This is a genomic window from Achromobacter deleyi (assembly GCF_016127315.1).
GTDB lineage: Bacteria > Pseudomonadota > Gammaproteobacteria > Burkholderiales > Burkholderiaceae_B > Achromobacter > Achromobacter insuavis_A.
Window position 1 is genome coordinate 5,699,401 of the sequence record NZ_CP065997.1, and the last position, 56,133, is coordinate 5,755,533.

The following is a 56,133-nucleotide window of genomic DNA, read 5'->3' on the forward strand; positions in this document are numbered from 1 at the left end:
CAGCGGCTTGCCGTCGGCCGTCTTGGCATGCCGCAGCACGCCCGGCGCGTGGCAAACGGCAGCCACCGGCTTGCCGGCGGCCAGCATGGTCTCGATCAGCGACACCGACTTGGCGTCCTCCGCCAGGTCCCACAGCGGGCCGTGGCCGCCGGGATAGAACACCGCGTCGTAGTCGGCCGCCTGCACCTCGGCCAGGCGGCGCGTGTTCGCCAGGCGCCGCTGTGCCTCGGCGTCCTGGCGGAAGCGGCGCGTGTCGTCGGTCTGCGCGTCCGGGTCGTCGCTCTTGGGGTCGAGCGGCGGCTGCCCGCCCTGCGGCGAGGCCAGCGTCAGCGTGGCGCCCGCGTCCAGGAAGGCGTAGTAAGGCGCGGCGAACTCTTCCAGCCAGAAGCCGGTCTTGCGGCCCGTGTCGCCCAGCGTGTCGTGGGAAGTCAGCACGATCAGGATATTCATGTTGCGCTCCTATGCATCCGGGCCGACGCGCACGATGCGCTTGCCCGCGTTCTCGCCCTTGAGCAGCCCCATCAGCCCGCGCGGCGCATTCTCCAGGCCATCGACCACGTCTTCGCGGTACTTGATGCGGCCGTCGCGCAGCAGCTCCTGCATGGCTGCGCGGAATTCGCCGAAACGCGGCGCGTATTCGTTGAAGATGATGAAGCCCTGCATCTTGATGCGCTTGGTCAGGATGGTGCGCATCAGCAGCGGCAGGCGGTCGGGGCCGTCGGGCAGGCTGGTGGCGTTGTAGGCCGAGATCAGGCCGCACACCGGCACCCGCGCGCGCGGATTGAGCAGCGGCAGCACCGCGTCGAACACCGCGCCGCCGACGTTCTCGAAATACACGTCGATGCCCTGCGGCACCGCCTTGGCCAGCAGGTTGGCCATGGCCGGATCGCGGTGGTCGATGCAGGCGTCGAAACCCAGCTCCTCGACCACGTAGCGGCATTTGTCGGCGCCGCCGGCGATGCCGACGGCCTTGCAGCCGTGGATCTTGGCCAGCTGGCCCACCACCGCGCCGACCGCGCCGCTGGCCGCGGCCACCACCACGGTTTCGCCGGCCTTGGGCTGGCCGATGTCCAGCAGCCCCATGTAGCCGGTGAAGCCCGGCATGCCCAGCACGCCCAGCGAATACGAGGGCCGCTCGGGGGACGCCCCCAGCTTGAGCAGGCCGCTGCCATCCGACACGGCGTAGTCCTGCCAGCCCGACTGGGACAGCACCCACTCGCCCACCGGATAGTCGGCATGGCGCGAGGCCACCACCCGGGCCACGGTGCCGCCCACCATGGGCTGGCCCACCTGCACCGGTTCGGCGTACGACGGCGCGTCGCTCATGCGGCCGCGCATGTAGGGATCGAGGGAAAGATAGACCGTGCGCAGCAGCAGCTGGCCCGGGCCGGGTTCGGGCACCGCGCCGGTTTCCAGGCGGAAATCGCTGTCGGCGGGTTCGCCGCGCGGCCGCGAGGCCAGGACGATGCGGCGGTTGAGGGAGGACGATTGCGGCATGGCGTACTGACTCCTTCTGTTCCGGTTTGGCCATTACACCATCCCTGCCCGACCGCCCGCCGGCAGACCCTGCCAGCCACCTCGCTTTTAATTAATTAAATATTTAATTAGAATCTGCCCCATGCCTGCCATGCCTTCCCCCGCCCGCCGCCCCGGCCGTCCGGCCCGACCCGACAGCGCCGCCGTGCGCGACCAGCTGCTGGACATCGCCACCGACCTGTTCGCCACCCAGGGCGTGGCCGCCACGCGCCTCGCCCACATCGCCGAACGCGCCGGCGTGACCTCGGCGATGCTGCACTACTACTTCAAGAGCCGCGACCAGTTGCTCGATGCGGTGGTGCTCGAACGCGTGGTGCCGGTCATCAGCTACGTCTGGAGCCCGGTGCCGCAAACCCCGCGACGCCTGGACGGGTCGACCGACACCGCGCGCATCGTCATCACCGAAATCGTCTCGCGCATCGTGCGCTGCGGCACCGACCGGCCCTGGCTGCCGGCCCTGTGGATGCACGAGGTCGTCAACGAAGGCGGCCAGCTGCGCGAGCGCGTGCTGCGCCACCTGCCGGCCCAGCGCCTGCAAGTATTCGCCGGCCTGATCGCCGACAGCCAGCGCGCCGGCGCCATCACCCCGGGCGTGGAACCGCGGCTGGTGTTCCTGTCGATCCTGGGCCTGACCCTGCTGCCGCTGGCCACCTCCAGCCTGTGGCGCCGCATCTGGCAGGACGACCCGCAGATCCACGCCATCGACCACGAGGCGATCGCCGCCCATGCCGTCGCCATGCTGACGGGCGGCCTGTTTTCGCCGCACGCCGCGGGGCCGCAATCGGCCGCCGCCGCGCCGCCCGCTCCCGCCACCAGGCGGCGCCGCGCCTCGCGGCCGGCCGCCCCGGACACCGACCCCGCCACAGGACGCTGACCATGCGCACCGCTTCCCTTCCCCGTTTCGCGCTGCCCGCCGCCGCGCTCGGCCTGTTGCTGCTGGCCGGTTGCGGCAAGCGCGACGAAGCCGTCTACCAGGGTTATGTCGAGGGCGAATACCTCTACATTGCCTCGTCCGAGGCTGGCCGGCTCGACGCGCTGTCGGTGCGGCGCGGCCAGCAGGTCGCCGCCGCCGCGCCGCTGTTCGCGCTGGAAGCGACGCGCGAAACCGCGGCCCGCGACCAGGCCGGCGCGCAGCTGGCGGCGGCCAGCGCGCAGCTGGAAGACATCGCCACCGGCAAACGCCCGCCCGAGGTCGACGTCAGCCGCGCCCAACTGGCCCAGGCCGAGGCCGCCAGCCGGCGCTCGGCGGCGCAACTGGCGCGCGACACCGCGCAGTTCCGCGCCGGCGGCGTGGCGCGGGCGCAGCTGGACGACAGCCGCGAACAGGCCCAGTCCGATGCCGCCCGGGTGCGCGAACTGCGCGCCCAGCTGGAAGTGGCCAACCTGCCCGGCCGCCAGGACCAGCGCCGCGCCCAGGCCGCCCAGGTCGAGGCGGCGCGCGCGGCGCTGGCGCAGGCCGACTGGACCCTGGCGCAGAAACGCCTGGCCGCCCCCGCCGCCGCGCAGGTGTTCGACACGCTGTACCGCGTGGGCGAATGGGTGCCGGCCGGCAGCCCGGTGGTCAGCCTGCTGCCGCCGGGCAACATCAAGGTGCGCTTCTTCGTGCCGGAAACCGTGGTCGGCATGCTCAAGCCCGGCCAGCAGGCCACGGTGCGTTGCGACGGCTGCGGCGACCCGGTGCCGGTGCGCATCGACTACATCTCGCCGCAGGCCGAGTACACGCCGCCGGTGATCTACAGCCGCGAGACCCGCGGCAAGCTGGTCTACATGGTCGAGGCCCGGCCCGCGCCGGACGCGGCCACGCGGCTGCATCCGGGCCAGCCGGTCGAGGCGGCGCTGCAATGAACGACGCCTCCGTCCGTCCCGCGGCCGAGCCCGGCTACGTCATCGACGTGCACGGCCTGAACAAGCACTTCGGCAACAAGCACGTGGTCAACGACGTCTCGCTGCAGGTGCGCGAAGGCGAGATCTTCGGCTTTCTCGGCCCCAACGGCAGCGGCAAGACCACCAGCATCCGCCTGATGTGCGGCCTGCTCACGCCCGACTCGGGCAGCGGCACCTGCCTGGGCTACGACATTCTCAAGGACAGCGCCCAGATCAAGCGCCACGTCGGCTACATGACGCAGAAGTTCTCGTACTGGGACGACCTGACCATCCGCGAGAACCTGGACTTCGTGGCCCGCATGTACGGCATGCCGAACCGCCGTGAGACCGTCGACCGCGCGCTCGAGGACCTGGGGCTGCAGACCCGCGCCAACCAGCTCACCGGCGCGCTGTCGGGCGGCTGGAAGCAGCGGCTGGCGCTGGCCGCCTGCCTGCTGCACGAGCCGCGCCTGCTGCTGCTGGACGAGCCCACCGCCGGCGTCGACCCGACCGCCCGGCGCGACTTCTGGGAACAGTTGCACGAACTGGCCGCGCGTGGCATCTCGGTGCTGGTCAGCACCCACTACATGGACGAGGCCGAGCGCTGCCACAAGCTGGCCTACATCTCGTACGGCAAGCTGCTGATCCAGGGCACCGCCGACGAGGTCATCGCCCAGCAGCGCCTGACCACCTGGGCCATCCACGGCCATGACCTGGTGCCGCTGGCGCAGCGGCTACGCGGCGCGCCGGGGGTGGACCAGACCGTGGCCTTCGGCACCGCGCTGCACATCAGCGGCCGCGACGCCGCCGTGCTCGAACGCACGCTGCGCGAAGTCGTGGCCGGCCAGGACCTGCGCCTGGAACGCATCGACACCAGCCTGGAAGACGTCTTCATCTACCTGATGAACCGCTCCGACGACAACTACGCGAGTCCGGCATGAGGCGCCATCTGGAAGGCTTCTCGTGGTCGCGCTGGTGGAGCATGGTGCTCAAGGAGTTCCTGCAACTGCGCCGCGACCGCATCACCTTCGGCATGATCGTCGGCATTCCGATCATGCAGCTGGCGCTGTTCGGCTACGCCATCAACACCAACCCCAAGCAGTTGCCGACCGCTGTCATCGTGGCCGACCACAGCCCGTTCACGCGCAGCTTCGTGGCGGCGATGACGGGGTCGGATTACTTCAACATCGTCGAGACGCTACCCGACGAGGAAGCCGGCCGCGCCGCGCTGGCGCAGGGCCGGGTGCTGTTCGTGCTGACCATTCCGCCGGACTTCTCGCGCAAGCTGCTGCGCGGCGAACGGCCGGCGCTGCTGATCGAGGCCGACGCCACCGACCCGATGGCGACCGGGCTGGCGATCGGCTCGGCCACGCAGCTGGCGCAGGCGGTGGCGCAGAAGGACCTGACCGGCCCCTTGGCGCACCTGGCCGGCGGCCAGCCGCCGTTCGACGTGCGCGTGCACCAGCTCTACAACGAAGAGCAGATCTCGCAATACAACACCGTGCCCGGGCTGATGGGCGTGATCCTGACCATGACACTGGTGATGATGACCGGCCTGGCCATGACGCGCGAACGCGAGCGCGGCACCATGGAAAACCTGCTGGCCATGCCGGTGCGGCCGCTGGAGGTGATGACGGGCAAGATCGTGCCCTACATCGCCATCGGCCTGATCCAGGCCACCATCATCCTGCTGGCGGCGTATTTCGTGTTCCACGTGCCGTTCCTGGGCAACCTGGTGACGGTGTACCTGGGCGCGCTGATCTTCGTGGCGGCCAACCTGACCGTCGGCATCACACTGTCGTCGCTGGCGCAGAACCAGCTCCAGGCGATGCAGCTGACGATGTTCTATTTCCTGCCCAACATGCTGCTGTCCGGCTTCATGTTCCCGTTCCTGGGCATGCCCAAGTGGGCCCAGTACCTGGGCAACCTGCTGCCGCTGACGCACTTCAACCGGCTGATCCGCGGCATCCTGCTCAAGGGCAACGGCTGGTGGGACCTGTGGCCCACCATCTGGCCCATGCTGCTGTTCACCGTGGTCGTGATGACCGCCGCCGTAAAGTTCTACCGCCGCACCCTGGATTGAAGGCCGCCATGCCCCGCCCCCACCTGCCCTTCGCCCGCCGCGCCGCGCTCGTGGCCGCCTGCGCCCTGCTGCCCGGCTGCGCCGTCGGGCCTGATTTCGAGCGTCCGGCCGCGCCGCCAGTCAGCGCCTACACGGCGCCAGCCGACGCCGCTGCCGGCGGCGCGCAGCCACGCCTCACCGACGCCGACATCCCGGCGCAATGGTGGCGCCTGTTCCGTTCCGACGCGCTGGACGCGCTGGTGCGGCAGGCGCTGGACGCCAGCCCGACGCTGGCACAGGCCCGTGCCCGGCTGCGCCAGGCCGGCGAGGACCTGAACGCCGAGACCGGCGGGCGCCTGCTGCCGGCGGTCGACGCCAACCTGTCGGCCACGCGGCAGAAGGTCGATCCGTCCGCCTACGGCGTGCCCGTCACCGAGCAGCCGGCGCCGTTCACGCTCTATAACGCCTCGATCGACGTGTCCTACACGCTGGACGTGTTCGGCGGCAACCGCCGCGCGCTGGAGGGACTGGCCGCGCAGGTCGACTACCAGTCGCACGAACTGCAGGCCGCGCGCATGACGCTGGCCGCCAACGTCGTCACCACCGCCATCCGCCAGGCCGACCTGGCCGGCCGCCTGGCCGACACGCGCGAGCTGCTGGCGGCCCAGCAGCGCCAGCGCGACATCATGGCGCAACGCCTGCGGGCCGGCGGCATCGCCGAGGCCGACCTGCGCAACCAGGAACTGCTGCTGGCGCAGACCGCCGCCACCGTGCCGCCGCTGGAGTACCAGCTGGCGCAGGCCACCCACCAGCTGGCCACCTACCTGGGCCAGCCGCCCGCCGCCTGGCAGGCGCCGCCATTGCGCCTGGCCGACCTGGCGCTGCCGGCCGAGATTCCCACCGGGGTGCCGTCGGCGCTGACCCGCCAGCGGCCCGACATCCTGGCCGCCGAAGCCCTGCTGCACCAGGCCTCGGCCGATGTCGGCGTGGCCACGGCCAACCAGTACCCCCGGTTCACCCTGACCGCCAGCTTCGGGTCGCAACGCACCCGGGCCGGCGATATCACCGATGGCGTCAACGTATGGAACCTGGGACTGGGGCTGGTGCAACCGCTGTTCCATGGCGGTGAACTGCGCGCCCGCACGCGCTCGGCGCAGGCCGCCTACGAGGCCGCGGCGGCGGGTTACCGGCAGACCGTGCTCGACGGTTTCCGCCAGGTGGCCGACGCGCTGCGCGCGGTGCAGACCGACGCCCAGGCCTACGACGCCTATGACACCGCCTGGCGCCGCGCCGACGACGCCGCCCGCATCGCCCGCGACCGTTACCAGGCCGGCGGCATCAGCCACCTGAGCCTGCTCGACAGCCAGCGCCAATTGCTGCAGACGCGCATCGCCCGCAGCGCGGCCGACGGCGCACGCCATGCCGACGTTGCCGCCTTGCTGCAAGCGCTCGGCGGCGGCTGGTGGAACGAGCCGCCGGCGCCCCCCGCCGACCCCGCGCCGTAGCCCGAAAACCCGCGCCGATACAGGCCTTGCCGGATCATGTCCGAGAATTCGGGTCAGAAAGTGGCGTTGTGCGACGTTTAGGAATCCGTTGTATCCGATGCATCATGCATGCGCTCAAGCTGCACTGATCTCGACAACGATTCATGAATGACCTACTAGACCTGATCGTCTTCTCGCCCGATACCCGCCAACGCGCCCGCCGCTGCGACGCGCTGGCGGGCATGGGCTTCTCGCCGCGCGGGTGCGAGGACTCCAACGGCCTGTTCCGCCTGTTCCAGGCGCGGCGCACGCCGCTGCTGGTGATGGAAGCCGAACTGACCGATCTCTGCATGGCCGTCGCCGGCCTGCGCGCCATGGACACCACCGCCGGCATCGTCGCCGTCTCCACCTTCGATTCGCCCGAAAACCGCATCCTCGGCCTGCACTGCGGCGCCGACGCCTGCTTTCCGCCCGACGTGGCGACCACCGAGATCGCCGCCGCGCTGCAGGCGCTGGTGCGTCGCGTGCCCGTCAGCGGCCGCCGGCCGGCCGACCCCGACGCGCGTCCGCCGGCCGCCGCCCCCGCCGAAGCCACCGGCAAATGGCAGTTCCAGGACGCCGCCTGGACCCTGGTCAGCCCGCGCGGCACGCGCCTGCCGCTGACCCAGGCCGAACGCGACTTCCTGCTCAAGCTGACCACCAGCCCCGACAAGCGCCTGCCGCGCGGCGACGTGCCGCCTGGCGATCCGCAGGCCGGCCGCGAATCCGTGCGCCGCACCGACGTGGTGGTCAGCCGGCTGCGCCGCAAGGCGCAGGAGACCAACATGGAGTTGCCGATCCGCACCGTCTGGGGCTGGGGCTACGCCTTCACCGGCGATATCTGAAACCAGGCCGGGCAGACCCGGACGCGGGCGGCGTATCATGCGGCATGGCCCGCCGGATCCCCGGCGGCCGGATCCCCGGCGCCGGCCTTGCCAACCCACCGTTTCCCGCCATGGAAGTCTACGACCGCCTGCAGGCCCTGCTGACCGAGCACCAGGCCCGCTACCGCCTCATTTCCCACCCCGCCGCCGGCCGCTCGGTGGAAGTCGCCGCCGTGCGCGGCACCGCCGTCAGCCAGGGCGCCAAGGCGCTGGTGTGCCGCGTCAAGATCTCGTCCAACCAGCGCAAGAACGTGCTGGCGGTGTTCCCCGCCGACCAGCAGGCCGACCTGGAAGCCATCGCCCGCGCCGCCGGCGGCAAGAAGGCCTCGCTGGCCTCGCAGGACCTGGCGCGCGAGCTGACCGGCTGCGAGATCGGCGCGATCCCGCCCTTCAGCTTCAACCCCGACCTGCACCTGCTGGTGGATCCCACGCTGCGCCAGCGGCACGATGAAATCGTGTTCAACGCCGGCCGGCTCGACGCCTCCATCCTGATGGACACCGCCGATTATTTCCGCCTGGCCGCGCCGCAGGAAGCGCCGCTGATCAAGGGCCAGGGTTAACCGGCCCGGGGCCGCCGTGCCGCACTCACCGACCTCCCGCGAGAACCGCCGCGCGCGCGCCTCCAACATGCGCTGGCTGATGAGCCTGGCGCACATGGAGCCGTCGCCGGTCAGCCGCTGGGTGGCGTTGCGGGCGGCGCTGGCCATCGGCCTGCCGACCGCCGCCGGCCTGCTGCTGGACCAGAGCGCGGCGGCCGCGCTGGTGGCGCTGGGCGCGCTGCCCGCCATCACCGGCGACAACGGCGGCCCCTACCGCAACCGCGCGCTGTCCATCGGCACCACCGTGTTCGGCGGCGCGCTGGGCTACTTCCTGGGCACGCTGCTGGCCGGCCACGGCCTGTTCAGCATCGCCGGCATGACGCTGCTGGTGCTGCTCGCCAGCCTGGTCGGCACCTTCAACAACATCGCCGCCGTCGCCACCCTGCAATTCGCCGTCTACGTGATCGTCGGCGCCAGCCTGACCTCGACCCTGCCGCCCTGGCTGCCGTCGGTGCTGGTGGGCGCGGGCGGCCTGTTCGGCCTGGCGCTGACGCTGCTGGGCTGGGTGGTGAACCCGACCGCGCCCGAGCGCGCGGCGGTGGCGCTGGCCTACCGCAAGCTGGCGGCCATGTTCGCCGCCATCGGCACCTCGCGCATCATGACCGCGCGGCGCGACATGGAAGCCGCCATGGCCACCGCCTACGACACCGTGCTGGCGGCCCGCCGCCGCGCCGCCGGCCCCTCGCCGCGGCTGGCGCGGCTGGCTGCCCAACTGCAGGCCTGCACCCCGCTGTCGGACGCCGCGCTGGCATTGGCGCGCGCCGGACGCACCTTGCCGCCGGACTGCGCGCGCGTCATGAACCTGCTGGCCGACCACGTCGAGAACGACACGCCGCCGTCCCCTGCCGCCGGCATCGCCGCGCTGCGCCAGGCCGGCGCCGACGCGCTGGCCGACGCCCTGACCCAGGCCCAGCCCCTGCTGGAAGGCAGCGGCCCGGCGCGGCCCGACGCCTTCCCGGCCCTGCCGCCGGCGCGCCCGCGCACCCCGTGGCGGGTGCTGGCGCGCACCTACCGCCCCGGACCGACCACCGTGCGCTACCTGGTGCGGCTGGGGCTGTGCCTGATCGTCGCCGAGGCCGTAGCGCGCGCCGTGGCGCTGCCACGCTCGTACTGGGTGCCGCTGATCGTGGTGGTGGTGTTCAAGCCCAACTTCGGCTCGGTCTTCGCCCGCGCGCTGCAAAGCTGCGCCGGCAGCGTGGTGGGGGTGGCGATCAGCGCCACCGTGATGGCGCTGGACCGCAGCGGCGTCACCAGCCTCATTACCGTGACCGCGCTGGCCGCCCTGCTGCCGTGGTCGATCCGCCGCAACTACGGCCTGTTCTCCGCCATCCTGCTGCCGATCCTGATGCTGCTGATCGGCGCGCTGCAACCCGGCAGCTGGCCGATCGCGCTGGCGCGGCTGGAGGACGTGGCGGTGGCCGCCGCCATCGTGCTGGCGGTCGGCTACCTGCCGTGGATGCGGATCGAGCGCCACAACCTGGACCAGGCCGTGGCCACCGCCATCGAGACCCTGGCCGCCTATCTCAACACCGTGTTCCAGGCCGACCCGGCCACCCGCCACGACCTGCGCACCCAGGCCTACGCGCGCCTGTCGGACCTGCGCATCGCCTTGCAGCGCGGCCTGTCGGAGCCGCGCCTGGTGAGCCGCCGGGCGCTGGCCTGGTGGCCGGTCGAAGTGGCCCTGGAACGGGTCGCCAACGCCATCTCCGACACCGCCTGGTCGCTGCCGGCCGGACAGCCGCCGCCCGAACCGGCGCAACTGGCGCGCCTGGCCGACGCATTGCGCGCCATGGCCCAGACCGTGACCCAGAGCGCGCCGGTCGGCGCCACGCCGGTGACGACCGATGCCGCCGCGCTGCGCGATGCCGCCGCCGCGATCGAGTCCCTGCGCGCCACGCTGGCGGGCCCGGGCTTCGCCACCGAACCGGGCCGGCCCGCGCCGCCCGCCCCTCTCACCCCCGCGGACTGAACCATGTGCCTTGCCGTCCTCGCCCTGCATACCGTGCCGGGCATTCCCGTCCTGATCGCCGCCAACCGCGATGAATTTCATGCCCGGCCGACGCTGCCGGCGGCGCAATGGGCCGACGACGCCCGCGTCTACGGCGGCCGCGACGGCCTGGCCGGCGGCACCTGGATGGGCGCGACGCACGACGGCCGCTATGCGCTGGTCACGAACTTCCGCGAACCCGGCCGCCAGATCGCCGATGCGCCTTCGCGCGGCGCGCTGGTCGAGGACTTCCTGCGCGGCAATGCCGGCGCGGCCGACTACATCGCCGCCGCGCATGCCGCGGGCCAGGCCTACAACGGCTTCAACCTGATCGTGGGCGACGCCCGCGGCGCCTGGTACGCCAGCAACCGCGACGGCGCCCCGCGGCCCCTGGCGCCGGGCGTCTACGCCCTGTCGAACCACCTGCTGGACACGCCGTGGCCCAAGCTGGCCCGCACCAAGGCCGCGTTCGAGCGCGTGCTGCGGCATGCGCCGCAGCCCGACCTGCCCGCGCTGTTCCAGGCGCTGGCCGACCGCAGTCCGGCCGACGACGCCGACCTGCCCGCCACCGGTTTGGCGCCGGATCGCGAAAAACTATTGAGCAGCCCGTTCATCGTCAGTCCAAACTATGGCACCCGCAGCTCCACCGTCCTGGCGCTATGCGACGACGGCAGCGGCCAGCTGACCGAAAAGCGCTTCGCGCCCGACGGCTCGGCCAGCGGCGAGAGCGCGCTGGCGTTCGCCTGGCGCGATGGCGCCGCCAGCGATATGCTCGGATAGGCCGGCCGCCCGGGGCCTGCCTGTCGGCAGGCCCGCTCGGCAGGCCCCCTCATGAGCCCGGAAATAGTGGCCGCCAGCGACGAACTCGCCGCCAGCCCTGCGGTCGAAACCCTTGTTGCCCGATCATCCCTTGAAGGAGCTTCTCATGAACAAGCGCATCGAACGCGCCACCCTGGCCGCCGCAATGGCCCTGGGCACGCTGGCCTTCGCCGGCGTGCTCTCCACCGCGCAGGCCGCCCTGCCGCCGGTCAAGCACCAGGGCACGGTGCAGTACGTCAGCGGCGGCATCGGCCTGGACGAATCCGAAGCCCTGAAAGCCGCCGCCAAGGACTACCCGCTGGCGCTGACCTTCGCCGCCCAGCGCGACGGCAAGGCCGACTACGTCGCCAACGTCGCCGTCAGCATCCACGATGCGCACGGCAAGCAGGTGCTGCAGGCCGAGGCCGAAGGGCCCTACATGCTGGTCAAGCTGCCGGCCGGCAGCTACAAGGTGTCCGCCACCTACGGCGGCAAGGCGCAGGAACGCGAGGTCAACGTGCAGAACAGCGGCACCGCCCGCGCCGTGTTCGAGTGGAAGTGACGCGCGCCTGAGACGAGAAACGCGCGGCGGGCACGCCGCGCAACGGGCCTAGACGCCCGAGAACAGGATGGCGATCGTGAAGCCCATGCTGATCGCCCAGACCAGCGAGCGCAACGCGCCCCAGCCGGCCAGGTACATCGCCAGGTAGCCCAGCCGCACGCCCAGCCAGCACGCCATCAGCGTGGCCACGTGCGCGGGCGGCGCCTGGTTGTAGAGCGCGAACAGCACCGCCGCGAAAAAGAACGGCAGGGCTTCAAACGTGTTGATCTGCGCGGCGTTGGCGCGCGCGCGCCAGCCTTCCTGCCGCGCCAGCCAGGCGCGCGGATCGTTGTTGTCGAACTTCTTGCCGCCGGCCTTGGCCACGATCGTGGACACGAACGGCAGGATCGCCGCCGCCAACATCAACCATGCGATCAATTTCATTGCTGCTCCTTGCGGGCGGACCCCGCCACGGGGCGGCGGGCCGTCGCCGCCGCTGCGGCATGGTCGCCTGAAAGCGCGGAAATGAAAAGCCCGGGCGCTTACACTTGCCGCTTTGCGGCGGCGCCGCGCCAGCAAGCACGGGCCGGCGCCGCCGTCCGCGCCCTGGAAGAGTCATGCCCCTCGCTTCACCCGGATCCCTGCTGTTCCTGGCCGCCGCCCTGCTGTGGCTGCCCGCCGCCCGCCCCTGGGCGCTGCTGCCGCTGGCGGCCGCCTACGCCTGGGCCTGGACCCAGGGCGGCATCGAACCCGTCGCGCTGGCCTGGCCGGCCCTGCTGGCGCTGGCCGCGCTGATGGTCCGGCCCGGCGGCGCGCCCGCCCTGCGGGCCGCCGGCCATGCGCTGTTCGTCACGCTGGCCGTACTGCTGTTCCTGCATTGGCTGCCGGGGTTCCACAATCCGCTGGTGATCCCGCGCGCGGCGCTGACGCCGGACGCGGTGCCCTTCGGCATGTACCTGAACCTGGACAAGCCGCTGGTGGCGTTCTGGGTGGTGCTGGCCGCCGCGCCCGCGATGGCCGGCGCCAACCCGCGCGCCACCATCGCGTCGGCGCTGGGCGCCTGCGCGGCCGCGGTCGTGGTCTGCCTGGGGTTGGCCCTGGCCTTGGGGGTGGTGGGATGGGCGCCGAAATGGCCCGACTCGGGCTGGCTCTGGCTGATCAACAACGCGCTGCTGGTGACGCTGGCCGAGGAAGCGCTGTTCCGCGGCTATGTGCAGCAACGGCTGGCGCGGTGCTGGCGCGACCGCCCCTGGGGCGCCACCGCCGCGCTGCTGGTCGCGGCGCTGCTGTTCGGGCTGGCGCACTATGCCGGCGGCTGGCAGTGGGTCCTGCTGGCCGGCGTCGCCGGCGTGGCGTACGGCCTGGCCTATCGCCATGGCGGACTGGCGGCCGCGGTGCTGGCCCATCTGGGCCTGAACGCGGCGCACTACGGCCTGTTCACCTATCCGATGCGCGCCGCGCTGCATTGACGCGCGGCGGCCCCGGCCGCGACCGGGACCGCCGCGCTTCGGACTCAGGCCGCCAGGGCCGGGTAGTCCGTGTAGCCGGTCGCGCCGGCGGCGTAGAAAGTCGACGAATCCGGCGCGTTCAGCGGCGCCTTCAAGGCGAAGCGCTGCGCCAGGTCGGGGTTGGCGATGTACTGCACGCCGAACGCCACCGCGTCGGCGCGGCCCGCGGCGATCGCCGCCTCGGCCGATTCGCGCGTGAAGCCTTCGTTGGCGATGTACACGCCGCCGAACGATTCCTTGAGCTGCGGACCGAGGCTGTCGGCGCCCTCGTGCTCCCGCGCGCACAGGAACGCCAGGCCGCGACGGCGCGCCGCGCGCGCCACATAGTTGAAGGTCGTGGCCGGATCCGAATCGCCCATCGTATGGGCATCGCCGCGCGGCGACAGATGCAGGCCGACCCGGCCCGCGCCCCACACGCCGACGCTGGCGTCCACCACTTCCAGCATCAGGCGGGCGCGCGCTTCGAGCGAGCCGCCGTAGCCGTCGGTGCGGTGGTTGGTGCTGTCCTGCAGGAACTGGTCCAGCAGATAGCCGTTGGCGCCGTGCACTTCGACGCCGTCGAAACCGGCTTCCTGCGCCAGTTGCGCGCCGCGGCGGTAGGCCTCGACGATGCCCGGGATCTCATCGGTCTCGAGCGCGCGCGGCACCACATAGCCGCGCTGCGGACGCACATGGCTGACATGGCCGCCCGCCGCGATCGCGCTCGGCGCCACCGGCAGCTCGCCATTCAGGAAGATCGGATCCGAAATGCGGCCCACGTGCCACAGCTGCGCGAAGATGCGGCCGCCGGCTTCATGCACCGCCGACGTCACCTTGCGCCAGCCCTTGACCTGCTCCTGCGACCACAGCCCCGGCGTGTCGGCATACCCCACGCCCTGCGGCGTCACCGAGGTGGCCTCGGTCAGGATCAATCCGGCGCCGGCGCGCTGGACGTAATACTCGACCATCAGGTCGTTCGGCACCCGGCCTTCGCTGGCGCGCTGGCGCGTCAACGGGGCCATGATGATGCGGTTGGGCAGGGTCAATTCCCCCACTTGCAAGGGTTCGAACAGCAGGCTCATACAAACAATCCTTGTGCCCGGCGGGCGGGCGCTGGGTAGCGGCGGCAGGCTACATGTCTTGATTCAATTGCAGCAGGAACGCGGCAATCACGGGTTCATTGCGACGGAAGAACACCCACTGCCCCACCTTGGTGGCCGAAATCAGCCCCGCGCGCTGCAGCACCGCGAGGTGCGAAGACACGGTGGACTGCGACAGCCCGCAGCGCCCATCGATATGGCCCGCGCACACCCCGTGTTCGAAGGTATGCCCCGGCCGCTCCTCGAAGTGCGCCTGCGGCGTCTTCAACCACCCCAGGATCTCGCGGCGCACGGGATTGGCCAACGCCTTGAGAATGGCGTCGACATCAATGTCCGTGGTGGCCTCGATGGCGGTGGAAGCAGTGGTCGTCATATTGAAATATCGCAATTTATCGAATCTTATATCGAGACATCCCGATATATAGTCATACCCCTGCCGACAGAGGGGCCTTCTTCGGAACCGACTCCGCACCGGCCCCGCCCCCAATAACGGCCCGTCCACTACCGGCCGTCCGCAGGCAGGGAGACCGTCACTCCCCCTGCACCCGCCCCCGCAACCGCTTCACCTCGCCATGCGACACCTTGCGCTGCACCCGCCGCCGCTGCGACGCCCGCGTCGGCTTCGTCGCCCGCCGCGGCTTCTCCACCTTCGCCGCCGCCCGCACCATCCCCACCAGCCGCTCGATCGCCTCCGCCCGGTTCTTGTCCTGGCTGCGGAACGACTGCGACTTGATGACGATCACCCCATCCTTGGAAATACGATGGTCGCTCATCGCGCCCAACGCATCCTTGATGTCGGCCGGCAACGACGACGCCCGCACATCGAACCTCAGATGCACCGCGCTCGACACCTTGTTGACGTTCTGCCCGCCCGCGCCCTGCGCCCGGATCATCGAGAACTCAATCTCGCGCTCGTCGATATAGAGAGAATCTTGAACATGAAACATAGCGCGAGAGTATATAAGCCTTCGCCAGGCCCAACGCCCCTCCGCGCATGCGCGCCGCGAACCCCATCCCAACACCCCACACCGCGTATGCCTGGAGCGGCCGCCCGGGCGGCCACTCCAGGCGGGCCCCGCAAACCCGGAAAAGCAGAAAAAGCCCACGACATCAAGGACATCCCCGACCCACATCCCCAAGAACGACTAAAATAACGCCCTTTTGCCCCACCCTAGGCGCTCGCCCCGAGCCCCTCCCCCCATGACCTACACCGCCAAAGAAATCTTCAAAACCCTGCAAGGCGAAGGCGCCCACGCAGGCCGCGCGGCGGTCTTCTGCCGGTTCGCAGGCTGTAATCTCTGGACCGGCCGCGAAAGCGACCGCGCCAGCGCCGCCTGCACCTTCTGCGACACCGACTTCATCGGCACCGACGGCGACGGCGGCGGTAAATTCGCCACCCCCGAACTGCTCGCCGACGCCATCGAAGCCGCCTGGGGCCCCGACACCGCCAACCGCTACATCGTCTTCACCGGCGGCGAACCCCTGCTGCAACTCGACGCGCCCCTGCTCGCCGTCGTCCACGCGCGCGGCTTCACCGTCGCCATCGAAACCAACGGCACCGTCCAGCCGCCCCCCGGCATCGACTGGATCTGCGTCAGCCCCAAAGGCACCGCGCCGGTCGTCATCGAACGCGGCAACGAACTCAAGCTGGTCTATCCCCAGGCCAACGCCCTGCCCCCGCGCTTCGAACACCTGGACTTCGAGCACTTCTTCCTGCAACCCATGGACGGCCCCGCCCGCCTGGCCAACACCGAACAGGCCGTCCAATACTGCATGCAGCACCCGCAATGGCGCCTGAGCCTGCAGACCCATAAATACATAGGCATTCCATGATTTCCGTGACCCGCAGGCTTGAATTCGACGCCGGCCACCGCATTCCCGACCACCGCAGCCAGTGCCGCAACATGCACGGCCACCGCTATGTGCTCGAAATCACCCTGACCGGCGACATCGTCCAGGCCCCCGGCGAATCCGACAACGGCATGCTGATGGACTTCGCCGACATCAAGCGCATCGCCAAGGCGAATATCGTCGACGTCTGGGACCATGCCTTCCTGGTCTTCGAGGGCGACACCGCCGTGCGCGGTTTCCTGGACTCGATGCCCGGCCACAAGACCGTGGTGCTGGACCGCATCCCCACCGCCGAGAACCTGGCCGCCATCATCTTCGAGATCCTGGCGCCGCACTACCACGGCCACTACGGCGCCGACCTGCGCCTGACCCGCGTGCGCCTGTACGAAACGCCCAATTGCTGGGCGGACTGCAACGGTTGATATCCCCGGGGCGGCCGGCATGGCTGCCCGCAAGTCGATGCGACCGCATGCGCTTGCCGCCTGGCGCGGCCACGCATGCCGATCGCTTGTTCCCCCGGCAGGCATGGACGATGGCCGCCCGCCTTTCCATCCACGGAAAGCCCGCCCCTGATTTTCCCGATTGAAAAAATCAATGGAGATCTTCGCCATTTTCAATTAATAGTAAGCTAATAGATAGGATACAATCTATTTCCATGGACACCCCCACCGACTCCCAACTCATGGCCACCACCGCAAACCTGATGGTGCTGTCGCGCGCCTATCGCGGCGCCGCCGACAAGGCGCTGGCCGACTACGGCCTGTCGCAAGCCACCGCCTGGCCCGTGATCCTGGCCGGCCGGCTGGGCGACGGCGTGCGCCAGGGCGCGCTGGCCGAGGCCCTGGGGGTCGAAGGCCCGTCGCTGGTGCGCGTGCTGGACCAACTGGTCGCCGCCGGCCTGATGGAACGGCGCGAAGACGCGCACGACCGCCGCGCCAAGACCCTGCACCTGACCGAGGCCGGCCACACCCTGCGCAAAGAGGTCGAGGACGTGCTGGTGGAACTGCGCCGCCACCTGTTCGACGGCGTCAGCGAAGCCGACCTGCAGGCCTGCCTGCGCGTGTTCGATTCGCTCAAGGCCGCGCTGGGCCGCGGCGCCGCCGGCGCGCAAGAGGATCCGCGGCCATGAAATACCTGCCCAACGTCCGCGAGACGATCTTCTCCCTCAAGAGCTACCTGAGCGCCATCATGGCGCTCTATCTTTCGTACAGCATCGGCCTGCCGCGTCCGTTCTGGGCCATGACCACCGCCTACATCGTGGCCCAGCCCTGGTCCGGCGCGGTGCGCTCCAAGGCGCTGTACCGCCTGGTCGGCACCTTCTGCGGCTCGGCCATGACCGTCTACATGGTGCCGCGCCTGTCGAACTCGCCGGTCGTCATGACCGCCGCCATGGTGGCCTGGGTCGGCTTCTGCCTGTACCTGTCGGTGCTGGACCGCACGCCGCGGTCGTACCTCTTCATGCTGGCCGGCTACACCGCCGCCATGATCGGCTTTCCCAGCGTCACCGACCCCTCGCAGGTGTTCGACACCGCGCTGGCGCGGGTCGAGGAAATCAGCCTGGGCATCGTCTGCGCCACGCTGATCCACAGCATCGTGCTGCCGCGCGGCCTGGCCCCGGCCCTGACGCTGCAGCTGGACAAGGCGGTGCGCGACGCCAAGCTCTGGATCCACGACACCCTCAGCGGCCAGACGACCGAACAGAAAGACCGCGACCGCCGCGTGCTGGCCAACGACATCACCCAGCTGCGCCTGCTGTCGACGCACGTGCCGTTCGACACCGGCAACCTGCGCTGGACCGCCGGCGCCGTGCGCGCCATGCAGGACCAGATCGCCGCGCTCACGCCCGCCGTGTCCGCCGTCGAAGACCGCATGCGCGCGCTGCAGGCCGACGGCCAGACCCTGCCCGAACCCGTGTCGCAAGTGCTGGCCGACATCTCCGAATGGATCAACGCCGGCGCCCAGGCCACCCACGAAACCGCCGTGCAATTGCGCGCCGCCGTCTCGCGCCTGACGCCCGCCATCGACAGCCACTCCGGCTGGCGCGATGCGCTGCTGGCCAGCCTGATGACGCGGCTGCGCGAACTGATCGACACCTATGACGAGTGCCTGGCGCTGCGCCGCGAGATCCGCGCCGGGCTGGCCGGCGCTCCGCTGCGCGCGCCGCGCGCCGCCACCAGCACGCCCAATCGCGCGCTGCACCGCGACCACGGCATGGCGCTGCTGTCGGCCGCCGCCGCCGGCGTCGCCATCTCGGTGGTCTGCGCCTTCTGGATCGGCACCGCCTGGAGCAACGGCGCCACCGCCGCGCTGATGGCCGCCATCTTCAGCTGTTTCTTCGCCTCGCAGGACAACCCGGTGCCGGGCATCATGCAGTTCCTGACCTACACGGTCTATTCGATTCCGCTGTCGGCGCTGTACCTGCTGGGCATCATGCCGGCCATCCATTCGTTCGAGATGCTGGCGCTGGCGATGCTGCCCACGGCCTTCGTCATCGGCATCTTCATTGCGCGCCCCACCTCCGCGGGCAAGGCCATGGCGATGCTGTTCGGCTTCCTTGGAACCATGGCGCTGCAGGACACCCACACCGCCGACCTGGTGTCGTTCCTGGACACCCAGGTGGCGCAGTGCATGGGCGTGGCCGCCGCCGCGATCATCGCCGCCATCTTCCGCACCGTCAGCGCCGACTGGAGCGCGCGCCGCATCCAGGCCGCCAACTGGCACGAACTGGCGATGCTGGCCAGCTCGCCGCGCACCCCGGCGCGCCACACCTACGCCGCCCGCATGCTCGACCGCATCGGCCTGCTGCAGCCGCGCCTGGCGCTGGCCAAGCGGCCCGACGACCTGGTCGCCGCCGACGCGCTCAAGGACCTGCGCGTGGGCCGCGACATCACCGAACTGCAACGCGCGCGCCGCCATCTGCCAATGGCCGACGCCAGCATCGCGCCGCTGCTCGACAGCCTGGCGCAGTTCTTCCGCGCCCGCTCGGCCTGGCGCGGCGGCGACAAGACGCCGGACATGCTGGCGCAGATCGACCGGGCCCTGGCCAGCGTCACCGCCACCCCCGGCACCGTCGCCGCGCGCGACCGCGCGGTGGTGGCCCTGGTGGGCCTGCGCCGCGCCTTCTTCCCCGACGCGGCCGACTATCAACCCGCCCATCCCACGCTGGAAACACCATGATCGGCGAATTCAATCTCTACGGCATCTACTTCCCCTGGCTGCTGGTGCTGGGCGTGGCCACCCTGGCCGTCGCCTGGGCCGTGCGCCGCGTGCTGGCGCGCGCCGGGCTGTATCGCCTGGTCTGGCACCCGGCGCTGTTCGACCTGGCGCTGTTCGTGGTGCTGTTGTATGGCGTCTCCCTGATTTCCCCTTATTTTCTGCAGAGATAGGTATGAAACTCCCCAATGCCCTGCGCCCCGCCGCCATCGGCAAATTCGCGGTGACCGCCGCCGTCGTCGCGGCCGCCGTCTACGCCGGCTGGCAGCTCTGGGTGCACTATGAAGTCGAACCCTGGACCCGCGACGGCCGCGTCAAGGCCTATGTGGTGCAGGTGGCGCCGGACGTGTCCGGCCTGGTCACCGCCGTGCCGGTGCGCGACAACCAGGACGTGAAGGCCGGCGACGTGCTGTTCGAGATCGACCGCGCCCGCTTCCAGCTGGCCTTCGACCAGGCCGAAGCGTCAGTGCGCTCGCAACAGGTGGCGCGCGAACAGGCGCTGCGCGACGCCAAGCGCAACCGCTCGCTGGGCCAGCTGGTGGCCGCCGAGACGCTGGAACAGAGCCAGACCAAGCTGCAGCAGACCGAGGCCGCGCTGGCCCAGGCCGAGGTGCAGCTGAACACCGCGCGCCTGAACCTGGAACGCAGCCGCGTGCTGGCCGTGACCGACGGCCGCGTCACCAACCTCGACCTGCGCGCCGGCTCGTACGCCAGCGCCGGCCACGGCGTGATGGCGCTGGTCGATGCCAGCTCGTTCTACGTCGAAGGCTATTTCGAGGAAACCAAGCTGCCCGGCATCCACGAAGGCGATCCCGTCACCGTCACGCTGATGGGCGACAGCCGCCACATCCGCGGCCACGTCGAGAGCATCGCGCTGGGCATCGCCGACCGCGACCGCAGCACTGGCGCCAACCTGCTGCCCAACGTCAACCCGACCTTCAACTGGGTGCGCCTGGCGCAGCGCATCCCGGTGCGCGTGAAGATCGACGAGGTGCCCGCCGGCGTGCGCCTGGTGGCCGGCCAGACCGCCACCGTCGCGGTCGGCGCGGCGGCCGCGCCCGCGCAAACGCAGGCAAAAACGCAAGCACAAACACGAACGCAAACCGACGCGCGCCAACCTTCTTGAGCGCGCCCTTTCCGCAACCCCTCAACCTCCTAGACAACGCCAAGCCGTAATCGCCATGAACACCAGATTCTTCCTGCCGCTGATGCTGTCCGCCGCGCTGGCCGGATGCGCCGCCGTGGGCCCTGACTACCAGGTGCCCGCCGGATCGGCCGCCACCCGGCCCAGCGCGCAGGCGCCGTTCGCCGAGGCGCAGGCAAGCGTGTTCCAGCGCGACCAGGTGCCCGGCCACTGGTGGCGGCTTTATAACGATCCGGTGCTCGACGGGCTGGTGGAAAAGGCGCTGGGCGCCAACACCGACCTGCGCGTGGCCAGCGCCAACCTCGAACGGGCCCAGGCCGCCGTGCGCGAGACCGAGGCGCAGCAGCAGCCCAGCCTGGGCGTGAACGCCTCGCCCACCTTCGGCCACGTGTCCGGCATCCAGGAACTGGCGCCCGGCATCGATCCGCCCAACCGCTGGTCGTACTCGGCTGGCGCCAGCATGTCGTACCAGCTGGACCTGTTCGGCCAGATCCGGCGCGCCGTGGAAGCGGCCGGCGCCGACGCGCAGTCGGCGCAGGCGGCCTACGACGCCACCCGCGTCACGGTGGCGGCCGAGACCGCGCGCGCCTACGCCAACCTGTGTTCGGCCGGCATGCAGCTGGCCTCGGCCGAGCACTCGGTCAAGGTGCAGCAGGAATCGCTGGACGCGGTCAGCCGGCTGCAACGCGCCGGCCGCGGCACCGCGCTCGACGTTACCCGCGCCCGCAGCCAGCTGGAACAGCTGCGCGCCAACCTGCCGCCGTTCCAGGCGCAGCAGCGCACCGCGCTGTATCGCCTGGCGGCCCTGACCGGCCAGACTCCCGGCGAGATCCCGACCTCGCTGCTGCAATGCGCCACCGCGCCGCGGCTGAGCCAGACGATTCCTGTAGGCGATGGCGCCGCGCTGCTGCGCCGCCGTCCCGACATCCGCCAGGCAGAGCGCACGCTGGCCGCCGCCACCGCGCGCATCGGCGTGGCCACGGCCGACCTCTACCCCAAGATCACGCTGGGCCTGTCCGGCGCCTCGGGCGGCCCGGCCGCCATGTTCGGCGACCGCGGCACCTTCAGCTGGAGCGTCGGTCCGCTGATCTCCTGGACCCTGCCCAACACCGGCGCGGTGCAGGCGCGCATCGCCGAAGCCGAGGCCAACACCAAGGCCGCGGTGGCGCGTTTCGACGCCTCGGTGCTGAACGCGCTGCGCGAAACCGAGAGCGCGCTGGTGGTGTACGCGCGCCAACTCGACCGCGAGACCTCGCTGCGCGCCGCGCGCGACCAGGCCGCCCAGGCCGCGTCGCAGGCGCGCCAACTGTTCCAGTACGGCAAGACCGACTACCTGACCGTGCTGGATGCCGAACGCACGCTGGCCGCCAGCGAAAGCGCGCTGGCCGCCAGCCAGGCCGAGCTCAGCAACGACCAGATCGCCGTGTTCCTGGCGCTGGGCGGCGGCTGGGAAAAGTAAGCGCCGCGAGCGGCGTCCGGGCGGCCAGGCCGCCAGGGCGCCGCCGGCCTGTTGTCTTTTCTCCCTCCAGGGCGCGACCCGCCGGCTTGCCCGCAGCGGCCCTCGCGCACGCTTCCAGGGCATCACGCCCTTCCCCCCCTTTGCATGGATCGCGCCACGCCCCGGTGCGCGTGATCGTGTCGCGTCTCCATCTCCACGAACGAGCGACGTCTGCGGATGCCTCCCTGGCGGACGCACATCCTCCGCGCCTCCCCTTTGGCGAACCCGCCTCGCTCCTCCCGATTCAAATTAGTTTCCACAATATGGAGACAGCATTGTTGAGACGAAGCCGCGCCTCTTAGAATCAGCTCCATACGATTATTCCAATTCAAACAGAGACAAATCGATTTCCCTGAGAACGCCCGCACAGGCGAGGAAATCGAACCAAATATCCACAATATGGAAAACAAGAATCACACCGAGGCTGCCCGCATCCTCGACAGCATCACCAAGCTGGCGCCCGAAGACGTCGGCCGCGTGGTGATCGCCGCCTCGCACGGCGGCGACTACGCCGCCTATTGCGCGGCCCGCGGCCGGGTGCGCGCAGTGGTGCTGAACGACGCCGGCGTCGGCTGGCAGCGGGCCGGCATCGCCGGGCTGGACGACTTGCAGCAATGGGGCGTGGCCGCCGCCACCGCCGACTACCGCAGTTGCCGCATCGGCGACGGCGCCGACATGGCGCGCCACGGCATCCTCAGCCACGTCAACGAACTTGCCCACGCGCTCGGCTGCCGGCCCGGCATGGCCGTGGCGCAGGCCGCCCAGCGGCTCGCCGCGGCCGACATGGCGCCGACCTGGCCGGCGCCGCGCCATGAAGCGCGCACAGTCCTGGTCGCGAACGCCGACGGCGCGCCCCTGGTGATCGGCGCCGACTCGGTCTCGCTGCTGGAAGCGGCCGACGACGGCCTGATCGCCGTCACCGCCTCGCACGGCGAACGGCTGGCTGGCCTGGCCACCGACGGCGTGCGCCCCGTGCCCCGGCTGGTGACCTTCAACGACGCCGGCATCGGCAAGGACAGCGCCGGCATCGGCCGCCTGCCGCTGCTGCAACGGCGCGGCATCGCCGCGCTGACGGTGTCGGCCCACAGCGCGCGCATCGGCGATGCCCGTTCCTGCTACGAGGACGGCCTGGTGTCGTGCACCAACGCCCGCGCCCGCGAACTCGGCTGCCGCATCGGCGCCCCCCTCAGAACCTTTATCGACGCCCTGCTCGCAGGGCGCGCAACCTGCCAGGAGCACCCTCCGCATGTCGGAAACCCTTGAAATCACCGGCGGCGAAGCCATCGCCCGCATGTTCGCGGCGCATGACGTCGGCCTGATGTTCGGCATGGGCGGCTTTCAGCTGCTGCCGTTCTACGACGCGGTGCGGCGCCTGAAGCTGAACCACAACCTGATCAACGACGAACGCTGCGCGGTGTTCGCCGCCGACGCCTACACCAAGGTCAGCGGCCGCCCCGCCGTGTGCGACGCCACGCTCGGCCCCGGCGCCACCAACCTGGTCACCGGCCTGGCCGAGGCCTACAACGCCGGCACCGCCATGGTGGCGCTGGTGGGCGACTCGCACCGCATGCATTCGTGGAAAAACATGACGCAGGAAGCGCGCCAGCTGGAAGTGCTGCGCCCGGTGGTCAAGGACGTGCTGCGGGTCGAGAAGATCGAGCGCATTCCCGAACTGGTGCGGCGCGCCTTCGCGGTCGCCACCAGCGGCCGGCCCGGCCCGGTAGTGCTGGACGTGCCCGAGGACATCGCCCACGAGGTCCATGCCTTCGACGCCGACGCCTTCCACGCCAGCGCCACCTATCGCCGCGCGCCCGCCCTGCGCTGCCGCCCCGATGCCGAGGCGCTGGCGCAAGCCGCCGCCATGCTGGCCGGCGCCGACCGCCCGCTGATGCTGTGCGGTGGCGGCGTGCACATCAGCGAGGCCGCCGAGGCCGTGCAGGACTTCGCCCGGCGCTACAACATCCCGGTCGCTCACACCATGAGCGGCAAGGGCGCCATCGCCTGCGACGATCCGCTGAACGCGGGCCTGTTCGGCCGCTACAGCCGCATCGCCAACGACCTGATCGCCAAGTCCGACTGCCTGTTCGTGGTGGGCTGCAAGCTGGGCGAAGTGGCCACGCGCCGCTACGACCTGCTGGCCACCGGCGCGCCCATCATCCACCTGGACATCGTGGCCGAGGAATTCGACCGCACCACCACGCCCACGCTGCGGCTGTGGGGCGACGCCCGCGCCACGCTGGCCGAGCTGGACCAGGGCCTGGCCGCCCTGCCCGACCACGGCGCCGCCCGCCGGGAAGACTACGCCGCCGAAGTCGGCCAGGCGATGCACACCTGGCGCGAATCGGTGCACGCCAAGCTGACCTCGGCCGACCGGCCCATCGGCATGGCGCGCCTGATGCACGAGATCAACGCCAGCCTGCCCGCGGACGGCGTGCTGGTGGCCGACGGCGGTTTCGCCGCGCACTGGGGCGGCCTGCTGTTCGACACCAAGCGCGCCGGGCGCGGCTTCGTGCCGGACCGCGGCTTCGCGTCCATCGGCTACGGCATCCCCGGCGCCATCGGCGCGGCCGCGGCGGCGCCCGGACGGCAGGTGATCAGCCTGACCGGCGACGGCGGCTGCAACATGTCGCTGGGCGAACTGGAAACCGCGGTGCGCATGGGCCTGGCCTTCACCCTGGTGGTGGTCAACAATGCCGCCTCGGGCTATATCAAGGCCTTGCAGCACCTGATGTACGGCAGCGGCAGCTACCAGTCGTCGGACCTGGCCGAGACCAACTACGCCAACGTTGCCCGCGCGCTGGGCTGCAACGGTATCCGGGTGGAGGACCCGGCCGAGATCCCGGCCGCGCTGGCCGCCGCCTACGCCTGCAAGGACCGCCCCACCGTGCTGGACGTGGTGGTGACGCGCGACCCCGCCCACATGCTGCCGGGCGTGGACAGCCGGGCCGCCAAGATCAAGCCGGGCGATCGCATCGCCTGAGCCTGAATAAAAACACAGACATTCCAAGCGAGGAGACAACCCATGAAGATCCGTACCTGGCTGACCGTGGCCGCGACCGCCGTGGCCACCGTGCTGGCCGCCCCCGCCAGCGCCCAGAGCAACTATCCCGACCGCCCGATCCGCCTGATCGTGCCCTTCCCGCCCGGCGGCACCTCCGACGTGGTCGGCCGCATCTTCGCCGAGGCGCTGGGCAAGCAGATCGGCCAGCCCGTGGTGGTGGAAAACCGCGGCGGCGCCGGCGGCACGGTCGGCTCGCGCGCGGTGGCCAGCGCCACGCCCGACGGCTACACGCTGCTGCTGGGCACCTCCAGCACCAACGGCACCAACTCGGCGGTCTACAAGAACCTGCCGTACGACGCCATCAAGGACTTCACCCCGGTCACGCAGATCATCCGCGTGCCGGGCGTGATCGTGGTCAACAAGGACTTCCCGGCCAAGGACTACGCGGCGTTCGTGGCGCTGGTCAAGGGCGCGCCGGGCAAGTATTCGTACGCCTCGTCGGGCAACGGCGGCGCCACCCACATGGCGATGGAATACTACAAGTCGCTGTCGGGCCTGGACATGATGCACGTGCCCTACCGCGGCACCGGCCCGGCGCTCAACGACGTCATCGCCGGCCAGGTGCCGATCCTGTGGGACACGGCGGCCTCGTCGATGGCGCACATCCAGTCGGGCAGCCTGCGCGCCATCGTGGTGGCGGCCCGGAAGCGCCTCCCGCAACTGCCCGACGTGCCCACCTTCGCCGAAGTCGGCCTGCCGACGTATGACGCGGAGATGTGGAACGGCCTGCTGGCCCCGGCCGGCCTGCCCGCGCCGGTCCTGGCCAAGCTCAGCGAAGCCTCGCGCCGCGCGCTGGCCGACCCCGAAGTGCAGGCCAGGTACGCCGGCGTGGGCGCCTATGTGGTGGCCGACAAGCCGGAAGCTTTCGCCGCCATGATCAAGGAAGACGTGGCCAAGTGGAAGAAGGTGGCCGAGTTCGCGCACATCTCGGTGGACTGACATGGGCCAGCGCATGCAAGGCAAGACCGCGCTGGTGTTCGGCGCGGGCTCGTCCGGACCGGGCTGGAGCAACGGCCGCGCCGCCGCCGCGCTCTATGCCCGCGAAGGCGCCCACGTGTTCGCGGTCGACCTGCGCGCCGATTCGGCCGAGGAAACCCGCCGCATCATCATCGAGGAAGGCGGCCGCTGCACCGCGCTGGCGGCCGACGTGACCGACAGCGCGCAGATCCTGGCGGCGGTGCGAGCCATGCTGGCCGAGGCCGGCCGCATCGACGTGCTGCACAACAACGTCGGCATCACCGAGATGGGCGACCCGATCGAGGCCAGCGAAGACAGCTGGCACCGGGTCATGGACACCAACCTGACCGGCGTGTTCCTGACCTGCAAGCACGTGCTGCCGGCCATGCTGGCCCAGGGCGGCGGCAGCATCGTCAACATCTCGTCGCTGGCCTCGATCCAGGTCAACACCTATCCCTACACCTCGTACTACGCCGCCAAGGCCGGGCTGAACCACCTGACCCGCGCCCTGGCGGTGCGCTACGCGCCCGACAACATCCGCGTCAACGCGGTGCTGCCGGGCGTGATGGACACGCCACTGATCTACACCCAGATCGCCGGCCAGTTCGAGGACGTGGAGGAAATGCGCCGGCGCCGCAACGCCGCCAGCCCGATGGGCCGCATGGGCGACGCCTGGGACGTGGCCCATGCCGCGCTGTTCCTGGCCAGCGACGAAGCGAAGTACATCACCGGCGTGTGCCTGCCGGTGGACGGCGGCAAGTCCTGCGCGGGACGATAGCCGGCGTAGCAGGCCGGCCAGCGGGACGCCAGGACGCGCCGCCTGCCGGCCATCTCCCGATCGGTCCAATGCCTGTCGGATTGCCCGGATCCGAGACGCGCGCGGTCGCGCCGCGCGTCAGGCCGGGCGCGGCGCCAGCTCCGCGCCCAGTTCCGTGGCGGCGCGCTGCAGCGCCGCCACCACTTCCTGCAGCCGCGCCCCCGACAAGCGCGAGCGGATCGCGGCCACGCTGAGCGCGGCCACCACGTGCTGCTCGCGGTCGTACACCGGCACGCCCACCCCCAGCATGTCCGGAATGATGCGGCCCGGGTTCAGCGCATAGCCTTGCTTGCGGGCGGCGGCGATGTCCTCGCGCAGCATCGCGGTGGACGGCAGGTCGGGCGCGGCCGAGGCGTCGTAGCGCGCCAGCACCCGCTCGATGTCGTCGTTGGGCAGGAACGCCAGCAGCGCCAGGCTGCCCGCCCCCACGCCCAGCGGCCGGCGGTGACCGACTTCCAGCGTCAGGATCTTGATGGGGAAATCGCCCGTCTTGCGGTCGACGCAAACGGCCTCGTGGCCCGAGCGCACCGACAGGAAGCTGGTGTCGCCGGTGGACTCGGCCAGCCGCAGCACCGCCGATTCGGCGATCGCCTTGATGCCGTGGCGGCTTTCGGCCGCCAGCCCCAGGATGTACGACTCGCGTCCCAGGCTGTAGGTCTTGAGCTTGGGGTTGAGGGCCAGAAAGCCCTCTTGCAGCAGGGCCGACAGCATGCGGTGCGCGGTCGGCGGCGTCAGGCCCAGGTCGCGCGCCACGTCGGTCAGGCCGACGCCGCGCGCGGGCGCGGCGCCCACGTACTTGAGGATGCGCAACACCCGGAAGATGCTCTGCGCGCCGCCGACCGGATCGGCGTCGCGGGCGGCGGCGGAGGATTTGGCGGGACTCATCGGCGCGGCGTCAGTGCACCGTGGTGCCGTCCGGCGGCGACTGGTTCAGGCCCAGCGCCGCTTCCCAGCTGCGCAGCGGCACGCAGGTCTGCAGCCGCTCGATGGCGCGCTGGATCAGCGCCGGGTGCAGCTCGTGGCCGACCTGCGAGGCCACGTCGATGGTGGCGTCGCCATGCAGCTCGTCCAGCCGCGCCTGCGCCGCCTGGATGTGCGCCACCGGCATGATGCCGTCGGCGGCGCCATGCAGCAGATGCAGCGTGGTGTACTGCGGCGCGGCCTTGGGCAATTGCGCATAGCGGCCCGAAAAGGCGATCACGCGGCCGGCCATGCCGTCATGCGCCTGCACCAGTTCGAGCGCCATGATGGCGCCCTGCGAGAAACCGGCCAGCGCGGTGTCGGACTGCAGCAGGCCGAAGCGGGCCTGGGCCTGCTTCACGTAGGCCTCCAGCGGCGGCAGGGCCCGGGCCACCCGTTCGGGGCGGTTTTCCTCGGTGACGCCGCGCACCGAGAACCATTGCCGGCCGGCGCCGCCGCCATCGAAAGGCTCGAAGCCCTCGGGGATCAGGATCGCCGCCGCGGGAAACGCGGCGCGCACGGCCTGGGCCAGCGGCAGCAGGTTGTCGGGCGCGCCGCCGACGCCGTGCAGCAGGATGAACAGTTGGCGCACCTCGGCGCCCGGCTCGGGCAGCAGTTCGATCGCGCGGGAAGATGGGGAGGAATCAGGGGAAGAAGCAGCCATGCAACGGCTCCGTACGGGCACTGGATGGCCCCATTGTAAAATGCCCGCCACACGCAATCCTAGGCAAGGCGCCCCCCGGGCCGGCTACTGCCCCCGGTGTCCACCAGGCGCTGACGGGCGTTCGTGGCCGGCGCAGCGCTTTGCATCAACCTGTGCATTCCATGAAAACACCGACGACAGATTCGGGAACCCCTCCGGCCGACAAGAACCAGTTGCACCGCGTGCTCAAGGCGCGCCACCTGACCATGATAGCCCTGGGCGGCGCCATCGGCACCGGCCTGTTCATCGCCTCGGGCGCGGCCATCGCCCAGGCCGGCCCCGGCGGCGCGCTCACGGTCTACCTGCTGATCGGCCTGATGGTCTATTTCATCATGACCAGCCTGGGCGAACTGGCCACCTTCATGCCCGTATCGGGTTCGTTCTGCACCTACGCCTCGCGCTACGTCGACGGCGGCTTCGGCTTCGCGCTGGGTTGGAACTTCTGGCTCAGCTGGGCCACGGTGGTGGCGGTGGACGTGGTGGCCGCCCAGCTGGTGATGGCGTACTGGTTCCCCGACACCCCCGGCTGGATCTGGAGCGTCCTCTTCCTGGCGCTGACCTTCGGCCTGAACGCCTTCTCGGCGCGCAGCTTCGGCGAGGCCGAGTACTGGTTCGCCATCATCAAGGTGGTGGCGGTGCTGTGCTTCATCGTGCTGGGCGTGGCCATGCTGGTCGGCATCATCCACAGCGACGCGCCGGTCGGCCTGCGCAACTGGACCGTGGGCGAGGCGCCGTTCGTCGGCAACGCCGCCACCTGGGTCGGGGTGGCCATGGTGGTGGCCTATTCGTTCCAGGGCACCGAGCTGGTCGGCGTGGCCGCCGGCGAGTCCGAGAACCCGCGCCGCAACGTGCCGCGCGCCATCAACCACGTGTTCTGGCGCATCCTGCTGTTCTACGTGCTGGCGATCCTGATCATCGGCCTGCTGATTCCCTATACCGACCCGCAGCTGCTGCGCAACGAAGTCGAGGACATCGCCGTCAGCCCGTTCACGCTGGTGTTCCAGCACGCCGGGCTGCTGTCGGCGGCCACCATCATGAACGCGGTGATCCTGACCTCGGTGCTGTCGGCCGGCAACTCGGGCATGTACGCCGCCACCCGCATGCTGTTCAACATGGCGGTCGAGGGCCAGGCGCCGGCCGTGTTCAAGCGCCTGACCGGCAACGGCGTGCCGCTGTACGCGCTGCTGGCCACCACCGCGCTGGCCTGCCTGTGCATGTTCAGCGTGGTCTACAGCCCCAAGGCGGTCTACATCTGGCTGCTGAATTTCGCCGGCATGACCGAGTTCATCGTCTGGCTCAGCATCGCGGTCAGCCACTACCGCTTCCGCCAGGGCTACTTGAAGCACGGCTACGACACCGCCAACCTGCCCTACAAGGCCGGCCTGTTCCCGTTCGGCCCGCTGCTGGCCTTCGTGCTGTGCCTGCTGGTCACGCTGGGCCAGAACTACCAGGCCTTCCTGGACGAGCGCATCGACTGGATCGGGGTGGTCTCGACCTACCTGGCGATCCCGCTGTTCCTGGCGTTCTGGATCGGCCACCGGCTGGTCAGGAAGTCGCGCTGGATCCGCTACGAAGACATGCAGTTCTACGGCTTCGAGGCCGACCGCGCCGCCGGCGTCGGCCAGGACGCGCCAGTCGCCGCCAGCGCCGCCGCGCGCCCCTGACGCGGTGCCGGGCCGCCCCTTGCGGCGGCCCGGCCTTCCGGCCTGAATCCCCCTTTATGGCAGTGCAATCCCGGGATACATACCGGCGCTTTCGCGTCGGGTAAAATACTGTATATTCATACAGCAATCATTGATTTCCCAGGGCGGCCCGACTGCCCTCCACCCCAGGAGAACCGGGTCGTCCAGCCGCCATGCCGTCCCCAGAACAGATCCATCCCGCGTTGTGGCGCGCCACCCAGCTGGCCCGGGGCGCCGCCCGCAGCCTGCCCACCGGCCACGCCGCCCTGTCGGCCGAGCTGCCGGACGGCGGCTGGCCGCTGGGTTCGCTGATCGAGCTGCTGTCGCCGCAACCCGGCATCGGCGAAATCCGCCTGCTGCGCCCGGCCCTGGCGCAGCTCGAAACGCGCCGCGCCATCGCCCTGGTGCAGCCGCCGCACGCGCCGCACATCGCCAGCTGGATGAGCTGGCGGCTCGATCCGCGCCAATTGCTCTGGGTCGCCCCCGAAAAACCCCTGGACGCCCTCTGGGCCGCCGAGCAGATCCTGAAAAACGGCAGCTGCGGCGCCCTGCTCTGCTGGCTGCCGCACGTGCGCCCCGAATCGCTGCGCCGGCTGCACCTGGCGGCCCAGGCCAGCGACCTGCTGTTCGTCGCCCTGCGCCCGGCCAGCGCGGCGCAGCACGCCACCCCCGCCCCGTTGCGCCTGGCGCTCGCGCCCGCGCCGGGCGGGCTGTCCGTCCATATTCTCAAGCGCCGGGGACCGGTCTGCGAGGCCCCGCTGTACGTGGGCCTGGAGCCCGGCGTCCTCGCGCCTACCCGCCATGCGCCTCTGGATCGCCGCCTGCCTGCGCTGCCTGCCGCTGGACGCACTGCGCCCGCACTGGCCGCATGAGGCGCAGGCCTGCGCGGTCCTCGACCAGGAACGCGTCGCCGCCCTCACGCCCGCCGCGCGCCAGGCCGGCGTGCGGCCGGGCATGCGCCGCGGCGGCGCGGCCGCCATCGCGCCCGAGGTCGAGCTGCTGACGCGCGACCCGGTGGCCGAGGCCGACACCCTGCAGGGCGCGGCGCTGGCGCTGCTGCAATACACCCCCGAGGTCGCGCTGTCCGGCGACGACACCGTGCTGCTCAGCGTCGGCGCCAGCCTGCTGTTCTTTGGCGGGCCGCACGCGCTGCACCGGCGCGTGGCCGCCACGCTGGCCGCGCTGGACCTGCGCGTGTCGCTGGGCATGGCGCCCACCGCCGCCGGCGCCTGGCTGCTGGCGCATCGCGGCGGGCGCCGGCCGCCGCGCCGGGCGCTGACCCCGCGCACGCTGGCCCGCCGGCTCGACGCCCTGCCCGTGGCCCTGCTGCCCCAGGCCCAACCGCGCCTGGACTGGCTCAACGACATCGGCTGCCACACCCTGGCCGACCTGCGCGCCCTGCCGCGCGCCGGCCTGCAACGGCGCAGCGCGCCCGACCTGCTGCAGGCGCTGGACGCGGCCTATGGCCAGTCGCCCGAACTGCATCGCTGGATCGAGCCGCCGCCGCGCTTCGAGCGCCGCATCGAGCTGATGGAATACCTCGAGCACACCGACGCCGTGCTGGCCGTGGCGCGGCGCCTGGCCGAGCAGCTGGGCGGCTGGCTGGCGGCCCGACAGCTGGCGGTGCGGCGCGTGCTGCTGCGCATGGACCACGAGCGCGGCCGCCATGCGCGCCCGCCCACCGAACTCGAACTGGCGCTGGCCCAGCCCGTCTGGCAGGCGCCGCAGATTCTCAACCTGCTGCGGGAAAAGCTCGGCCGCCTCACGCTCGAAGCGCCCGTCATCGCCGTATCCCTATTGGCGCCCGACACCACCGAACAACCCGCCGCCAGCACCACGCTGTTCCCCGAGCCCGGCGGCACCGCCGCCGACCACGCCCGCCTGCTGGACCTGCTGACGGCGCGGCTGGGCCGCGACCACGTCCGCCACGCCTGTCCCACCCCCGACCACCGGCCCGAAGCCGCCAACGCCTGGGGCGACGCGCTGGAGCCGCCGCAGCGCCCCGAGCCGCTGCCCGACCAGCTGGACCGCCCCTTCTGGCTGCTCGACCCGCCGCTGCCGCTGAAGCTGGCCGGCCACCGGCCGCAATACGCCGGCCAGGCGCTGCGGCTGATGCGCGGCCCCGAGCGCATCGAAAGCGGCTGGTGGGACCCGGCGCTGACCGTGCGCGACTACTTCGTCGCCGAGGACGCCGCCAGCGCGCGCTACTGGATCTACCGCGAACGCGACGACGAGCACGCGCGCTGGTACCTGCACGGGCTGTACGCCTGACCCCGCCATGCAAGCGCCCGACGATCCCCATGACGACGCCCCCGGCCCGCCCGCCGGACTGCCCGGCTACGCCGAACTGCAATGCCAGTCGAATTTCTCGTTCCTGCAGGGCGCCTCGCACCCCGAGGAACTGGCCGCCCGCGCCGCCGAACTGGGCTACGCCGCCCTGGCCATCACCGACGAATGCAGCCTGGCCGGCGTGGTGCGCGCCCACATGGAGGCCAAGACCCAGAAGCTGCCGCTTCTCATCGGCGCCACCTTCCGGCTGCGCGCCGGCCCCGACGCCGCCCCGCTCGACCTGACCCTGCTGGCGCAGACCCGCGAGGGCTACGGCAACCTGTCCGAACTCATCACCCTGGCCCGCACCCGCGCCCCCAAGGGCGAATACCGGCTGGCGCCCGAGGACTTCACCGCCCCGCCGCCGGGCTACGAACACCTGCGCCACCTGCCCGAGTGCCTGGCGATCCTGTCGCCCGTCTACGGCGACGACCCCGACCGCATGGCGCAGCAGGCGCGCTGGCTGGCCGCCACCTTCCCGCACCGCGCCTGGGTCGGCCTGACCCTGCTGTACCGCTCGCGCGACGACCTGCACCGCGCCGCCGTCGACCACGCCGCGCGCGCCGCCGAACTGCCCGTGGTGGCCCTGGGCCAGGTGCAGATGCACGTGCGTTCGCGCAAGCCGCTGCACGACACCCTGACCGGCATCCGCACCCACCAGCCCGTTTCCCAATGCGGCTACGCGCTGTCCGGCAACGCCGAGCAGCACCTGCGCACCCGCATGCGGCTGGCCAACCTGTACCCGCCCGAGGCGCTGGCTCAGACCCTGGTGGTGGCGCGGCGCTGCGCCTTCTCGCTGGACGAGCTGCGCTACGAATACCCCGACGAGATCATCCCGCGCGGCCACACACCCGCCACCTTCCTGCGCCAGGAAACCCTGGCGGGCGCCGCGCGGCGCTTTCCGGCCGGCACGCCGGCCCACGTCACCGAACAGATCGAAAAGGAACTGGCGCTGATCGCCGACCTGCAATACGAGGCCTACTTCCTCACGGTCTACGACATCGTCCTGTTCGCCCGCAACAACGGCATCCTGTGCCAGGGGCGCGGCTCGGCCGCCAACTCGGCGGTGTGCTACTGCCTGGGCATCACCGAAGTCGACCCGCGCCGCGGCAACAACCTGTTCGAACGCTTCATCAGCAAGGAACGCAACGAGCCGCCCGACATCGACGTCGACTTCGAGCACCAGCGGCGCGAGGAAGTGATCCAGTACATCTACGGCAAATACGGCCGCCAGCGCGCCGCCCTGACCGCCGTGGTGATTTCCTACCGGCCCCGCAGCGTGCTGCGCGACACCGGCCGCGCGCTGGGCGTGGACGCGGGCGTGATCGACGCCGTGGCGCGCGCCCACCAGTGGTGGGACGGCAAAAAGGAAATGCTGCGCACGCTGGGCGCCTGCGGCCTCGACCCGGAATCGCAGGTGGCGCGGCAATGGGCCGCGCTGGCCCAGACCCTGATGGGCTTTCCACGCCACCTCTCGCAGCACCCCGGCGGCTTCGTCATCTCGCGCGGCAAGCTGTCGCGGCTGGTGCCGATCGAGAACGCCGCCATGGCCGACCGCAGCGTGGTGCAGTGGGACAAGGACGACCTGGACGCGCTCAAGCTGCTCAAGGTCGACGTGCTGGCCCTGGGCATGCTGTCGGCGCTGCGCCGCACCCTGGAGCTGGCCGGCCAGCGCCGCGGCCAGCCGCTGCGGCTGCAGGACATCCCCGAGGGCGACACCCCCACCTACGACATGATCTGCGAGGCCGACACCATCGGCGTGTTCCAGATCGAATCGCGCGCCCAGATGACCATGCTGCCGCGCCTGCGGCCGCGCGAATACTACGACCTGGTGGTGCAGGTGGCGATCGTGCGGCCCGGCCCGATCCAGGGCGGCATGGTGCATCCCTACCTGCGCCGCCGCCAGGGCAAGGAAGACATCGACTACCCCAGCGACAAGGTGCGCGGCGTGCTCAGCCGCACCATGGGGGTGCCGATCTTCCAGGAACAGGTGATGCAGATCGCGGTGGTGGCGGCCGGCTTCACGCCGGGCGACGCCGACCAGTTGCGGCGCTCCATGGCCGCCTGGAAGCGCAAGGGCGGCGTCGACAAATACCGCGTCAAGCTGGTGGGCGGCCTGCTGGCCCACGGCTACACGCTGGAATTCGCCGAGGCGCTGTTCCGCCAGGTCGAGGGCTTTGGCGAATACGGCTTCCCCGAAAGCCACGCCGCCAGCTTCGCGCTGCTGGCCTACGCCAGTTCCTGGCTCAAGCGCCACGAGCCCGAGGCCTTCCTGGCCGCGCTGCTCAACTCCCAGCCCATGGGCTTCTATCCCCCCGCGCAACTGGTGCAGGACGCGCGCCGCCACGGCGTGCGGGTCCTGGCGGCCGACGTGACCGTCAGCGGCTGGGACGCCGCGCTGGAAACCGCGCCGGACGACGCCGCGCCGCGCCCGGCGCACCGCCACGCCCCGGCGCCGGACGAAATCCGCCCCGCCGTGCGCCTGGGCCTGAGCCTGATCCAGGGCCTGCACGAAGACAGCGCCCGCCGCATCGAGGCCGCCCGCGCCGACGCCCCCTTCACCAGCACCGGCGACCTGGCGCGCCGCGCCGCCCTGACGCGCCACGACCTGAACGCGCTGGCCGCCGGCGACGCCCTGCTGACCCTGGCCGGCCACCGCCGCCAGGCCAGCTGGGAAGCCGCCGCCAGCGTCCACAGCCGCGACCTGCTGCGCGACGCCGCCATCCACGAAACCGAGGCGCCGCGACTGGCCGCGCCGACCGAGAACCAGACCGTGGCGGCCGACTACCGCAGCGTCGGCCTGACCCTGCGGCGCCACCCCGTCGAACTGCTGCGGCCGCAACTGGCGGCGCGCAACTTCCAGCCCGCCAGCGTGCTCAACGGCTACCCCGACAAGCGCGTGGCCCGCGCCTGTGGCATCGTCACCGTGCGCCAACGGCCGCAGACCTCCAAGGGCGTGATCTTCGTCACCCTCGAGGACGAGACCGGCCCGGTCAACGTGGTGGTGCGCCCCGAGCTGATCGAACGCCAGCGCCGCGAACTGCTCGCCTCCTCCCTGCTGGGCGTATACGGCAGCTGGCAGAGCGTGGACGGCGTGCGCCACCTGATCGCGCAGCGGCTGGTGGACCTGTCCGAGTTGCTGGGCGGCCTGAGCATGCCCAGCCGCAACTTCCACTGACGGCGGCGCGCCGGCGCTGGCCCCGGCGTCGCGGGGCGCACGCGGATCGAGACGAGCGGGTGCGACAACCGGACCCGGCGACCCGGAGCGATGGCCGCACGCCAAGGCCAAGCGCGGCGCGGGCGGCTGGTCTATGATGGATTTTCCGCGCCGCCCGCCAGCCCTCGCGCCGGCCGCGCCGTGGAAACGTTTTCTTTTTCAGGAGTGATCATGATCCGCAAGCTGATTCCCGTTCTGCTGGTAGCCACGCTGAGCGCCTGCGCCAATTCCGGAGCCCCGCGTTCCTCTTCCCCGTCCGCCGCCTCCAGTTCCTCCAGCTCGCCCGCCGCCTCCGACAGCACGTCCGGCACGTCGTACGGATCGCCCTCCGCCATCCCCTCCTCCTCTGGCAAGACCTGCGACGCCGGCGCGCTGCAATCGCAGATCGGCCAGAAAGCCACCCAATCCGTCCTGGAAGACCTGCGCACCCGCAGCGGCGCCACCACCGCCCGCATCCTGCGCCCCGGCCAACTGGTCACCATGGAATACAACGACACCCGCCTGAACCTGATCGTCGACGACAAGGACGTGATGACGGCGATCCGCTGCGGCTGAACGTCCCGCGTGAACCGCAAAACGGGCGCGACGGGCGCGACCACCCCGCGCCCGATTTTTCAGGATGGCGCCGATGTCCCGCCATCCCTCATGGAATCTTCGTGAAGGCTCGCCTGCCCATGGATCTCCATACTCTCAGCAAGCAAGTCGCCAGCCTGCCGACCATCATGGACCTGGCCCAGGAAATGAAGCTGATCCGGGCCCTGATGCAGGTGCCGCCGCGTCACATCGCGGCCCATCCCACGCAATTCCAGCGCATCGTCGCCGCCCTGGCGCTGACCCACACCGATTCCGGCGTGTTCGAGCTGACGCCGGCCACCGACGCGTTCTTCGCCGCCTTCCACCAATGGTTGCAACAGATGCGGGGCAGCGTCTGCCCGGAACTGAACCCGGCCTTGATCGAGGATTTCAGCCTGTCGGCGCAGGCGTTCGCCGATCGCATGCCGCCGCCGGGTTGATGGCCAAGGCCGCGCCAACGCCCGCTACCAGCGCGTCGCCTGGACGAAATCCACGAACGCGCGCAGCGGCGCCGGCAGATAGCGCCGCCCCGGAAAATACAGCAACGGCCCGGTGAAACTCGGCCACCAATCCTGCAGCACCGGCTCCAGCTCGCCGCGGTCCAGATAGGGCTGCAGCCATTCCTCGAACAGGAACACCACCCCCGCGCCCGCCACCGCCGCATCGACCGCCAGGTCCACCGCCTCTCCCAGGCTGACGATCAGCGGGCCGTCCACCTCCACCGTGATCGACTTGCCGTCCTTGGCGAACTCCCACGGCGGCATGGCGCCGCTGGCGAAGCGGCCACGCAGGCAGAGATGCTGGCGCAGGTCTTCCGGATGCTGCGGCCGCCCATGCCGGGCCAGGTAGGCCGGCGCGGCGGCCACCCCCATGCGCTGGCGCCGGGGCCCGATGGGAATGGCCACCATGTCCTGGTCCATGCTTTCCTCGTACCGGATGCCCGCATCGCAACCGGACTGCAGCAGTTCGACGAAGCGATCATCAACGATCACCTCCAGCCGGATCTCCGGATACTGGGCCAGGAAAGGCGGCACGATGCGCGGCAGCACCAGCCGGGACGCCGACAGCGGCACATTCAGCCGCAGCCGGCCCGCCGGCCGGTCGCGAAAGCTGTTGGCCACGTCCAGCGCCGACTCGACCGCGTCCAGCGCGGGCGCCAGTTGCTCCAGCAGGCGCTGCCCGGCCGCCGTGGTCGCCACGCTACGCGTGGTGCGGTTCAGCAGCCGCACGCCCAGCCGGGCTTCCAGCCGGCGCACGGCTTCGCTCAACTGCGACGCGCTGGTCCCCGTCTGGCGCGCCGCGCCGCGGAATCCCCCGTGCGTCGCCACCGCGACAAAGGCGCTGATGTCTTGAAGATTGGACATGGCCGGCCTCGATTGTTCGCCATTGTGCACAAGCTGTGCGATTACCAAGGATTGTCGCACGCCCCGCGCCGCCCTAGACTCGCTGTCATTCCCTCCCTGGAGCACCTCATGACCTCGATTCAACAAGCCGGCGCCTATTCACTGGGCGACCTGACCGTCAACCGCCTGGGCTACGGCGCCATGCAACTGGCCGGTCCCCACGTCTTCGGACCGCCCAAGGACAAGGCGCAAGCCATCGCCGTCCTGCGCGAGGCCCTCGCGCTGGGCATCAACCACATCGACACCAGCGATTTCTACGGCCCGCACATCACCAACCAACTGATCCGCGAAGCCCTGCACCCCTACCGCGACGATCTGGTCATCGTCACCAAAGTCGGCGCGCGACGCGGCGACGATGCCTCGTGGCTGCTGGCCAATTCGCCCGCCGAACTCGAATCGGCGGTGCACGACAACCTGCGCAACCTGGGCCTGGACGTCCTGGACGTGGTCAACCTGCGGCTCATGTTCGACGTGGCCGGTCCCGCCGAGGGCGACATCGAGCAGTCCTTCACCACCCTGGCCGAACTGCAGCGCAAGGGCCTGATACGCCATCTGGGCCTGAGCAACGCCACCGCGCGCCAGGTGGCGCAGGCGCGCGGCATCGCCGACATCGTCTGCGTGCAGAACCAGTACAACATCGCGCACCGCGCCGACGACGCGCTGATCGGGCAGTTGGCGCAAGACGGCATCGCCTACGTGCCGTTCTTCCCGCTGGGCGGCTTCTCGCCGCTGCAATCGGCCACGCTGGAGCGCGTGGCCGCCGAGTGCCAGGCCACGCCGATGCAGACCGCGCTGGCCTGGCTGCTGCAACGCTCGCCCAACATCCTGCTGATCCCGGGCACCTCGTCGCTGGCGCACCTGCGGCAGAACGTCGCCGCGGCCAGCCTGGCGCTGCCGCCGCAGGCCGTGGCCGAGCTGGACGGGATCGGCGCCGCGGGCTAGTTCGACGGGCGCGGTTGACCAATCCGCTGCATAGTGGCACCTTACCCCGAAGTGCCACGCCCGGAACCCCACTTGGACCACCCACAGCCCCTCGTCACCGTCGACGCCGTCCTGCTCACCCTGCGCGCGACCGGCCTGGAAATCGCCCTGCACCCGCGCGACCGCGCGCCGTTCAAGGGCGCCATGGCCTTGCCCGGCGGCGTGGTGCACGTGGACGAAGACGCCAGCACCGAGGCCAGCATCCGCCGCGTGCTGCGCGACAAGACCGGCTTCGAGCCGCGCTACCTGGAGCAGTTGCAGGTGTTCTCGGGACCGGACCGCGATCCGCGCAAGTGGTCGCTGTCCGTCTCTTACGTGGCGCTGGTGCCGGCCACCGAGCTTGAGGCCGCGCCCGCCGGCTTTCGCTTCGTCAGCGTGGACGCGCTGCCGCCGCTGGCCTTCGACCACGCCGACATCGTCACCGCCGCCGTGGCCCGCCTGCGCGGCAAGTCGAGCTACTCGACCCTGCCGTTCTTCCTGCTGCCGGAACGCTTCACCCTGACCGAGCTGCAGCGCACCTACGAAGCCATCCTGCAGACCACGCTCGAGAAATCGAACTTCCGCCGCAAGATGGAAGCCTGGGGCGTGCTCGAAGCCACCGACGACCACGTGCACGGCGCCCAGCGCCCGGCGCGCCTCTACCGCCTGAAAGACTTCACCCTGTTCGACCGCAGCGTCGGATAACTCCACGCCGAACTCGCCTTAGTTGCAAAGAAACAATAAGCAGGCTTATACTTGCCTCACTTAGTTTTAATTTGCCACCAAGGCTCGATCATGTTCACCCTCACTGCGGTAGTAGAAGAACAACGCCAAACCGAAACGCCCCGCGCGTTCGTGTTCCCCGGCGGCGAAAGCCAGGTCACCGTGCCCGCCGCCTTGCAGGCCTGCGCCGACGCGGCCAGCGAATTCCGCATCCACGCCCTGCTGAAGTCGGCCGACGACGTCATGCAGTTGCTGCTGCTGACCGACGCCTTGCGCCGCCTGAACCCGGCCGCGCCCGTGCACCTGGACATGCCCTACGTGCCCTACGCCCGCCAGGACCGCGTCTGCAACTCCGGCGAGGCGCTGGGTGCGGCCGTGTTCTGCAAGCTGATCAACGACCAGCAATACACCACCGTCACCGTGGTCGAACCGCACAGCGACGTCACCCCCGCCCTGCTGCAACGCGTCCGCGTGATCGACGCCGCCGCCTTCCTGAAGAACGCGCTGGCCAACCCCGCCTTCGCCAACGGCGTGACCCTGATGGCCCCCGACGCCGGCGCCCGCAAGCGCGTGCAGGCCCTGGCCAAAAAGCTCGGCGTGGCCGACGTGCGCTACGCCGAAAAGGTCCGCGACCCGCAAACCGGCCGCATCACCGAGACCCGCGTGCCCGACGACATCCCCGCGCAACCGGTGCTGGTGGTCGACGACATCTGCGACGGCGGCCGCACCTTCCTGGAACTGGCCAACGCCCTGCGCGACAAGACCCGCCAGCCCCTCTATCTGTACGTGACCCACGGTCTCTTCAGCAAAGGCCTGACCGAGTTGAACGCCCGCTACACCGGGATCTACACCGCCTATGACTGGACCGCCAGCGAAGGCGTCGGCGCGCCCATTCTGGTCAACGACGCCAACTCCCCCTTGCCCGCCAACACGATCAAAGCCGCCAGCGCCCCCGCGCTCGCCAACCCGGCCAACTGAACCTCAAGCAGGAGTCCCCATCATGAATGCCCCCGTCCCCACCACCAAGAACGGCATCAACCCCTTGCTGCAAGCCGACTTCTACAAGACCGGCCACCCCTTCCAATATCCCAGGGGCACCAACAAGATCCTGGCCAACTTCACCCCGCGCTCGGCCCGGCTGGCGCCGGTGCTGCCCGAACTGTTCGACAACAAGATCGTCTGGTTCGGCCTGCAAGGCTTCATCAAGGAAATCCTGATCGACCTGTTCAACCGCGAATTCTTCGGCAAGCCCGCCGGCGCCGCCGTGCGCCAGTACCAGCGCCGCGTCGACAATGCGCTCGGCAAGGGCGCGGTCACCGTCGATCACCTGCAAGCGCTGTACGAGCTGGGCTATCTGCCGCTGGAGATCCGTTCCCTGCCCGAAGGCGCCCGCGTCGACATCCGCGTGCCGCCCGTCACCTTCGTCAACACCAAGCCGGAATTCGCCTGGCTGGTCACCTACATCGAAACGCTGTTCAGCTGCGAATCGTGGAAGCCGTCCACCGTGGCCACCATCGCCTTCGAATATCGCAAGCTCCTGACCTACTTCGCCCGCCTGACCGGCAGCCCGATGGACTTCGTCAACTGGCAAGGCCACGACTTCTCGATGCGCGGCATGTCGGGCCTGTACGACGCCCGCAAGAGCGGCGCTGGCCACTTGCTGTCGTTCACCGGCACCGACACCATCCCGGCCATCGACTACCTGGAAGACATCTACGGCGCCGACTCCGACCGCGAACTGGTCGGCGGCTCGGTGCCCGCCACCGAACACTCGGTCATGTGCCTGGGCAGCAAGGAAGGCGAAATCGAAACCATCCGCCGCCTGGTCACGCAGGTCTATCCGGCCGGTATCGTGTCGGTGGTGTCGGACACCTGGGACTTCTGGCAAGTGGTCACCGACTTCGCCGCCGCATTGAAGTCGGAAATCCTGGCGCGCCAGCCTGATCCCTTCGGCAACGCCAAGGTCGTGTTCCGCCCCGACTCGGGCGACCCGGTGAAGATCCTGACCGGCTACTTCTGCACGGACGTGTCCAGCGTGGAAGACGCTCCGGCCCTGGCCGCCGCCCGCCGCGACGGATTCGAGGCCGTGCGAGATATCGCGACCGGCCGCTACTGGCGTCTGGACGACGACGCCCGCCCCAGCCAGACGCTGCGCGAGGCCGAAGTCAACGGCGCGGTGCAATGCCTGTGGGACATCTTCGGCGGCGTGGTGACCGAGCGCGGCTACAAGCTGCTGGACCCGCACGTCGGCCTGATCTACGGCGATTCGATCACGCTGGCGCGTGGCCGCGACATCCTGGTGCGGTTGGAGAAAAAGGGCTTCGCGTCCGGCAACGTGGTCCTGGGCATCGGCTCCTACACCTACCAATACCTGACCCGCGACAGCTTCGGCTGGGCACTCAAGGCGACGTACGCCGAGGTCAATGGCGAACCGCAGGAACTGGTTAAGGACCCGGTGACCGACTCGGGCGTGAAGCGTTCGGCCAAGGGGTTGCTGCGGGTGGATGAAACGGCGACGGGGTATGTGCTGCGCGACCAGCAGACGCAGGAACAGGCGGAAGGCGGGGCGTTGGTGCCGGTGTTTCGGGATGGGCAACTGCTGGTGGAACAGAGACTGGCGCAGATCCGGGAACGGTTGCAGGGGTCGTGGGTGTGCCCGGAACCGGGGAGCATTGACTGGATGAGAAATATGAAAAAAATGGAAAAAGTGGAAAAAATAGACTAAGCTATGAACCAACTCGGATGTTCACCCATGAGGGTCGCATGACCGCCACCGTATCGTCTCGCTCAGAAAGCAACCTGCTCACTTGCAGGGAAATCATGGCGCTCGGCCTGGACGAGGCTACAAGCCAGGCGTACCAAGAAGCGGTCGAACGCTATGAGCAGACCCATCCGACAAGCAATAGTCGTGACTTTCTTGAATATGCGTTTGATGTGCTTCGTGGCATCGCCTATCAAGAGGAAGAACGCTACGGCATCCACAAACTTGAGCTCGGCCGGCTCAGGGAAAGATTGATCTGGGTCGTCCGACGCTTGTTGGGCGAGCGGCGCATTCGACTTCTTGCTCGAATCGCAACGGGCTCTCCCCCCACGTCCAGAAACAACACGACGCGCAGTAGCGCCACCACTCGACGGCAAATGGCCCCGGTCGCAGCACCGCCGCTATTCGCCTGAGGAGGTAACCATGGGACTGGTCTCACTTAAGTACCAAGCAACCCCCAAAGATGTCCGGGCGATTGTCAATGGAAGCTATCCAGGCGATCCCCACGCAGTGATCAAAAGCATGGCGTCCACGCTGGCCAAGGAGCTCTCCCCGCTCCAGAAACCTGGCCGCACGGACGACCTGCTGAACATCCTTGTGCGACAGCTCGAAGATTGGTTGGTATGTGACGCAAATGTAGCGCTGCCCGAAGAAAAGGCGGCCGCTCTGCCAGTTACCATGTGGTCTCCCGCCGAGGTGGTTGCGAAGCAAAAGCTGAGCGCGTTGACGACCCTGTATCGATACGACAAGGCCGGCAAGCTCTATTGCGTGAAGCCGTCAGCGAAACAGAACGGGCGCATGTTCCCGGCCTGGCAGTTCGTTGATCCGGTTCCCAGCCTTTTGCCGCACGTCATCACCGAGTTGCGTGGAGTGTTGCAGTTCGAGCTTCATGCTTTTTTCGTTACCCAGCAAGACGACCTCAACGAACTGTCGCCCGCGGAAATGTTGGCGGGCCTGCCGTTTGAAAATCGAGGCGCAGCATCGCCCGCACAGGCGCGACTGCTTTCGCTGTCGACGGCAGAACGGTTGCAGCGGGTTCTGGCGCTTGCAAGGTATGCAGGAAGGGGCATGACTGATTGAAATCGGTCGTGGTATGCCATTCGATGAACAAGCGCGTTACGAGCCGCCGTCTCACCTACAGGCACTAGTTCCCAGTACCGCCGCCCTGCTGGCCGCGCTGACCCATTCCGTCGAGCGGCTGGCGGCGGGCACCGTTCTATACCGCACGGCCGGCGACGCAAAATACCTGCTGCCGGAAGTCCTGATCAATCCCTATCGGTTCGGCCCACCGATGGCGTTGCGTCAGGAAGATGAACCGCTGCCCTACGCTTGGCTCTACCTCGCTCGGGACCTCTCCACCGCTCTCTGGGAAGGCCAACTCGTCCGACACGACGCCACGCGCGCGGGGCATTTCTATATACATCCATCGGCGGTTGAAACCGGTGTCATCGGCACCCTGGCCTTCGGCCGTGATCTCCGCCTTTGGAACCTGTCGGGTGAAGCGTGTGCCAAGCTTGGCATTCACGACACGATTTCATCGAGCGACTACGAAGCGTGCCATTGGATCGGGCATCGTCTTCGCGAAGCCATGATGAGCCGTGAACCGGATGCAATACCCGATGGTTTCTGCTATCCCTCCAGACGGATGCGAGGGCATCAGGCGATCGCCATCCGAAGCGACATTCTGTCCGACCTCAAGGCAGGCGCAACGATCACGCACGAGCCGTTCGGGCAGAGCGCCGCCTATGAAGCCTTGCGCGCCGATGCACTGTACGCACCCGCGCCAAGCGCAACGCGGCCCATGCCACGGTAGAGTCCGAGGGCGGGAAAGTAAACCCGTTCTTTGGGCAACGTTCCGTCCTGGCAGGCGTGCAGGCCTGCCAGGACGGAACTGCCTCAATAGCCACGGATCGTTGTAACGCCGCCCCGCCCTACTCCCCGCCCTGCCGCAACGCCGGCGGCACATGCGGCAGGAACGCCCCCGCCACCTCGAACGCGCATTCTTCCCGCGCGATATCGATCACCCGCGACACCACCGGATTGACGATGCTCTTCTTGTGCACCGCGTAGTAGTTGATCGTCGGCAGATCCGGCTGGACATCCAGCTGGCACAGCGCCCCGCGCTCGACCAGCGGCGCGAAATACGCTCCCGGCAGGTAGCTGATGCCCAGCCCCAGCATGGTCAGTTGCGCCATCATGCCCAGGCTGTTGCAGGTCAGCACCCGCTTGACCGACAGGCCCTGCTCGGCGAACCAGGCATCGTACAGATGCGACAGCGCCGAATTGGTCGGTTGCGAGATCACCGGATACGGCGCCAGGTCCTGCGGCGCCAACCGAGCCGAGAAATCGATGTCCAGCGACGGGCTGGCCATCCAGACGTTGGTCACCGCGCCCAGGTGGACGCAGTCGTACTGGTAGCTCCAGAACGGCCCCGGCATGATGGCCAGGTCCAGCTGGTCCTGCTCCAGCCGTTCATACAGCGTGATGCCGCCGTCGATCTCCGGCATCAGCTGCACCTTGGGATAGCGCAGGCTGATCTGGCTGACCAGCCGCGCCAGCCAGGTCATGCCGACCAGCTCGGTCACGCCCAGCCGCACCACGCCCTCGAAGCTGGCCGGGTCGGCCATGTTCTGCACGATGCGGCTGTTCAGGTCCAGCATCTCGCGCGCCAGTTCGAACAGCTTGCGGCCCTGGGCCGTCATCACCAGCTTCTTGGCGCGGCGCTCGAACAGCGGCGCGCCGGCGAAGGCTTCAAGTTCCCCTACCCGCTTGGCGACCGCCGACTGGGTGGTGTGCAGCTTGCGCGAGGACGCGCTGAAGCTGCCCAGTTGCGAGCTCCAGTAGAACGCCTCCAGCTGTTTGAGGGTGTACATCGCGGCGGTGGACGTGAAATGCATGAAGAACCCTCACATTATCGTCGACAGCAGCGCGGCTGCGCGCCCCGCCCTACCCTCGCGGATGCAAGATATCCGCCAGAAACCGCTGCGCCCGCGGATGCCGCGGCGCGCTGAAGAAGCGCTCCGGCGTATCCACTTCCAGGATCTCGCCCGCATCCATGAACACCACCCGGTCGCACACGTCCCGCGCGAACCCCATCTCGTGCGTCACGCAGACCATGGTCATGCCGTCCTTGGCCAGGCCCTTCATCACCTGCAGCACCTCGCCCACCATCTCCGGGTCGAGCGCGCTGGTGGGCTCGTCGAACAGCATCACCGGCGGTTGCAGCGCCAGCGCGCGGGCGATCGCCACGCGCTGCTGCTGGCCGCCCGACAGCGAGCCGGGATAGGCGTCGATCTTGTGCTCCAGCCCCACCCGCGCCAGCAGCTGGCGCGCCAGCTCGGTGGCCTGCTTGCGCGGCTGCTTGCGGATGTTGACCGGCGCGAACACCACATTGTCCAGCACGCTCATGTGCGGAAACAGGTTGAACTGCTGGAACACGAAACCGATCTTCTGGCGCAGCGCGTTCAGGTTGACGCCCTTGCCGTAGATGTCGGCGTCGTCGATCAGGATGCGGCCCTTCTCGATCGGTTCCAACCGGTTGATGGTGCGGATCATGGTGGACTTGCCCGAGCCCGACGGCCCGCACACCACCAGCACCTCGCCGCGCTCCACCGACAGGTCCACGTCCTTCAGGACGTGGTGCTCGCCGTACCATTTATTGACTTTCTCAAGCTTGATCATGATGAATTCCGATAAGCGCCGGCTCAGGGCCTGTTCGCGCTAAAAGGGGCCTCGCACGGGCCCTAGGCCATGGCGCGCTGGCGGCGGATGCGCAGGTCCAGCCAGGACAGGCCGCGGCTCAGGCTGAAGCACACCAGGAAATAGATGATGGCCAGGATGCCGAACACCTGCAGCGGCTTGGTCAGCACCAGGTTGTTGACCTGGTTGGCGGCAAACGTCAGTTCGTTCACGCTGATCACATACCCCAGCGAGGTCTCCTTGATGGTCGAGACGAACTGGCTGGTCATGCTGGGCAGCACGTTGAACAGCGCCTGCGGCAGCACCACCCGGCGCATCGTGGTCCAGTAGCCCACGCCCAGCGAACGCGAGGCCTCGATCTGGCCGCGCGGCACCGCCTCGATGCCCGAGCGGATCACCTCCGACAGATACGCGCTCTCGTACACCACCAGCGCCGCGATCAGCGTCCAGAAGCCGCTGATCACCTGCCCCGTCAGCTTCGGAATGACGAAATAGGCCCAGAAGATCAGCATCAGCAGCGGCATGCCGCGCACCACGTTGACCAGCGTCTTGCTGGCCACGCGCAGCCAGCCAAACGGACTGACCCGCGCCAGCGCGATGGCCAGCGCCAGCGGCAGCGACAACGCCAGGCCGCACAACGCCAGGATCAGCGTCAGCGCCAGGCCGCCCAGCGGCCCATTGGGGTATTGGCCAACCAGCAGCGTCGGCCAGTATTGCGACAGGAGATCAAGCACCGTGGCCTCCCCGGTTCAGGCGGTAGCGCGCATAGATGCGCGATCCGATCAGCATGATCAGGAAGGATCCCAGCAGATACATGAGGGTCGCCGCGCCAAACGTGGCGAACGTGCGGTAGGTCTCGTTCTCGATCTCGCGCGCCTGGTAGGTCAGCTCCATCACGCCGATGGCCATGGCCACGCTGGTGTTCTTGAACAGCAGCAAGGCGCGCCCCACCAGCGGCGGAATGGAAATCCGTACCGCCTGCGGCACGATCACGAAGCGCATGCATTGCAGATAGCTGGCGCCCAGCGCCCGGGCCGCCTCGAACTGCGTGCCGGGAATGGCGCGCAGCCCGCTGCGGATGTCCTCGGCGATATAGGCGGCCGACCCCAGCGCCAGCGCGATCGCCGCCAGCGACATCTCGGCGTTGTGCTGGTACAGCCACATCCGGAACCCCTCCGGCAGCAGCTCGGGCATGCCGAAGTACCAGAACAGCACCTGCACCAGCAGCGGCACGTTGCGGTGGTATTCCACATAGGCGTCGACCAGCCAGCGGCACGGCGCCAGGTTGGTGGCGCGCACCACGACCAGCGTCACCGCGATCGTGAACGCCATCACCCAGGACACCAGGAACAGCTGCAGCGTCACCCCCATGCCGCTGAGCAGCAGCTGGTATTGCGAAGCGTCAAGTAAGCTCATTGCACGGGCACCGGCGCTCAGCCCGCGATGGGGCCGATCTTGAAACCGCGTTCGAGCTTGTACGGCGTCTGCGCGCCGAACCACTTGTCGAACAGCTGCGCGGCCACGCCCGAGCTTTCCGCCTCGTCCAGCGCCTGGTTCACCACCGTCAGCATGCCCGGCTCCGACTTGCGCACGCCCAGGCCCCACGGCTCGTCGAACACCGACTTGGCGATCACGCTGACCGGCGCCGTCGGCGGGCTCTGCAGCACCAGGCGCACCAGCACCAGTTCCGACGCGAACTGCGCGTCCACCTTCTTCTGCTGCAGGGCCAGATACGTTGCCGAGCTGTCGCCGTAACCGATCACCTGCGACTTATCGAGAATGCGCTTGATCTCGCGCTCCGAACTGGAACCCTTGGTCGCGCCGACGCGGCGGCCGTTCAGCGACTCGATCGTGTCCAGCCCCGAATCCTTGCGCACCAGCAGCTTCTGCGGGCTGACGTAGTACGCGTGGCTGAAAGCGATCTGCTCGGCGCGGTCCGGCGAATAGCCCAGGTTCGCCGCCAGGATATCGACGCGCCCCTCGTTCAGCTCCGGCACGCGCGCCGCCACCGACAGCAGCTTGTAGCTGACCTTCACGCCCAGCTTGTCGGCCACCAGCTTGCACATGTCGACGTCATAGCCCACCAGCTGGCGCGTCGCCGCGTCCTGGAAGCTGAACGGCTGCGACGTGCCCAGCGTGCCGCAGATCAATTCGCCGCGGGCCTTGATGTCCGCGACCTGGTCGGCATGGGCGCCCGCGCCCAGCGACAGCGCGGCCAGGCCCAGGCAGACGGCCAGGAAAGATTGGCGTTTCATGGTGATTCCCCTTGTGTTGTGGTTTGAACAAAAAACAGAACCGGCCCGCTCGTTGGCGGGCCGGGGAACAATCAGGCGAGCTTGGCGCAGGCCTCGCGGATCGCCGCGCAGCCTTGCCGGATATCGTCCAGCGACGCCGCGAACGACAGCCGGAACGTGCCCGGCGCGCCATAGGCATGGCCGTCGATCACCGCCACGCCAGCCTCGCGCAGCAGGTAATGCGTCAGGTCGGTATCGGTGCGGATCACATCGCCTGCCGGCGTGCGCTTGCCCAGCAGCCCCGAGCAATCCGGAAACACGTAGAACGCGCCCTGCGGCACCACGATCGCCAGCCCCGGCGTGCCGGACAGCTCCGCCACCGCCAGATCGCGGCGCTCGCGGAACACCCGCGCAAACTCCGTCACGCAGTCCTGCGGCCCCGACAGCGCCGCCAGCGCTGCCGCCTGGCTCACCGACGACGCGCCCGACGTGCTCTGCGACTGCAGAATCGCCATCGCCTTGATCAGCTCGTCCGGCCCGGCGCCGTAACCGATGCGCCAGCCCGTCATCGCATAGGCCTTGGACACGCCATTGACCACCAGCGTGCGCGCCGCCAGCGCCGGCGCCACCTGCAACGGATGCACCGTCGGCGCGTCGGTGAAGTTCAACCGCGCATAAATATCGTCCGTCATCAGCCAGACATGCGGATGGCGCTCGAGCACCGCGGTCAGCCCGCGCAGCTCGTCGGCAGTGTAGACCGAGCCCGTCGGATTGCTGGGCGCGTTCATCATCAGCCACTTGGTGCGCGGCGTGATGGCGCGCTCCAGCGCCTCCGGCGTCAGCTTGTAATCCGTGGCCGGCGTGGTCGGCACCGTCACCGGCACCCCGCCGTTGACCAGCACCATGTCCGGATACGACACCCAGAACGGCGCCGGAATCAGCACCTCGTCGCCCTCGTTCAGCGTCGCCGCCAGCCCGTTGAAGATCACCTGCTTGGCGCCCGTGCTGACAATGATGCGCGCCGCCGGGTAATCGATGCCGGTCGCTTCCAGCAAATGCGTCCGCGCCGCCTTCCGCAGCGCCACCGTGCCCTGGGCCGGCGGATACTTGGTCTCGCCCCGGTTCATCGCGGCCGTGGCTGCCTGGCGGATATGCTCCGGCGTCGAGAAATCCGGCTCGCCGATCGTCAGGTCGATGATGCGCCGGCCCTGCTCGCGCAGCTCGGCGATGATGGCGCGCGCCGCCACGCTGGGCGACAGCTTGATGCGCTTGATGCGGTCGGCGACGATGCTGGCGGCTTGCGAGGGCTGAGTCTGAGCCTGGGTTTGCGTCGGGGTTTGGTTCACTTCGCGGCTCCCGTCTTCTCGGCCAGGGTCTTCTCCAGCCAGGGCTTGGTGTAGGTGCCGGCGCGCAGCTTCTCCTTGGCCACCGCCTCGTCGGCTTCCTTCTTGGTCGCCAGCGCCAACACCGCCGCCGCATGCTCGGCGGGAATCACCACCACACCGTCGGCATCGCCGACCACTACATCGCCCGGGTTGACCACCTGGCCGCCCACCGACACCGGCACATTGATCTCGCCCGGACCATCCTTGTACGGCCCCTTGTGCGACACCGCGCGCGCAAAGCAGCCGAACTGCCCCTGCGCGAACACATCCAGGTCACGCACCGCGCCGTCGATCACGAACCCGGCGATGCCGCGCCCCTGCGCGTCCATCATCATCAACTCGCCCACCAGCGCATTGCTGGTATCGCCGGCGCCATCGACCACGATCACGTCACCCGCGCCACCCAGCGAAATCGCCTTGTGGATCATCAGGTTATCGCCGGGCCGCGTCTTCACGGTCAGCGCCAGGCCAACCGTGCGCTGGTTGCCGGCATGCAGCGGACGCAGCCCGCTGACGCCGTACAGGCGGTTCATGCAATCGCTGATCTGGGCCGAGCCAATGGCGGCAAAACCGGCCAGCACGTCAGCAGCGACGGCCGGCGCGGGCCGGGGAAGAATGCGGTATCCGATGGGATTCATAGCGAGGAATTTTCTTGAAGGCGTGAACGGCAATAAGCGAACACGCATTACAAGGCCTCGCGGGGCGATCCTCAAAACGATATAAATTCCCGGTTATGTAGGAATTATTTTCGTGGATGTTATTGGATCGAGGGGGGAGCGTTGTGGGTGGGGTTGGGGGCTTCCCTGTCGTCGTCGGGTTGCAGGGCCTGGTCGAGCATGGCTTCGGTCAGGGTGCCGAGGTGCTCGCAGAGGCTTTCGACGCCGCCCATCAGAGCGGTGACTGCCCAGGGGTCCAGCGGTGGGGAGCCGGTGGCGTCGGGTTCGGACGCGCTGTTGCCGACCACGCGGGCGATGGTCTGGATGGCGTAGCGGGTGCGGTCTAGTTGGTGGAGGTGGGAGAGGGAGACGGGGCCGGATTCGCGGTCGGTGTCGACTTGCCAGGGGTTTTGGGTTAGGGGGTGCGGCATGGGGGCTGCCTCCTATAGGGTGAAATCAGGCCGCGATGCGTTGCGGCTATCTACGCCTATAGCTTTCCGGCTTCCAAACCGGACTACCGATAGAAAGGTAGGGGTGCAGTATACGACGAGAGACGGAGAGGAAGTGCAGAGTGGGACGTTTGCGCGACTAAAGAAGAAGCACTACAGCCAACAAAATTTCTTACCTCAACTTGAGGCAAACAGTCCGGCTTGGTGGAAGCGTCAGTTTTTTGTTTGAAGCGCTAAAAGGCTGACCGTTGTTTGGGTCAAGTTTGCAAATACTATTGCAGCGGGAAGCCAGGCTTGCAGAGCCACGACAAGCCCAATATCATTACCTGAAAAATCAAAAAATTCAATTTCAACAACAGAATTGAGCTTATAAAATGAAATCAATTAAAGATAAGTATAATATTTTATCCCCAAAAATAGACTCAATTACCGACATAATCGTACTTTCCCACGCTTGGAAGAAAGCTCACACTTATATTAGAAATCACAATTCTTATGCAGACAATTTGCATTTAGATTGCTCGGCAATCGAGCTGGAGCACCACCTAATTCAGTTGGCAAACTCAGTACGCGACGGAAGCTACAAGACCTTTCCGCTGAGGATGATACCGGCCCCCAAGTCCGCACTTTGGGCCTTTTCCGCGGACGATTGGGTACCGGATAATCAAAGCGAGTCTGCGATCATGAGGCCCCTAGCTCATGTTCTCATGCGAGATCAAGTCATTTCCACTGCCCTCATGCTTTGCGTTGCAGAATGCATTGAGTCTGCCCAGGGCGAACCCGGAACAAATGACAACTATAAAAAACACAAAACCTATAGCTATGGAAATCGATTGCACTGCAAATACGATAAAGAAGGACTCGCGGAATTTTCCTGGGGAAATTCTGAAACTTATAGCAAATTTTCAGAAGATTATAAGAGCTTCGTATCCAGACCAGCCGCAACCGCAGAAGCCCTTACGATAAAAAGCGAAGAAAACACATACGTTATAAAACTAGACATATCTTCATTCTACGACAACATTGATATTGAATTTCTCATAAATACAATAAAATCAGAGTATGATTTCTTTCGACTAAAACATCAACGACCGGAGGCAGATGAAGATTTCTGGAACATTGCAAGAGCAATTCTTAAATTCGAATGGAATAAATATGCAAAGACCTACATTCCTATATTAAGAAATAAAAAACTCCCAAAGGGCTTGCCGCAAGGATTAACCTCCTCCGGCTTCTTCGCAAACGCATATTTACTAAAATTTGACAGGGCTATAGCCTCATCTTTAAATACGACGCTATACCACGACAACACCAGAATAGAAATTATTGACTATTGCCGATATGTCGACGACTTAAGACTGGTAGTTTCCACATCGGCAAAGATCAGCGAACCTTCGCTAGGTGCTCTGGTAGAAAACTGGGCTCAAGATTTTTTGGATAAACAAACATCTCAGACCCAACGACTGTCTTTTAATTCCTCTAAGACCGAAGCTGAATTGTTCTCCTACTCCGGACGACTAACTGGTGTTGCGGCGACAATGAATGCTCTACAGGCTCAGTTAAGCGGGCCATTTGATCTCAACTCTCTCGTCCAGACAGAAGCAGGGCTAAATGGACTGTTGGCCACTGCGGAACTAGGATTTCATATACAGGCCAACAAAAGTCTCCACAATTCCCGCTCCCCTCTTGCAGCGATAGCTCGCCCCAAAAATGAAGTCAAAGACGACACACTGACACGATTCTCCGCCTATCGCCTCTCCAAGGTTCTCAGAGAAAAGCGTATTTTTAGTGATTTAAGCAGTGAAGTAGATGGAGTTAGCGCAAGGAGGGCTCTAGAATATGAATTTGAAGCTCTTTCGAGAAGGCTGATAGGAATTTGGTTATTCAATCCTTCTCAAGTTCAAGTTCTTAAATACGCACTAAATACCTTCCCCTCAGCAGAACTTATCGAACCAATTCTGACTGAATTGAAAAATGCGGCATTTATAAATACGCATTTACACGCAAAATGTCACGCATTTTATATTATCACCGAAATATTTAGAGCCGCTGCAACAGAAACGGGATTTTGGATAGAAGAGGACTCAAGTTTCTCCGTTGGAGATTTACCTGAGTACAGAAATACACTAATCAATTGCGCACGGGAACTGCTATCCAATGAGCAAACCCCTTGGTATGCAGTACAACAAGCCTCATTTTTCCTAAGCACAAGAAAAATACGGCACACTCTCCCTAGAAAATCAATTTACAGAAACCACATCCTACTACAAGGATACCTATTTCCGAGCTATAGGATACATTTCAAACCCGATCCGAACAGATTCTCCGGAATATCTATAATCGGTCACCAGATAAAACAAGATACGCATCATCACCAAAAATGGTTTGAAAATTATTCAAAATCCATAACCGCCGACGACCTATCCTCGGCGATGAAGACCATATGTGATCTCGATTACTCTCTAGCAGAAGAAATAATTACATCACATCAAAATAGAATTATATCTTTACCTCACGAAGTTCCAGAACATCTCAAAATCTATGCAGAGTCCCGATGGTTTGCCATGAAAGACCAACTCCCTACAGGAGAGTGGATATCTCTAGCAGATGCCATGATGCATATCTCGTCGCCCTTCGGCTCTGAAAATGCGTTACTCACGCTAGCCCTCGGAATATGTCGATCAGATTTTTTTGAGACCCATGATTACTCAAATCTAAGTCCCATATCCATCGAAATAAGAGTAAAAAAATGGGCAGACCTTGAGAGACTAAATTCTCGAACCTTAGAAGTTCAAAAAAAATCACATTTCGTACCTATTGACCCACATTACATCACTCCGTCGTGGATAAAAAAGACGCATGAGTGGCAATACGCGTTGGGCCGAATTCTTAGATCACTGGCAATAGGAGAGCCTGACTTTACAGCGCGATCATGGATTCTACGAGCGGATCATCAAAAATATCACGGGCTGAAAACTAGCTGGGACAAACGCCGGATTGGTATATCACATGACCCCTACAATCTGGGTGCCACCACATCTGCTTTTACCCCATGGATTTCTGAATTAATTACCAATCTTTTGGCGTGGCCAGGAAGAATGAGCTCACCTAGAGAAATTCCCAATCTCGCGGGAGACTTTAGCAAGGATGAACTCATATCGGTATTAAGGAAACGCATCGCACACCAACGAGCACTATTTGGAAAAAGTTCCAACCTACCCGTTTATGAATACCCTATTTCCTGGAAACTCCGAGATTCCAGAAAGCTGCGGATCCTAATGATCCAAGGATTAATGCCGGCAGTCGCAGATTTTTCGAGCGGTTTGAGCACGTTAGACACCGACTCATATAGGGGTCGGCATCGGGACCATTTAGCTAGTATCCTGAAGATTGCTCACAATAAAATATTGGCCCGACAAGCCATATTGAAGAAAGAAGACGGCCCAGATATTGATCTAGTTCTAATTCCAGAGTATGGGGTTCACCCCGATGATCAAGACCTTTTGCGATCATTCTCTGATGCAACTGGGGCGATAATTTTCTTCGGAATTGTTGGCGCCAAGCACCCAAGAAATTCCGACACATATATAAACACGGCCAGATGGTTAATCCCAAACAGAGCGGGCACCCGCCGCTCCTGGATTCGTATAGACCAAGGAAAGAAAACTCTAACGCCCGAAGAAGCAAAATTACCCCAAATAATTGGATGGCGACCTCACCAAGTTCTAGTGAAGTTAGTTTTCTCCGACCAGGATTTTTATCGCATAAGTGGGGCTATCTGCTACGATGCGACCGACCTTTCTCTAGCTGCCGACTTGCGCGATCTCACGCACACTTTTGTCGTACTTGCGATGAACAACGACATAAAAACCTTCGATGGTATGGTCAGCGCTCTCCGATATCACATGTATCAACATATCGTTATTGCGAATACTGGTGAGTTCGGAGGGTCTACAGCGCAAGCTCCCTATGACTTGGAGCACAAGCGACAGATTGCTCACATACACGGCTCGGGCCACATCACGGCAACCATTTTTGATATACCTATTGACGATTTTGGCCCAAAATCTCAGATGGGACAGACAACGGTATCCAAAGAGGAAATCAAAATAAAAATTGGAAAAACGCCACCCGCAGGACTAAATATTCGTAAAAGATCTGCGCAAGAGCTCTGAATCCAACAACAGCAACTACGGCAGCAACCTCCCTGAATCACTCCGCCGTCCATGAACACAGATAATACTCGGACGAGGAGCTTCGTGGATAAGTCGAAACCCAGTAGCAATCAGACCAACCGAGTGCTAGAAGCAATGCTTCTAAGTTACCCTCCCATCCAAAGCCCAATAATTTATATTTATTATAATGATAGATCCAGCTCAACAAATACACGACTCACGATCAAAGCTTATACGCGCGCTAGCAACTAACCAGTCCCATCTAACTTGCATACGGCTTTGGAGCATCTTCATCCGAATGCGTGACGGAACTAACTGCCTGCAATGTGGAAGCAAGCAGGACCTTGCAGCCCATCATATTTTCCGCAAGAGCTTCCTTCCGTCTGCCCGGTATGAACCGGGAAATGGAATCACTCTCTGCCGCAGATGCCACAAGGAACTGCATAGCGGCTTCAATGGTAGGCCCAACATGCAACTACCTATGGATGCGCAGGGGGGAGAAAAAGCTGAAGATATTTCGCTGATGTTGAACCTTCTCGTCATGAAGAGCCGCGAACACAAGCATCATGTCGAAGAATGGTATTATTTAAGCAAGTCGACTTTGAGTACGATTAACATGCTTCAAGGATTCGATAGTGATGTGCGGCTTGACACTTCGCGAATAGAACAGGCATACATAGTGTGGAACCAAGCATCACTGCCCACAAGAAATGCAATCCTTAAAGCTAACGGCTTTGCGTCAACAAATGATGCCACTGCACCCTGACATCCCTATCGTATATTGCAATTAATCAAGCCCCCCCGCAAGGGTACACGTAGAATCCAAACTGTGATCTTGCTGATGATTTTAGTTGCAATGCAAAAAGGTAGCCATGAATGAGGAAAAATTACTAATACATCTGAGCTCCGAACAGATTTCCAGGTTGAAGCTTGAGGCTGTCCGAGATCGCCCTTATGCAGGGCGCATCAGTGTTGTACTGGCCATTCGCTTGCTGGACAGGTCAAACCCTTATTTCGATAAATTTGCAGTGTTAGATGAGTTGGATTATTTGGAAGGCATACGCTCAACAACACGAACAAAGCCAGAAGCATCCTTTAAGCACTCTGCTCTTAAACCGTTTCTCCACAAGCATTTCTCTTCTAGCAAGCACCTTTTCAAGAATATTGAGATCCGATGGAATTTAGTGGCAGGAGGAAATAAGGACTTTGACCGACTTATTAGCGAAGTGGCGCAGGAGCATGGTGATAATTTTGACCAATGGGTAGGTAATCTGACGCATCGCTTGGTTATCGACGGCTACGAG

General features: G+C 67.1%; 55 protein-coding genes (2 of these 55 cut by a window edge). 38 read left to right on the forward strand and 17 right to left on the reverse strand.

All coding sequences use genetic code 11. The annotated features are described in order from the left end of the window. Together I6I07_RS25600 and I6I07_RS25605 are read right to left on the reverse strand one after the other, a co-directional pair. Positions 1–450 carry the 5' portion of a type 1 glutamine amidotransferase domain-containing protein gene (locus I6I07_RS25600; protein WP_061071428.1) on the reverse strand. Its footprint begins 231 nt before the window's first position, so only the first 450 of its 681 coding nucleotides appear in the window; the start codon lies at positions 448–450; the stop codon falls past the left edge of the window. A 9-nt stretch (positions 451–459) separates the two neighbouring features. Next, positions 460–1,497: an NADP-dependent oxidoreductase gene (locus I6I07_RS25605; protein WP_198484239.1), complete on the reverse strand. Its 1,038-nt coding sequence runs from the start codon at positions 1,495–1,497 to the stop codon at positions 460–462. Positions 1,498–1,618: 121 nt separating this feature from the next. Between I6I07_RS25605 and I6I07_RS25610 the strand changes: the two genes are divergently transcribed. The 10 genes from I6I07_RS25610 (at position 1,619) to I6I07_RS25655 (ending at position 11,814) form a co-directional block, all read left to right on the forward strand. Next, positions 1,619–2,410: a TetR/AcrR family transcriptional regulator gene (locus I6I07_RS25610; protein ID WP_198484240.1), complete on the forward strand. Its 792-nt coding sequence runs from the start codon at positions 1,619–1,621 to the stop codon at positions 2,408–2,410. Between the two features lie 2 nt (positions 2,411–2,412). Next, positions 2,413–3,381 carry an HlyD family secretion protein gene (locus tag I6I07_RS25615; RefSeq protein ID WP_198484241.1) on the forward strand — a complete coding sequence of 323 codons (969 nt, stop codon included), beginning with the start codon at positions 2,413–2,415 and terminating at the stop codon, positions 3,379–3,381. After that, positions 3,378–4,340, forward strand: coding sequence for an ABC transporter ATP-binding protein (locus I6I07_RS25620; RefSeq protein WP_198484242.1), 963 nt, complete (start codon positions 3,378–3,380; stop codon positions 4,338–4,340). Before I6I07_RS25615 ends, I6I07_RS25620 begins: the two co-directional genes overlap by 4 nt. Further along, positions 4,337–5,482 carry an ABC transporter permease gene (locus tag I6I07_RS25625; protein WP_198484243.1) on the forward strand — a complete coding sequence of 382 codons (1,146 nt, stop codon included), beginning with the start codon at positions 4,337–4,339 and terminating at the stop codon, positions 5,480–5,482. Before I6I07_RS25620 ends, I6I07_RS25625 begins: the two co-directional genes overlap by 4 nt. An 8-nt stretch (positions 5,483–5,490) precedes the next feature. Further along, positions 5,491–6,966, forward strand: a complete 1,476-nt coding sequence (locus tag I6I07_RS25630) for an efflux transporter outer membrane subunit (protein WP_198484244.1) — start codon at positions 5,491–5,493, stop codon at positions 6,964–6,966. A gap of 143 nt (positions 6,967–7,109) precedes the next feature. After that, positions 7,110–7,829: a response regulator transcription factor gene (locus I6I07_RS25635; protein WP_198484245.1), complete on the forward strand. Its 720-nt coding sequence runs from the start codon at positions 7,110–7,112 to the stop codon at positions 7,827–7,829. Between the two features lie 110 nt (positions 7,830–7,939). Next, a complete protein-coding gene (locus I6I07_RS25640; RefSeq protein ID WP_198484246.1) occupies positions 7,940–8,428 on the forward strand; it encodes a YbaK/prolyl-tRNA synthetase associated domain-containing protein in 489 nt (162 codons plus the stop codon). 16 nt (positions 8,429–8,444) lie between these two features. After that, positions 8,445–10,436 carry an FUSC family protein gene (locus tag I6I07_RS25645; RefSeq protein ID WP_232625744.1) on the forward strand — a complete coding sequence of 664 codons (1,992 nt, stop codon included), beginning with the start codon at positions 8,445–8,447 and terminating at the stop codon, positions 10,434–10,436. Positions 10,437–10,439: 3 nt separating this feature from the next. Next, complete coding sequence (locus tag I6I07_RS25650) at positions 10,440–11,234, forward strand: NRDE family protein (RefSeq protein ID WP_198484247.1); 795 nt, start codon at positions 10,440–10,442, stop codon at positions 11,232–11,234. 145 nt (positions 11,235–11,379) lie between these two features. After that, on the forward strand, positions 11,380–11,814 hold the full coding sequence (locus tag I6I07_RS25655; RefSeq protein WP_198484248.1) for a carboxypeptidase-like regulatory domain-containing protein: 435 nt from the start codon (positions 11,380–11,382) through the stop codon (positions 11,812–11,814). 48 nt (positions 11,815–11,862) lie between these two features. On the opposite strand, the gene I6I07_RS25660 is transcribed toward I6I07_RS25655, so the two are convergent. Further along, positions 11,863–12,237, reverse strand: a complete 375-nt coding sequence (locus tag I6I07_RS25660; RefSeq protein ID WP_198484249.1) for an MAPEG family protein — start codon at positions 12,235–12,237, stop codon at positions 11,863–11,865. Positions 12,238–12,410: 173 nt separating this feature from the next. Between I6I07_RS25660 and I6I07_RS25665 the strand changes: the two genes are divergently transcribed. Next, positions 12,411–13,262, forward strand: a complete 852-nt coding sequence (locus I6I07_RS25665) for a CPBP family intramembrane glutamic endopeptidase (RefSeq protein ID WP_198484250.1) — start codon at positions 12,411–12,413, stop codon at positions 13,260–13,262. A gap of 44 nt (positions 13,263–13,306) precedes the next feature. Here I6I07_RS25665 and I6I07_RS25670 read toward each other — a convergent pair whose 3' ends face one another. From I6I07_RS25670 to arfB, 3 genes are all read right to left on the reverse strand, one after another. After that, the gene (locus I6I07_RS25670) at positions 13,307–14,362 is read right to left on the reverse strand and encodes an alkene reductase (RefSeq protein WP_198484251.1); all 1,056 of its coding nucleotides are present in this window, start codon (positions 14,360–14,362) and stop codon (positions 13,307–13,309) included. 49 nt (positions 14,363–14,411) lie between these two features. Next, positions 14,412–14,753: an ArsR/SmtB family transcription factor gene (locus tag I6I07_RS25675; RefSeq protein ID WP_198484252.1), complete on the reverse strand. Its 342-nt coding sequence runs from the start codon at positions 14,751–14,753 to the stop codon at positions 14,412–14,414. A 157-nt stretch (positions 14,754–14,910) separates the two neighbouring features. Further along, positions 14,911–15,327 carry an alternative ribosome rescue aminoacyl-tRNA hydrolase ArfB gene (gene arfB / locus I6I07_RS25680; protein ID WP_198484253.1) on the reverse strand — a complete coding sequence of 139 codons (417 nt, stop codon included), beginning with the start codon at positions 15,325–15,327 and terminating at the stop codon, positions 14,911–14,913. Between the two features lie 253 nt (positions 15,328–15,580). On the opposite strand from arfB, the gene queE reads away from it, so the two are divergent. The 11 genes from queE to I6I07_RS25735 all read left to right on the forward strand — a co-directional run bounded on the left by queE (position 15,581) and on the right by I6I07_RS25735 (position 26,882). Then, positions 15,581–16,213: a 7-carboxy-7-deazaguanine synthase gene (gene queE / locus I6I07_RS25685; RefSeq protein WP_006394622.1), complete on the forward strand. Its 633-nt coding sequence runs from the start codon at positions 15,581–15,583 to the stop codon at positions 16,211–16,213. Then, positions 16,210–16,653, forward strand: a complete 444-nt coding sequence (gene queD / locus I6I07_RS25690) for a 6-carboxytetrahydropterin synthase QueD (RefSeq protein WP_198484254.1) — start codon at positions 16,210–16,212, stop codon at positions 16,651–16,653. The genes queE and queD overlap by 4 nt, the downstream gene beginning before the upstream one ends. A 233-nt stretch (positions 16,654–16,886) precedes the next feature. Continuing rightward, the gene (locus tag I6I07_RS25695) at positions 16,887–17,360 is read left to right on the forward strand and encodes a MarR family winged helix-turn-helix transcriptional regulator (RefSeq protein WP_198484255.1); all 474 of its coding nucleotides are present in this window, start codon (positions 16,887–16,889) and stop codon (positions 17,358–17,360) included. Then, positions 17,357–19,408: an FUSC family protein gene (locus tag I6I07_RS25700; RefSeq protein WP_198484256.1), complete on the forward strand. Its 2,052-nt coding sequence runs from the start codon at positions 17,357–17,359 to the stop codon at positions 19,406–19,408. The genes I6I07_RS25695 and I6I07_RS25700 overlap by 4 nt, the downstream gene beginning before the upstream one ends. Continuing rightward, a complete protein-coding gene (locus I6I07_RS25705; RefSeq protein ID WP_006394618.1) occupies positions 19,405–19,617 on the forward strand; it encodes a DUF1656 domain-containing protein in 213 nt (70 codons plus the stop codon). Before I6I07_RS25700 ends, I6I07_RS25705 begins: the two co-directional genes overlap by 4 nt. 2 nt (positions 19,618–19,619) lie before the next feature. Further along, positions 19,620–20,570, forward strand: a complete 951-nt coding sequence (locus I6I07_RS25710) for an HlyD family secretion protein (protein ID WP_198484257.1) — start codon at positions 19,620–19,622, stop codon at positions 20,568–20,570. Between the two features lie 55 nt (positions 20,571–20,625). Then, on the forward strand, positions 20,626–22,047 hold the full coding sequence (locus tag I6I07_RS25715; RefSeq protein ID WP_198484258.1) for an efflux transporter outer membrane subunit: 1,422 nt from the start codon (positions 20,626–20,628) through the stop codon (positions 22,045–22,047). Between the two features lie 438 nt (positions 22,048–22,485). Next, positions 22,486–23,349 carry a hypothetical protein gene (locus I6I07_RS25720; RefSeq protein WP_198484259.1) on the forward strand — a complete coding sequence of 288 codons (864 nt, stop codon included), beginning with the start codon at positions 22,486–22,488 and terminating at the stop codon, positions 23,347–23,349. Beyond that, positions 23,333–25,066 carry a thiamine pyrophosphate-binding protein gene (locus I6I07_RS25725; protein WP_198484260.1) on the forward strand — a complete coding sequence of 578 codons (1,734 nt, stop codon included), beginning with the start codon at positions 23,333–23,335 and terminating at the stop codon, positions 25,064–25,066. The genes I6I07_RS25720 and I6I07_RS25725 overlap by 17 nt, the downstream gene beginning before the upstream one ends. Positions 25,067–25,108: 42 nt before the next feature. Beyond that, complete coding sequence (locus I6I07_RS25730; protein ID WP_198484261.1) at positions 25,109–26,086, forward strand: Bug family tripartite tricarboxylate transporter substrate binding protein; 978 nt, start codon at positions 25,109–25,111, stop codon at positions 26,084–26,086. Position 26,087: 1 nt separating this feature from the next. Next, positions 26,088–26,882 carry an SDR family NAD(P)-dependent oxidoreductase gene (locus tag I6I07_RS25735; RefSeq protein WP_198484262.1) on the forward strand — a complete coding sequence of 265 codons (795 nt, stop codon included), beginning with the start codon at positions 26,088–26,090 and terminating at the stop codon, positions 26,880–26,882. Between the two features lie 117 nt (positions 26,883–26,999). On the opposite strand, the gene I6I07_RS25740 is transcribed toward I6I07_RS25735, so the two are convergent. Both I6I07_RS25740 and ypfH read right to left on the reverse strand, forming a co-directional pair. After that, positions 27,000–27,806 (reverse strand): IclR family transcriptional regulator, encoded by an 807-nt coding sequence (locus I6I07_RS25740; RefSeq protein WP_054431275.1) that lies wholly within the window; start codon positions 27,804–27,806, stop codon positions 27,000–27,002. Between the two features lie 10 nt (positions 27,807–27,816). Next, positions 27,817–28,545, reverse strand: coding sequence for an esterase (ypfH, locus tag I6I07_RS25745; protein WP_198484263.1), 729 nt, complete (start codon positions 28,543–28,545; stop codon positions 27,817–27,819). 161 nt (positions 28,546–28,706) lie between these two features. On the opposite strand from ypfH, the gene I6I07_RS25750 reads away from it, so the two are divergent. The 6 genes from I6I07_RS25750 to I6I07_RS25775 all read left to right on the forward strand — a co-directional run bounded on the left by I6I07_RS25750 (position 28,707) and on the right by I6I07_RS25775 (position 36,824). Continuing rightward, positions 28,707–30,248: an amino acid permease gene (locus tag I6I07_RS25750; RefSeq protein WP_269784297.1), complete on the forward strand. Its 1,542-nt coding sequence runs from the start codon at positions 28,707–28,709 to the stop codon at positions 30,246–30,248. A gap of 191 nt (positions 30,249–30,439) precedes the next feature. Next, complete coding sequence (gene imuA / locus I6I07_RS25755) at positions 30,440–31,138, forward strand: translesion DNA synthesis-associated protein ImuA (protein ID WP_116522037.1); 699 nt, start codon at positions 30,440–30,442, stop codon at positions 31,136–31,138. Then, positions 31,068–32,537 carry a Y-family DNA polymerase gene (locus I6I07_RS25760; protein WP_198484264.1) on the forward strand — a complete coding sequence of 490 codons (1,470 nt, stop codon included), beginning with the start codon at positions 31,068–31,070 and terminating at the stop codon, positions 32,535–32,537. Before imuA ends, I6I07_RS25760 begins: the two co-directional genes overlap by 71 nt. A 7-nt stretch (positions 32,538–32,544) precedes the next feature. Beyond that, entirely contained in the window at positions 32,545–35,772 is a 3,228-nt protein-coding gene (locus I6I07_RS25765) for an error-prone DNA polymerase (protein WP_198484265.1), read from the forward strand. A 210-nt stretch (positions 35,773–35,982) separates the two neighbouring features. Next, entirely contained in the window at positions 35,983–36,366 is a 384-nt protein-coding gene (locus tag I6I07_RS25770; protein WP_198484266.1) for an I78 family peptidase inhibitor, read from the forward strand. 119 nt (positions 36,367–36,485) lie between these two features. After that, positions 36,486–36,824 carry a hypothetical protein gene (locus I6I07_RS25775; protein ID WP_198484267.1) on the forward strand — a complete coding sequence of 113 codons (339 nt, stop codon included), beginning with the start codon at positions 36,486–36,488 and terminating at the stop codon, positions 36,822–36,824. A 24-nt stretch (positions 36,825–36,848) separates the two neighbouring features. Here the strand turns inward: I6I07_RS25775 and I6I07_RS25780 are convergent, their stop codons facing one another. Next, the gene (locus I6I07_RS25780; protein ID WP_198484268.1) at positions 36,849–37,748 is read right to left on the reverse strand and encodes a LysR family transcriptional regulator; all 900 of its coding nucleotides are present in this window, start codon (positions 37,746–37,748) and stop codon (positions 36,849–36,851) included. Positions 37,749–37,856: 108 nt separating this feature from the next. Here I6I07_RS25780 and I6I07_RS25785 point away from each other — a divergent pair, with 108 nt between their 5' ends. From I6I07_RS25785 to I6I07_RS25815, 7 genes are all read left to right on the forward strand, one after another. Next, positions 37,857–38,729, forward strand: coding sequence for an aldo/keto reductase family oxidoreductase (locus tag I6I07_RS25785; protein WP_198484269.1), 873 nt, complete (start codon positions 37,857–37,859; stop codon positions 38,727–38,729). 72 nt (positions 38,730–38,801) lie between these two features. After that, positions 38,802–39,452 carry an NUDIX hydrolase gene (locus I6I07_RS25790; RefSeq protein WP_198484270.1) on the forward strand — a complete coding sequence of 217 codons (651 nt, stop codon included), beginning with the start codon at positions 38,802–38,804 and terminating at the stop codon, positions 39,450–39,452. Positions 39,453–39,542: 90 nt separating this feature from the next. Beyond that, positions 39,543–40,448 carry a ribose-phosphate diphosphokinase gene (gene prs, locus I6I07_RS25795; protein ID WP_198484271.1) on the forward strand — a complete coding sequence of 302 codons (906 nt, stop codon included), beginning with the start codon at positions 39,543–39,545 and terminating at the stop codon, positions 40,446–40,448. A gap of 22 nt (positions 40,449–40,470) precedes the next feature. Further along, the gene (locus tag I6I07_RS25800) at positions 40,471–42,195 is read left to right on the forward strand and encodes a nicotinate phosphoribosyltransferase (RefSeq protein WP_198484272.1); all 1,725 of its coding nucleotides are present in this window, start codon (positions 40,471–40,473) and stop codon (positions 42,193–42,195) included. Between the two features lie 38 nt (positions 42,196–42,233). After that, complete coding sequence (locus I6I07_RS25805) at positions 42,234–42,644, forward strand: hypothetical protein (RefSeq protein ID WP_156333311.1); 411 nt, start codon at positions 42,234–42,236, stop codon at positions 42,642–42,644. Positions 42,645–42,654: 10 nt separating this feature from the next. Continuing rightward, the gene (locus I6I07_RS31755; RefSeq protein ID WP_232625746.1) at positions 42,655–43,311 is read left to right on the forward strand and encodes a hypothetical protein; all 657 of its coding nucleotides are present in this window, start codon (positions 42,655–42,657) and stop codon (positions 43,309–43,311) included. A 13-nt stretch (positions 43,312–43,324) separates the two neighbouring features. Further along, a complete protein-coding gene (locus I6I07_RS25815; protein ID WP_054431245.1) occupies positions 43,325–44,044 on the forward strand; it encodes an RES domain-containing protein in 720 nt (239 codons plus the stop codon). 118 nt (positions 44,045–44,162) lie between these two features. Here the strand turns inward: I6I07_RS25815 and I6I07_RS25820 are convergent, their stop codons facing one another. From I6I07_RS25820 to I6I07_RS25855, 8 genes are all read right to left on the reverse strand, one after another. Then, complete coding sequence (locus I6I07_RS25820; protein ID WP_420094524.1) at positions 44,163–45,128, reverse strand: LysR family transcriptional regulator; 966 nt, start codon at positions 45,126–45,128, stop codon at positions 44,163–44,165. Between the two features lie 49 nt (positions 45,129–45,177). Beyond that, positions 45,178–45,912, reverse strand: a complete 735-nt coding sequence (locus I6I07_RS25825) for an amino acid ABC transporter ATP-binding protein (protein ID WP_198484273.1) — start codon at positions 45,910–45,912, stop codon at positions 45,178–45,180. A gap of 62 nt (positions 45,913–45,974) precedes the next feature. Beyond that, positions 45,975–46,664: an amino acid ABC transporter permease gene (locus tag I6I07_RS25830; RefSeq protein ID WP_006386294.1), complete on the reverse strand. Its 690-nt coding sequence runs from the start codon at positions 46,662–46,664 to the stop codon at positions 45,975–45,977. Then, positions 46,657–47,346 carry an amino acid ABC transporter permease gene (locus I6I07_RS25835; protein WP_198484274.1) on the reverse strand — a complete coding sequence of 230 codons (690 nt, stop codon included), beginning with the start codon at positions 47,344–47,346 and terminating at the stop codon, positions 46,657–46,659. Before I6I07_RS25835 ends, I6I07_RS25830 begins: the two co-directional genes overlap by 8 nt. A gap of 17 nt (positions 47,347–47,363) precedes the next feature. Next, positions 47,364–48,185, reverse strand: a complete 822-nt coding sequence (locus I6I07_RS25840) for an ABC transporter substrate-binding protein (protein ID WP_198484275.1) — start codon at positions 48,183–48,185, stop codon at positions 47,364–47,366. A 71-nt stretch (positions 48,186–48,256) separates the two neighbouring features. Next, the gene (locus I6I07_RS25845; protein WP_198484276.1) at positions 48,257–49,510 is read right to left on the reverse strand and encodes an aminotransferase class I/II-fold pyridoxal phosphate-dependent enzyme; all 1,254 of its coding nucleotides are present in this window, start codon (positions 49,508–49,510) and stop codon (positions 48,257–48,259) included. Next, positions 49,507–50,187 (reverse strand): RraA family protein, encoded by a 681-nt coding sequence (locus I6I07_RS25850; RefSeq protein WP_006394591.1) that lies wholly within the window; start codon positions 50,185–50,187, stop codon positions 49,507–49,509. Before I6I07_RS25850 ends, I6I07_RS25845 begins: the two co-directional genes overlap by 4 nt. A gap of 119 nt (positions 50,188–50,306) precedes the next feature. Then, positions 50,307–50,636, reverse strand: a complete 330-nt coding sequence (locus I6I07_RS25855; RefSeq protein ID WP_198484277.1) for a hypothetical protein — start codon at positions 50,634–50,636, stop codon at positions 50,307–50,309. Positions 50,637–51,028: 392 nt separating this feature from the next. On the opposite strand from I6I07_RS25855, the gene I6I07_RS25860 reads away from it, so the two are divergent. The 3 genes from I6I07_RS25860 to I6I07_RS25870 all read left to right on the forward strand — a co-directional run. Next, positions 51,029–54,829, forward strand: a complete 3,801-nt coding sequence (locus I6I07_RS25860; RefSeq protein WP_198484278.1) for an RNA-directed DNA polymerase — start codon at positions 51,029–51,031, stop codon at positions 54,827–54,829. A gap of 298 nt (positions 54,830–55,127) precedes the next feature. After that, positions 55,128–55,595, forward strand: coding sequence for an HNH endonuclease (locus I6I07_RS25865; RefSeq protein WP_198484279.1), 468 nt, complete (start codon positions 55,128–55,130; stop codon positions 55,593–55,595). A 106-nt stretch (positions 55,596–55,701) separates the two neighbouring features. Then, a protein-coding gene (locus tag I6I07_RS25870) for a hypothetical protein (RefSeq protein WP_198484280.1) crosses the window boundary here: on the forward strand, positions 55,702–56,133 show its 5' portion. The gene runs 186 nt beyond the window's last position; 432 of the gene's 618 nt are visible here — the first part of the coding sequence; the start codon lies at positions 55,702–55,704; its stop codon lies off the right edge, out of view.

What these genes read in the sequence shown, in the direction of transcription:
- I6I07_RS25605 (WP_198484239.1), bottom strand. Translation starts at nt 1,497, where the DNA reads ATGCCGCAATCGTCCTCCCTCAACCGCCGCATCGTCCTGGCCTCGCGG.
- I6I07_RS25610 (WP_198484240.1), top strand. Translation starts at nt 1,619, where the DNA reads ATGCCTGCCATGCCTTCCCCCGCCCGCCGCCCCGGCCGTCCGGCCCGA.
- I6I07_RS25615 (WP_198484241.1), top strand. Translation starts at nt 2,413, where the DNA reads ATGCGCACCGCTTCCCTTCCCCGTTTCGCGCTGCCCGCCGCCGCGCTC.
- I6I07_RS25620 (WP_198484242.1), top strand. Translation starts at nt 3,378, where the DNA reads ATGAACGACGCCTCCGTCCGTCCCGCGGCCGAGCCCGGCTACGTCATC.
- I6I07_RS25625 (WP_198484243.1), top strand. Translation starts at nt 4,337, where the DNA reads ATGAGGCGCCATCTGGAAGGCTTCTCGTGGTCGCGCTGGTGGAGCATG.
- I6I07_RS25630 (WP_198484244.1), top strand. Translation starts at nt 5,491, where the DNA reads ATGCCCCGCCCCCACCTGCCCTTCGCCCGCCGCGCCGCGCTCGTGGCC.
- I6I07_RS25635 (WP_198484245.1), top strand. Translation starts at nt 7,110, where the DNA reads ATGAATGACCTACTAGACCTGATCGTCTTCTCGCCCGATACCCGCCAA.
- I6I07_RS25640 (WP_198484246.1), top strand. Translation starts at nt 7,940, where the DNA reads ATGGAAGTCTACGACCGCCTGCAGGCCCTGCTGACCGAGCACCAGGCC.
- I6I07_RS25650 (WP_198484247.1), top strand. Translation starts at nt 10,440, where the DNA reads ATGTGCCTTGCCGTCCTCGCCCTGCATACCGTGCCGGGCATTCCCGTC.
- I6I07_RS25655 (WP_198484248.1), top strand. Translation starts at nt 11,380, where the DNA reads ATGAACAAGCGCATCGAACGCGCCACCCTGGCCGCCGCAATGGCCCTG.
- I6I07_RS25660 (WP_198484249.1), bottom strand. Translation starts at nt 12,237, where the DNA reads ATGAAATTGATCGCATGGTTGATGTTGGCGGCGGCGATCCTGCCGTTC.
- I6I07_RS25665 (WP_198484250.1), top strand. Translation starts at nt 12,411, where the DNA reads ATGCCCCTCGCTTCACCCGGATCCCTGCTGTTCCTGGCCGCCGCCCTG.
- I6I07_RS25670 (WP_198484251.1), bottom strand. Translation starts at nt 14,362, where the DNA reads ATGAGCCTGCTGTTCGAACCCTTGCAAGTGGGGGAATTGACCCTGCCC.
- I6I07_RS25675 (WP_198484252.1), bottom strand. Translation starts at nt 14,753, where the DNA reads ATGACGACCACTGCTTCCACCGCCATCGAGGCCACCACGGACATTGAT.
- arfB (WP_198484253.1), bottom strand. Translation starts at nt 15,327, where the DNA reads ATGTTTCATGTTCAAGATTCTCTCTATATCGACGAGCGCGAGATTGAG.
- queE (WP_006394622.1), top strand. Translation starts at nt 15,581, where the DNA reads ATGACCTACACCGCCAAAGAAATCTTCAAAACCCTGCAAGGCGAAGGC.
- queD (WP_198484254.1), top strand. Translation starts at nt 16,210, where the DNA reads ATGATTTCCGTGACCCGCAGGCTTGAATTCGACGCCGGCCACCGCATT.
- I6I07_RS25695 (WP_198484255.1), top strand. Translation starts at nt 16,887, where the DNA reads ATGGACACCCCCACCGACTCCCAACTCATGGCCACCACCGCAAACCTG.
- I6I07_RS25700 (WP_198484256.1), top strand. Translation starts at nt 17,357, where the DNA reads ATGAAATACCTGCCCAACGTCCGCGAGACGATCTTCTCCCTCAAGAGC.
- I6I07_RS25705 (WP_006394618.1), top strand. Translation starts at nt 19,405, where the DNA reads ATGATCGGCGAATTCAATCTCTACGGCATCTACTTCCCCTGGCTGCTG.
- I6I07_RS25710 (WP_198484257.1), top strand. Translation starts at nt 19,620, where the DNA reads ATGAAACTCCCCAATGCCCTGCGCCCCGCCGCCATCGGCAAATTCGCG.
- I6I07_RS25715 (WP_198484258.1), top strand. Translation starts at nt 20,626, where the DNA reads ATGAACACCAGATTCTTCCTGCCGCTGATGCTGTCCGCCGCGCTGGCC.
- I6I07_RS25720 (WP_198484259.1), top strand. Translation starts at nt 22,486, where the DNA reads ATGGAAAACAAGAATCACACCGAGGCTGCCCGCATCCTCGACAGCATC.
- I6I07_RS25725 (WP_198484260.1), top strand. Translation starts at nt 23,333, where the DNA reads ATGTCGGAAACCCTTGAAATCACCGGCGGCGAAGCCATCGCCCGCATG.
- I6I07_RS25730 (WP_198484261.1), top strand. Translation starts at nt 25,109, where the DNA reads ATGAAGATCCGTACCTGGCTGACCGTGGCCGCGACCGCCGTGGCCACC.
- I6I07_RS25735 (WP_198484262.1), top strand. Translation starts at nt 26,088, where the DNA reads ATGGGCCAGCGCATGCAAGGCAAGACCGCGCTGGTGTTCGGCGCGGGC.
- I6I07_RS25740 (WP_054431275.1), bottom strand. Translation starts at nt 27,806, where the DNA reads ATGAGTCCCGCCAAATCCTCCGCCGCCGCCCGCGACGCCGATCCGGTC.
- ypfH (WP_198484263.1), bottom strand. Translation starts at nt 28,545, where the DNA reads ATGGCTGCTTCTTCCCCTGATTCCTCCCCATCTTCCCGCGCGATCGAA.
- I6I07_RS25750 (WP_269784297.1), top strand. Translation starts at nt 28,707, where the DNA reads ATGAAAACACCGACGACAGATTCGGGAACCCCTCCGGCCGACAAGAAC.
- imuA (WP_116522037.1), top strand. Translation starts at nt 30,440, where the DNA reads ATGCCGTCCCCAGAACAGATCCATCCCGCGTTGTGGCGCGCCACCCAG.
- I6I07_RS25760 (WP_198484264.1), top strand. Translation starts at nt 31,068, where the DNA reads ATGCGCCTCTGGATCGCCGCCTGCCTGCGCTGCCTGCCGCTGGACGCA.
- I6I07_RS25765 (WP_198484265.1), top strand. Translation starts at nt 32,545, where the DNA reads ATGCAAGCGCCCGACGATCCCCATGACGACGCCCCCGGCCCGCCCGCC.
- I6I07_RS25770 (WP_198484266.1), top strand. Translation starts at nt 35,983, where the DNA reads ATGATCCGCAAGCTGATTCCCGTTCTGCTGGTAGCCACGCTGAGCGCC.
- I6I07_RS25775 (WP_198484267.1), top strand. Translation starts at nt 36,486, where the DNA reads ATGGATCTCCATACTCTCAGCAAGCAAGTCGCCAGCCTGCCGACCATC.
- I6I07_RS25780 (WP_198484268.1), bottom strand. Translation starts at nt 37,748, where the DNA reads ATGTCCAATCTTCAAGACATCAGCGCCTTTGTCGCGGTGGCGACGCAC.
- I6I07_RS25785 (WP_198484269.1), top strand. Translation starts at nt 37,857, where the DNA reads ATGACCTCGATTCAACAAGCCGGCGCCTATTCACTGGGCGACCTGACC.
- prs (WP_198484271.1), top strand. Translation starts at nt 39,543, where the DNA reads ATGTTCACCCTCACTGCGGTAGTAGAAGAACAACGCCAAACCGAAACG.
- I6I07_RS25800 (WP_198484272.1), top strand. Translation starts at nt 40,471, where the DNA reads ATGAATGCCCCCGTCCCCACCACCAAGAACGGCATCAACCCCTTGCTG.
- I6I07_RS25805 (WP_156333311.1), top strand. Translation starts at nt 42,234, where the DNA reads ATGACCGCCACCGTATCGTCTCGCTCAGAAAGCAACCTGCTCACTTGC.
- I6I07_RS31755 (WP_232625746.1), top strand. Translation starts at nt 42,655, where the DNA reads ATGGGACTGGTCTCACTTAAGTACCAAGCAACCCCCAAAGATGTCCGG.
- I6I07_RS25815 (WP_054431245.1), top strand. Translation starts at nt 43,325, where the DNA reads ATGCCATTCGATGAACAAGCGCGTTACGAGCCGCCGTCTCACCTACAG.
- I6I07_RS25820 (WP_420094524.1), bottom strand. Translation starts at nt 45,128, where the DNA reads ATGCATTTCACGTCCACCGCCGCGATGTACACCCTCAAACAGCTGGAG.
- I6I07_RS25825 (WP_198484273.1), bottom strand. Translation starts at nt 45,912, where the DNA reads ATGATCAAGCTTGAGAAAGTCAATAAATGGTACGGCGAGCACCACGTC.
- I6I07_RS25835 (WP_198484274.1), bottom strand. Translation starts at nt 47,346, where the DNA reads ATGAGCTTACTTGACGCTTCGCAATACCAGCTGCTGCTCAGCGGCATG.
- I6I07_RS25840 (WP_198484275.1), bottom strand. Translation starts at nt 48,185, where the DNA reads ATGAAACGCCAATCTTTCCTGGCCGTCTGCCTGGGCCTGGCCGCGCTG.
- I6I07_RS25850 (WP_006394591.1), bottom strand. Translation starts at nt 50,187, where the DNA reads ATGAATCCCATCGGATACCGCATTCTTCCCCGGCCCGCGCCGGCCGTC.
- I6I07_RS25855 (WP_198484277.1), bottom strand. Translation starts at nt 50,636, where the DNA reads ATGCCGCACCCCCTAACCCAAAACCCCTGGCAAGTCGACACCGACCGC.
- I6I07_RS25860 (WP_198484278.1), top strand. Translation starts at nt 51,029, where the DNA reads ATGAAATCAATTAAAGATAAGTATAATATTTTATCCCCAAAAATAGAC.
- I6I07_RS25865 (WP_198484279.1), top strand. Translation starts at nt 55,128, where the DNA reads ATGCGTGACGGAACTAACTGCCTGCAATGTGGAAGCAAGCAGGACCTT.